General features: G+C 28.6%; 59 protein-coding genes, 1 tRNA gene, 1 other RNA gene and 1 pseudogene (1 of these 62 running past the window's edge). 45 read left to right on the top strand and 17 right to left on the bottom strand.

The annotated features are described in order from the left end of the window. A protein-coding gene (locus ACH2BO_RS12255) for an endonuclease (RefSeq protein ID WP_395045017.1) crosses the window boundary here: on the bottom strand, positions 1-38 show its 5' portion. The gene continues 1,918 nt to the left of window position 1, outside the view; 38 of the gene's 1,956 nt are visible here — the first part of the coding sequence; the start codon lies at positions 36-38; the stop codon falls past the left edge of the window. Between the two features lie 123 nt (positions 39-161). Here ACH2BO_RS12255 and ACH2BO_RS12250 point away from each other — a divergent pair, with 123 nt between their 5' ends. The 4 genes from ACH2BO_RS12250 (at position 162) to ACH2BO_RS12235 (ending at position 4,889) form a co-directional block, all read left to right on the top strand. Beyond that, positions 162-1,292, top strand: coding sequence for a redoxin domain-containing protein (locus ACH2BO_RS12250; RefSeq protein WP_395045016.1), 1,131 nt, complete (start codon positions 162-164; stop codon positions 1,290-1,292). Positions 1,293-1,371: 79 nt separating this feature from the next. Continuing rightward, positions 1,372-2,496, top strand: a complete 1,125-nt coding sequence (locus ACH2BO_RS12245) for a redoxin domain-containing protein (RefSeq protein WP_395045015.1) — start codon at positions 1,372-1,374, stop codon at positions 2,494-2,496. A gap of 130 nt (positions 2,497-2,626) precedes the next feature. Continuing rightward, a tRNA-Tyr gene (locus ACH2BO_RS12240) sits at positions 2,627-2,707 on the top strand. Positions 2,708-2,900: 193 nt separating this feature from the next. Next, positions 2,901-4,889, top strand: a complete 1,989-nt coding sequence (locus ACH2BO_RS12235) for a KUP/HAK/KT family potassium transporter (protein ID WP_395045014.1) — start codon at positions 2,901-2,903, stop codon at positions 4,887-4,889. Between the two features lie 37 nt (positions 4,890-4,926). On the opposite strand, the gene ACH2BO_RS12230 is transcribed toward ACH2BO_RS12235, so the two are convergent. After that, positions 4,927-6,102: a T9SS type A sorting domain-containing protein gene (locus tag ACH2BO_RS12230; protein WP_395045013.1), complete on the bottom strand. Its 1,176-nt coding sequence runs from the start codon at positions 6,100-6,102 to the stop codon at positions 4,927-4,929. Between the two features lie 137 nt (positions 6,103-6,239). Here ACH2BO_RS12230 and ACH2BO_RS12225 point away from each other — a divergent pair, with 137 nt between their 5' ends. Both ACH2BO_RS12225 and ACH2BO_RS12220 read left to right on the top strand, forming a co-directional pair. Next, a complete protein-coding gene (locus ACH2BO_RS12225) occupies positions 6,240-7,454 on the top strand; it encodes an RsmB/NOP family class I SAM-dependent RNA methyltransferase (RefSeq protein ID WP_395045012.1) in 1,215 nt (404 codons plus the stop codon). A 6-nt stretch (positions 7,455-7,460) separates the two neighbouring features. Beyond that, the gene (locus ACH2BO_RS12220) at positions 7,461-8,546 is read left to right on the top strand and encodes an endonuclease (protein WP_395045011.1); all 1,086 of its coding nucleotides are present in this window, start codon (positions 7,461-7,463) and stop codon (positions 8,544-8,546) included. Positions 8,547-8,583: 37 nt separating this feature from the next. Here ACH2BO_RS12220 and ACH2BO_RS12215 read toward each other — a convergent pair whose 3' ends face one another. Further along, entirely contained in the window at positions 8,584-9,315 is a 732-nt protein-coding gene (locus ACH2BO_RS12215) for a biotin--[acetyl-CoA-carboxylase] ligase (RefSeq protein WP_395045010.1), read from the bottom strand. 95 nt (positions 9,316-9,410) lie between these two features. Between ACH2BO_RS12215 and rsfS the strand changes: the two genes are divergently transcribed. From rsfS to ACH2BO_RS12180, 7 genes are all read left to right on the top strand, one after another. Then, entirely contained in the window at positions 9,411-9,782 is a 372-nt protein-coding gene (gene rsfS, locus ACH2BO_RS12210) for a ribosome silencing factor (protein WP_395045009.1), read from the top strand. A gap of 15 nt (positions 9,783-9,797) precedes the next feature. Continuing rightward, the gene (gene ftsH / locus ACH2BO_RS12205) at positions 9,798-11,726 is read left to right on the top strand and encodes an ATP-dependent zinc metalloprotease FtsH (protein ID WP_395045008.1); all 1,929 of its coding nucleotides are present in this window, start codon (positions 9,798-9,800) and stop codon (positions 11,724-11,726) included. Between the two features lie 115 nt (positions 11,727-11,841). Further along, the gene (locus tag ACH2BO_RS12200) at positions 11,842-12,441 is read left to right on the top strand and encodes an LUD domain-containing protein (RefSeq protein ID WP_395045007.1); all 600 of its coding nucleotides are present in this window, start codon (positions 11,842-11,844) and stop codon (positions 12,439-12,441) included. A gap of 1 nt (position 12,442) precedes the next feature. Further along, positions 12,443-13,249: a phosphatidate cytidylyltransferase gene (locus ACH2BO_RS12195; protein ID WP_395045006.1), complete on the top strand. Its 807-nt coding sequence runs from the start codon at positions 12,443-12,445 to the stop codon at positions 13,247-13,249. Further along, entirely contained in the window at positions 13,239-13,889 is a 651-nt protein-coding gene (locus tag ACH2BO_RS12190) for a phosphatidylserine decarboxylase family protein (protein ID WP_395045005.1), read from the top strand. The genes ACH2BO_RS12195 and ACH2BO_RS12190 overlap by 11 nt, the downstream gene beginning before the upstream one ends. Further along, the gene (locus ACH2BO_RS12185; RefSeq protein WP_395045004.1) at positions 13,890-14,153 is read left to right on the top strand and encodes an acyl-CoA-binding protein; all 264 of its coding nucleotides are present in this window, start codon (positions 13,890-13,892) and stop codon (positions 14,151-14,153) included. It begins immediately after the preceding gene. Positions 14,154-14,187: 34 nt separating this feature from the next. Then, positions 14,188-14,967: a superoxide dismutase gene (locus ACH2BO_RS12180; RefSeq protein WP_395045003.1), complete on the top strand. Its 780-nt coding sequence runs from the start codon at positions 14,188-14,190 to the stop codon at positions 14,965-14,967. A gap of 13 nt (positions 14,968-14,980) precedes the next feature. Here ACH2BO_RS12180 and ACH2BO_RS12175 read toward each other — a convergent pair whose 3' ends face one another. Beyond that, positions 14,981-16,024 carry an RluA family pseudouridine synthase gene (locus ACH2BO_RS12175; protein ID WP_395045002.1) on the bottom strand — a complete coding sequence of 348 codons (1,044 nt, stop codon included), beginning with the start codon at positions 16,022-16,024 and terminating at the stop codon, positions 14,981-14,983. After that, on the bottom strand, positions 16,014-16,661 hold the full coding sequence (locus ACH2BO_RS12170; protein WP_395045001.1) for a PASTA domain-containing protein: 648 nt from the start codon (positions 16,659-16,661) through the stop codon (positions 16,014-16,016). Before ACH2BO_RS12170 ends, ACH2BO_RS12175 begins: the two co-directional genes overlap by 11 nt. 83 nt (positions 16,662-16,744) lie before the next feature. Here ACH2BO_RS12170 and ACH2BO_RS12165 point away from each other — a divergent pair, with 83 nt between their 5' ends. The 6 genes from ACH2BO_RS12165 (at position 16,745) to coaD (ending at position 23,182) form a co-directional block, all read left to right on the top strand. Next, a complete protein-coding gene (locus ACH2BO_RS12165; RefSeq protein WP_395045000.1) occupies positions 16,745-17,731 on the top strand; it encodes a D-alanine--D-alanine ligase in 987 nt (328 codons plus the stop codon). A gap of 74 nt (positions 17,732-17,805) precedes the next feature. Further along, positions 17,806-21,036: a gliding motility-associated C-terminal domain-containing protein gene (locus ACH2BO_RS12160; protein ID WP_395044999.1), complete on the top strand. Its 3,231-nt coding sequence runs from the start codon at positions 17,806-17,808 to the stop codon at positions 21,034-21,036. Positions 21,037-21,040: 4 nt separating this feature from the next. Next, positions 21,041-21,649: a zinc-ribbon domain-containing protein gene (locus tag ACH2BO_RS12155; RefSeq protein WP_395044998.1), complete on the top strand. Its 609-nt coding sequence runs from the start codon at positions 21,041-21,043 to the stop codon at positions 21,647-21,649. A 17-nt stretch (positions 21,650-21,666) separates the two neighbouring features. Beyond that, on the top strand, positions 21,667-22,278 hold the full coding sequence (locus ACH2BO_RS12150) for a hypothetical protein (protein WP_395044997.1): 612 nt from the start codon (positions 21,667-21,669) through the stop codon (positions 22,276-22,278). 56 nt (positions 22,279-22,334) lie between these two features. Continuing rightward, complete coding sequence (locus ACH2BO_RS12145) at positions 22,335-22,730, top strand: hypothetical protein (RefSeq protein ID WP_395044996.1); 396 nt, start codon at positions 22,335-22,337, stop codon at positions 22,728-22,730. After that, positions 22,730-23,182: a pantetheine-phosphate adenylyltransferase gene (coaD, locus tag ACH2BO_RS12140; RefSeq protein WP_395044995.1), complete on the top strand. Its 453-nt coding sequence runs from the start codon at positions 22,730-22,732 to the stop codon at positions 23,180-23,182. The genes ACH2BO_RS12145 and coaD overlap by 1 nt, the downstream gene beginning before the upstream one ends. Before the next feature lie 113 nt (positions 23,183-23,295). Here coaD and ACH2BO_RS12135 read toward each other — a convergent pair whose 3' ends face one another. Together ACH2BO_RS12135 and ACH2BO_RS12130 are read right to left on the bottom strand one after the other, a co-directional pair. After that, positions 23,296-23,778: a hypothetical protein gene (locus ACH2BO_RS12135; RefSeq protein WP_395044994.1), complete on the bottom strand. Its 483-nt coding sequence runs from the start codon at positions 23,776-23,778 to the stop codon at positions 23,296-23,298. 419 nt (positions 23,779-24,197) lie between these two features. Next, on the bottom strand, positions 24,198-25,541 hold the full coding sequence (locus ACH2BO_RS12130; RefSeq protein ID WP_395044993.1) for a DEAD/DEAH box helicase: 1,344 nt from the start codon (positions 25,539-25,541) through the stop codon (positions 24,198-24,200). A 418-nt stretch (positions 25,542-25,959) separates the two neighbouring features. Between ACH2BO_RS12130 and ACH2BO_RS12125 the strand changes: the two genes are divergently transcribed. After that, positions 25,960-27,459, top strand: a complete 1,500-nt coding sequence (locus ACH2BO_RS12125; protein WP_395044992.1) for a hypothetical protein — start codon at positions 25,960-25,962, stop codon at positions 27,457-27,459. A gap of 9 nt (positions 27,460-27,468) precedes the next feature. Beyond that, the gene (locus ACH2BO_RS12120) at positions 27,469-28,065 is read left to right on the top strand and encodes a DUF6705 family protein (protein ID WP_395044991.1); all 597 of its coding nucleotides are present in this window, start codon (positions 27,469-27,471) and stop codon (positions 28,063-28,065) included. Between the two features lie 75 nt (positions 28,066-28,140). On the opposite strand, the gene ACH2BO_RS12115 is transcribed toward ACH2BO_RS12120, so the two are convergent. Then, the gene (locus ACH2BO_RS12115; RefSeq protein ID WP_395044990.1) at positions 28,141-28,725 is read right to left on the bottom strand and encodes an NUDIX hydrolase; all 585 of its coding nucleotides are present in this window, start codon (positions 28,723-28,725) and stop codon (positions 28,141-28,143) included. A 7-nt stretch (positions 28,726-28,732) separates the two neighbouring features. On the opposite strand from ACH2BO_RS12115, the gene pyrE reads away from it, so the two are divergent. The 5 genes from pyrE (at position 28,733) to ACH2BO_RS12090 (ending at position 32,368) form a co-directional block, all read left to right on the top strand. Continuing rightward, positions 28,733-29,386, top strand: a complete 654-nt coding sequence (pyrE, locus tag ACH2BO_RS12110; RefSeq protein ID WP_395044989.1) for an orotate phosphoribosyltransferase — start codon at positions 28,733-28,735, stop codon at positions 29,384-29,386. Between the two features lie 50 nt (positions 29,387-29,436). Beyond that, positions 29,437-29,829 carry an SRPBCC family protein gene (locus ACH2BO_RS12105; protein WP_395044988.1) on the top strand — a complete coding sequence of 131 codons (393 nt, stop codon included), beginning with the start codon at positions 29,437-29,439 and terminating at the stop codon, positions 29,827-29,829. A gap of 125 nt (positions 29,830-29,954) precedes the next feature. Beyond that, positions 29,955-31,301 (top strand): DEAD/DEAH box helicase, encoded by a 1,347-nt coding sequence (locus ACH2BO_RS12100; protein ID WP_395044987.1) that lies wholly within the window; start codon positions 29,955-29,957, stop codon positions 31,299-31,301. 92 nt (positions 31,302-31,393) lie between these two features. Continuing rightward, positions 31,394-31,792: a transfer-messenger RNA gene (gene ssrA, locus ACH2BO_RS12095) on the top strand. Between the two features lie 126 nt (positions 31,793-31,918). Then, on the top strand, positions 31,919-32,368 hold the full coding sequence (locus tag ACH2BO_RS12090) for a hypothetical protein (RefSeq protein ID WP_395044986.1): 450 nt from the start codon (positions 31,919-31,921) through the stop codon (positions 32,366-32,368). Here the strand turns inward: ACH2BO_RS12090 and ACH2BO_RS12085 are convergent. Then, entirely contained in the window at positions 32,352-32,669 is a 318-nt protein-coding gene (locus ACH2BO_RS12085; RefSeq protein WP_395044985.1) for a rhodanese-like domain-containing protein, read from the bottom strand. The two genes, ACH2BO_RS12090 and ACH2BO_RS12085, sit on opposite strands and share 17 nt — an antisense overlap. A gap of 151 nt (positions 32,670-32,820) precedes the next feature. Between ACH2BO_RS12085 and ACH2BO_RS12080 the strand changes: the two are divergent. The 4 genes and pseudogenes from ACH2BO_RS12080 (at position 32,821) to ACH2BO_RS12065 (ending at position 35,151) form a co-directional block, all read left to right on the top strand. Then, positions 32,821-33,280, top strand: a pseudogene (locus ACH2BO_RS12080) (MarR family winged helix-turn-helix transcriptional regulator). A gap of 5 nt (positions 33,281-33,285) precedes the next feature. After that, entirely contained in the window at positions 33,286-33,918 is a 633-nt protein-coding gene (locus ACH2BO_RS12075; protein ID WP_395044984.1) for an NAD(P)H-dependent oxidoreductase, read from the top strand. Positions 33,919-33,940: 22 nt separating this feature from the next. Continuing rightward, positions 33,941-34,510: a YceI family protein gene (locus ACH2BO_RS12070; RefSeq protein ID WP_395044983.1), complete on the top strand. Its 570-nt coding sequence runs from the start codon at positions 33,941-33,943 to the stop codon at positions 34,508-34,510. Between the two features lie 71 nt (positions 34,511-34,581). Continuing rightward, positions 34,582-35,151, top strand: a complete 570-nt coding sequence (locus tag ACH2BO_RS12065) for an anthranilate synthase component II (RefSeq protein ID WP_395044982.1) — start codon at positions 34,582-34,584, stop codon at positions 35,149-35,151. Positions 35,152-35,284: 133 nt separating this feature from the next. Here the strand turns inward: ACH2BO_RS12065 and yaaA are convergent, their stop codons facing one another. Continuing rightward, the gene (gene yaaA, locus ACH2BO_RS12060) at positions 35,285-36,046 is read right to left on the bottom strand and encodes a peroxide stress protein YaaA (RefSeq protein WP_395044981.1); all 762 of its coding nucleotides are present in this window, start codon (positions 36,044-36,046) and stop codon (positions 35,285-35,287) included. 235 nt (positions 36,047-36,281) lie between these two features. On the opposite strand from yaaA, the gene ACH2BO_RS12055 reads away from it, so the two are divergent. Next, positions 36,282-36,776 (top strand): hypothetical protein, encoded by a 495-nt coding sequence (locus tag ACH2BO_RS12055; RefSeq protein ID WP_395044980.1) that lies wholly within the window; start codon positions 36,282-36,284, stop codon positions 36,774-36,776. Positions 36,777-36,833: 57 nt separating this feature from the next. Here ACH2BO_RS12055 and glyA read toward each other — a convergent pair whose 3' ends face one another. After that, positions 36,834-38,108, bottom strand: a complete 1,275-nt coding sequence (gene glyA / locus ACH2BO_RS12050; protein ID WP_395044979.1) for a serine hydroxymethyltransferase — start codon at positions 38,106-38,108, stop codon at positions 36,834-36,836. 111 nt (positions 38,109-38,219) lie between these two features. On the opposite strand from glyA, the gene fahA reads away from it, so the two are divergent. The 4 genes from fahA to ACH2BO_RS12030 all read left to right on the top strand — a co-directional run bounded on the left by fahA (position 38,220) and on the right by ACH2BO_RS12030 (position 41,459). Next, positions 38,220-39,503 (top strand): fumarylacetoacetase, encoded by a 1,284-nt coding sequence (gene fahA, locus ACH2BO_RS12045; RefSeq protein ID WP_395044978.1) that lies wholly within the window; start codon positions 38,220-38,222, stop codon positions 39,501-39,503. Between the two features lie 73 nt (positions 39,504-39,576). Continuing rightward, on the top strand, positions 39,577-40,764 hold the full coding sequence (locus tag ACH2BO_RS12040) for a hypothetical protein (RefSeq protein WP_395044977.1): 1,188 nt from the start codon (positions 39,577-39,579) through the stop codon (positions 40,762-40,764). A 152-nt stretch (positions 40,765-40,916) separates the two neighbouring features. Further along, the gene (locus tag ACH2BO_RS12035; protein WP_395045029.1) at positions 40,917-41,126 is read left to right on the top strand and encodes a type II toxin-antitoxin system RelE/ParE family toxin; all 210 of its coding nucleotides are present in this window, start codon (positions 40,917-40,919) and stop codon (positions 41,124-41,126) included. Between the two features lie 30 nt (positions 41,127-41,156). Continuing rightward, positions 41,157-41,459 carry a helix-turn-helix domain-containing protein gene (locus tag ACH2BO_RS12030; RefSeq protein WP_395044976.1) on the top strand — a complete coding sequence of 101 codons (303 nt, stop codon included), beginning with the start codon at positions 41,157-41,159 and terminating at the stop codon, positions 41,457-41,459. Here the strand turns inward: ACH2BO_RS12030 and ACH2BO_RS12025 are convergent. Then, a complete protein-coding gene (locus ACH2BO_RS12025) occupies positions 41,456-42,562 on the bottom strand; it encodes a lactonase family protein (RefSeq protein ID WP_395044975.1) in 1,107 nt (368 codons plus the stop codon). The two genes, ACH2BO_RS12030 and ACH2BO_RS12025, sit on opposite strands and share 4 nt — an antisense overlap. A gap of 7 nt (positions 42,563-42,569) precedes the next feature. After that, entirely contained in the window at positions 42,570-42,956 is a 387-nt protein-coding gene (gene ytxJ / locus ACH2BO_RS12020; RefSeq protein ID WP_395044974.1) for a bacillithiol system redox-active protein YtxJ, read from the bottom strand. Between the two features lie 271 nt (positions 42,957-43,227). Between ytxJ and clpB the strand changes: the two genes are divergently transcribed. The 7 genes from clpB (at position 43,228) to ACH2BO_RS11985 (ending at position 51,381) form a co-directional block, all read left to right on the top strand. Beyond that, complete coding sequence (gene clpB, locus ACH2BO_RS12015; protein ID WP_395044973.1) at positions 43,228-45,837, top strand: ATP-dependent chaperone ClpB; 2,610 nt, start codon at positions 43,228-43,230, stop codon at positions 45,835-45,837. A gap of 102 nt (positions 45,838-45,939) precedes the next feature. Continuing rightward, entirely contained in the window at positions 45,940-46,608 is a 669-nt protein-coding gene (locus ACH2BO_RS12010; RefSeq protein WP_395044972.1) for a hypothetical protein, read from the top strand. A gap of 128 nt (positions 46,609-46,736) precedes the next feature. Then, positions 46,737-47,252, top strand: a complete 516-nt coding sequence (locus ACH2BO_RS12005) for a DUF4199 domain-containing protein (protein ID WP_395044971.1) — start codon at positions 46,737-46,739, stop codon at positions 47,250-47,252. Further along, a complete protein-coding gene (locus ACH2BO_RS12000; protein WP_395044970.1) occupies positions 47,236-48,084 on the top strand; it encodes an aldose 1-epimerase family protein in 849 nt (282 codons plus the stop codon). Before ACH2BO_RS12005 ends, ACH2BO_RS12000 begins: the two co-directional genes overlap by 17 nt. 20 nt (positions 48,085-48,104) lie before the next feature. Next, positions 48,105-48,665 (top strand): GNAT family N-acetyltransferase, encoded by a 561-nt coding sequence (locus tag ACH2BO_RS11995; protein ID WP_395044969.1) that lies wholly within the window; start codon positions 48,105-48,107, stop codon positions 48,663-48,665. Between the two features lie 17 nt (positions 48,666-48,682). Further along, a complete protein-coding gene (locus tag ACH2BO_RS11990) occupies positions 48,683-49,843 on the top strand; it encodes an ATP-binding cassette domain-containing protein (protein ID WP_395044968.1) in 1,161 nt (386 codons plus the stop codon). An 11-nt stretch (positions 49,844-49,854) separates the two neighbouring features. After that, positions 49,855-51,381, top strand: a complete 1,527-nt coding sequence (locus ACH2BO_RS11985) for a hypothetical protein (RefSeq protein ID WP_395044967.1) — start codon at positions 49,855-49,857, stop codon at positions 51,379-51,381. Between the two features lie 30 nt (positions 51,382-51,411). On the opposite strand, the gene ACH2BO_RS11980 is transcribed toward ACH2BO_RS11985, so the two are convergent. After that, complete coding sequence (locus tag ACH2BO_RS11980; RefSeq protein ID WP_395044966.1) at positions 51,412-51,639, bottom strand: VF530 family DNA-binding protein; 228 nt, start codon at positions 51,637-51,639, stop codon at positions 51,412-51,414. Between the two features lie 89 nt (positions 51,640-51,728). Then, positions 51,729-53,234, bottom strand: a complete 1,506-nt coding sequence (locus ACH2BO_RS11975; RefSeq protein WP_395044965.1) for a S8 family peptidase — start codon at positions 53,232-53,234, stop codon at positions 51,729-51,731. A 160-nt stretch (positions 53,235-53,394) separates the two neighbouring features. Here ACH2BO_RS11975 and smpB point away from each other — a divergent pair, with 160 nt between their 5' ends. After that, on the top strand, positions 53,395-53,850 hold the full coding sequence (gene smpB, locus ACH2BO_RS11970) for an SsrA-binding protein SmpB (RefSeq protein ID WP_395044964.1): 456 nt from the start codon (positions 53,395-53,397) through the stop codon (positions 53,848-53,850). A gap of 79 nt (positions 53,851-53,929) precedes the next feature. Continuing rightward, the gene (locus ACH2BO_RS11965; RefSeq protein ID WP_395044963.1) at positions 53,930-54,976 is read left to right on the top strand and encodes a Fic family protein; all 1,047 of its coding nucleotides are present in this window, start codon (positions 53,930-53,932) and stop codon (positions 54,974-54,976) included. Between the two features lie 48 nt (positions 54,977-55,024). Here the strand turns inward: ACH2BO_RS11965 and ACH2BO_RS11960 are convergent, their stop codons facing one another. Beyond that, on the bottom strand, positions 55,025-56,326 hold the full coding sequence (locus ACH2BO_RS11960) for a T9SS type A sorting domain-containing protein (RefSeq protein ID WP_395044962.1): 1,302 nt from the start codon (positions 56,324-56,326) through the stop codon (positions 55,025-55,027). A 1-nt stretch (position 56,327) separates the two neighbouring features. Then, a complete protein-coding gene (locus ACH2BO_RS11955; RefSeq protein WP_395045028.1) occupies positions 56,328-56,969 on the bottom strand; it encodes a protein-L-isoaspartate(D-aspartate) O-methyltransferase in 642 nt (213 codons plus the stop codon). Positions 56,970-57,123: 154 nt separating this feature from the next. On the opposite strand from ACH2BO_RS11955, the gene ACH2BO_RS11950 reads away from it, so the two are divergent. Further along, positions 57,124-57,671: Gfo/Idh/MocA family protein (locus tag ACH2BO_RS11950; RefSeq protein ID WP_395044961.1), on the top strand; the 548-nt coding region annotated here is incomplete at its 3' end.

Here is a 57,671-nt window from a genome sequence, read left to right as displayed (position 1 = left end):
TAAAAAAAAGAAAAAAGAAGAAAAATATTTTTAAACATTACAATTTTATTTAAGGGTCAAAGTTAAACATATTATTGTCATCATTCTAAAACATATCTTAAAATTGATTTGATTTTATTAAATTTTAAATACTTTTGCCAAAAATTTTTAATAAACATAAAATGAAAAAAATAGCATTTATTGCACTATTATCAACTTTATTATTTTCTTGTAGTAAAGTAAAAGATGGTGAATTTATTTTAGAAGGTGAAGCTAAAGGAATTGCAAACGGAAAAAAAGTGGTTTTGCACAAACAAGATGATTCTCTAGGCATGATTCCTATTGATACTACAAGTGTAAAAGATGGAAAATTTACTTTTAAAGGTAAAGTTAAAGAACCTTTTATGCACCTTATTCAAATTGAAGGAATCAATGTTGAAACATTTTATACAATTCTAGAAACTGGTGAAATAAAAATGGTTATTGATAAAGATTCTATTCAAAAAACTAGAATTAGCGGAACTTATAATAATGATGAAATGCAATCTTTTACTGATAAAAGAAATGAATTTCAAGCTACGATTAAAGAATTTGAATACAAAAACCAATCTAAATTGGCCATTGCTCAAAATGAAAATGACCAAAAAACGATAAAACAACTTCAAGCAGATTATGCTGTTTTACAAAAAAAGCTAAAAGATTATGTTGTAAAATATATTGAAGGAAATCCAAAATCATATATTTCTACATTACTAATAGGTAGTTTATTTGCAGAGTTTGAACCAGATTTACAATTAATAGAAAAATATTATAATGGTTTAGATGAAAGTTTGAAAAACAATACCGAAGGAAAAAAAATATTAAAAAAATTAAAAGAATTCAAGAAAGTTGATGTTGGAAAAAGAGCTCCAGATTTTTCTGCAAAATCTCCTGAAGGAAAAGTGATTTCGTTAAAAGAAACATTAGGAAAAGTTACAATCATAGATTTTTGGGCTTCTTGGTGTGCACCATGCAGACAAGAAAACCCAAATGTAGTTGCATTATATAATGAATTTCATGCTAAAGGTTTAAATATTATTGGAGTTTCATTGGATGAAGATGCAACAAAATGGACAGAAGCAATTGCAAAAGATGGATTAACTTGGACACACGTTTCAAATCTTAAAAAATGGAAAGATCCAATTGCAGTTCAATATGGCATAAATTCAATTCCAAAAACATTTGTTTTAAATAGTTTTGGAGTTGTAGTAGCTAAAGACTTATCTGGCAAAGAATTAAGAGCTAAAATTGAAGAATTGTTGGCTGCTAAATAATAATTTGATAACAGTTAAAAAAATCTCCAATCGGAGATTTTTTTGTTTTAATTTATTAATACATTTACAAAAAAAAGCAATGAAAAAAATAATATTAGTTGTAGTAACATCGTTTATACTTTTCTCTTTTTCAAAAATTATAATAAATGATTATTTAATTTCTGGAACAATAAATAATGTTGCGGATGGTAGCTTAATAACATTAGAAAAAATAGACGAAAACAATACTTTAATAATTGTAGATAGCACAAAGGTCATAGCAGGAAAATTCAGTTTTAAAGGAAAGGTTCTTGAACCAACAATTCATTTATTACAATTAAAAAATACCGAAGGCAAAATTGCATTTATTTTAGAAGAAGGCAAAATTGATGTTTTAGCTTACAAAGACAGTATTAGCAAAAGTAAAATTGGTGGCACCAAAAACAACGATTACCTTTCAGAGTTTAGTGGTAACATAAATAAAGTTCAAGTAAGATTGAAAAAATTTCAAGATTTGAATATGCAAAAAGTTACTGAAGCTCAAGCAATAAAAGACACTATTACAGTAAACAAATTGTTCAAAGAATACAATAAAATTCAAGAGGAAGCAGTTTTATATTCTAAGAATTATCCAGAGCAAAACCCAAAATCTTTTATATCATTATTAGTGCTTTTACAAGAAGTAAATAATCCAAAAGCTGATATTGAAAGAATTAAAAAAACCTTTGCCAAATTAGATAGTACTCTTAAAATCACAAAGCCAGGAAAGGAAATTCAAACAAAAATTAATAATTTCAAATCTATTTCTATAAATGATTTAGCACCAGATTTTTCAGCTCCAAATCCTGACGGAAAAGTAATTTCATTAAAAAAATCTTTAGGAAAAGTTACAATAATAGATTTTTGGGCATCTTGGTGTGGTCCATGCCGAAGAGAAAATCCTAGCGTTGTAGCTTTGTATAATGAATTTCACTCCAAAGGATTAAATATTGTTGGTGTTTCTCTAGACAAAACGCTGGTAGATTGGAAAAAAGCCATAGAAAAAGATGGAATTACTTGGACACAAGTTTCAAATTTAAAATTTTGGGAAGATCCAATTGCTAAACTTTATAAAGTTCAATCAATTCCTTCAACATATATATTAAATTCCGAAGGAAGAATTGTTGCAAAAGACTTAAGAGGCGATTTATTAAGAGCTAAAATTATTGAACTTTTAGCAAAATAATAAAAACCTTAACGAAGTATTTTTTTATTTAATTCATTACCAAAACATTAAACTTTATTCTAAAATTAAATTTTAAATAAGTTTGCAAACACCAAAAGTGTTTTTATATTTGCAACCGCATTAGCTTTTTGGAGAGATACTCAAGCGGCCAACGAGGGCAGACTGTAAATCTGCTGTGTGAACTTCGCAGGTTCGAATCCTGCTCTCTCCACAAATGATAATATTATTAAAAGAACGTACAATTAATCTTGTACGTTTTTTTTGTTTATATATTATGAAAGCTTTCTTCGCGAGTTTAACAAAGACAAATTTTGTAAACATATTTCTATATAAAATATTTTTTATACTTTTTTTATTTAAAACAATTAAAACAATACATTTGTACTCTTTTTTAATAATTATATATGAGCTCTCAAAGTCATCAAAATCTTCATAGCAAGCTATCTGCTGCTGGTCTTTTAATAACATTAGGTATAATTTACGGAGATATTGGAACATCGCCACTGTATGTAATGAAATCAATTATTGGTGGATATGCCATTTCTAGAGACATTGTTTTAGGCGGAATTTCATGTGTTTTTTGGACATTAACATTACAAACTACCTTAAAGTATGTAGTAATAACTTTAAGTGCCGATAATCATGGCGAAGGAGGAATTTTTGCTTTATATGCATTAGTAAAAAGAACAAAAGTTCAATGGCTCATTGTACCAGCAGTTATTGGCGGAAGCGCACTACTCGCTGATGGAATAATTACACCACCAATTTCTATTTCGGCTGCCGTTGAAGGTGTAAATAACTTTTATCCAATGACAACAAGAAACATACAAATAATTGTAATTTGTATTTTATTTGTATTGTTTTCAATACAACAATTTGGTTCTAAGCTTGTTGGAAAATTCTTTGCGCCTATAATGCTTGTATGGTTTTCAATGCTTGGGATTTTAGGAATAATTCAAATTTCAAATGATTTTTCAGTTTTTAATGCCATAAACCCATATTACGCCTACGAATTATTGATGATACATCCTGAAGGTTTCTTTGTTCTTGGTGCAGTTTTTTTATGTACCACTGGAGCAGAAGCATTATACTCTGACATGGGACATTGTGGAAGAAAAAACATTAGAATTAGTTGGATTTTTGTTAAAATAATGTTGCTTCTAAACTATTTTGGTCAAGGTGCATATTTAATAAGTCAAGAAGGAAAAACTTTATTAGAATTAGGTGGCGAAAACGGAAATCCTTTTTATTTAATGATGGAAACTTGGTTTCAACCAATTGGTGTTGTAATTGCAACTTTGGCTGCAATTATTGCTTCTCAAGCTTTAATAAGTGGTTCGTTTACATTGATAAATGAAGCAATGAGATTGAATTTTTGGCCTAAAGTAAAAATCAACTTTCCAACCGATTTAAAAGGTCAATTATACATACCTTCAACAAACTGGTTATTATTTTTTGGTTGTGTTGGTATAGTTTTATATTTTAAAGAATCAAGCGAAATGGAACATGCTTATGGTTTGGCAATTGTACTTTGCATGATCATGACAACTATTTTACTTAATTACTATCTAATAATGAAGCGTGTAAAATGGTATTTTATAGGTTCTCTAATATCAATTTATTTAGTAATTGAACTAAGTTTCTTAGCTGCAATTTTACCAAAATTCATTCATGGAGGTTTTGTTACATTAATTATTGCTGTTGTTCTTATTGCTATTATGGCAACTTGGTATATGGCTAAAAAAATAAGTCATAGCTATACTAAAATTGTAAAGATTGAAACATATAAAAAAGTTCTTGCCGAATTGAGTGTTGATTTATCAATTCCAAAATATGCAACTCATTTAATTTATATGACCAATTCTAATAGAGTAGATGAAATTGAGGAAAAAGTAATGTATTCTATTTTACAAAAAAGACCAAAACGTGCCGATATTTATTGGTTTATTCACGTAAATATTCTTAATGAACCTTATAAAAAAGAATATAAAGTATCAGAAATAATAAAAGATGACATTTATAGAATTGATTTTTATCTAGGTTTTAGAGAGCCAACAAAAATTAATTTAATGTTCAAAGAAGTAATTAAAGATATGGTGAAAAATGGTGAAGTTGATATTACAAGCCGTTATGAATCTTTAAATAAAAACAATATTATTGGTGATTTCAAATTTGTCCTTTCAGAGAAATTTTTATCAAATGATGGCGATTTAACTTTCTTTGAAAAAATTGTTTTAAACACCTACTTCATGATGAAAAAACTAAGTTTGTCTGAAGAAAAAGGTTTTGGATTAGACAGTAGTTCGGTTAAAGTAGAGCAATTTCCATTGGTACTTCATCCACCAGAAATTATTAACATGAAACGATTAGAAACTACTAGAAATAGTCATTAATCTTATCATTAGAAATTAAAAAGGTAAATTCTTTAAATTATTGTTTAATGAATTTACCTTTTTTTATTGAATTATTTGTGTCAATAATTTCATAAAAATAAACTCCAGAAGAATATTTTGAAGTATCAATATTTATTACTTCAGTAAAACTTTGTTCTAAAATTACTTTAGAATTTATATCAAAAATTTTAAGAAGATATTCTTTTTCAGAAAATCCCTTTATTGTAATAAAATCTCTTGAAGGATTTGGAAACAAAACAATCAAATCAATATCATTGTTTAATTCGACTGAATTTAAATTATTACATTGAATACAATTTTTCAAAAAAGTAATACTAGAATCTGTTGTAATTTGATTGTCAAAAACATTGCCTTGTGAACAATTAGCTTTTAATTGATAATCCAACCAAGGAATTAAATAACTGAAAATTTTGGCATGCTGTGCAGTTCTAGTAATTGTGGGAGTTGGCGAACAAGTTGATTCTCCAAAACTACACAAAGCATTACTATTTGCCATCTGACAATGACTTGCTCCAATTATACTAACATATGTCTTGCAAGAACTCACAAGAGAATTATACATTGACAATTGATTTGCACTTGGTGGTGAAACACAATCATTTGCTCCAGCAAAAATTAATGACGGAATATTTACAGTTCCTGCTGCTGCAATTGCAGATGGATTAGTTTCTGCTGAAGCAAAATTTACTATTGTTTTTATATTAGAATTCAATTGAACAGACAAAAACGAAGAACCGCCACCCATACTGTGTCCCATTACCGAATTCATAGAACTTACTCTATTATAAAAAATAGATGTTAATTGTGTACCTAAAAAATTCATCTGATTAATTACAAAAGCTAAATCTTTTCCATATTCTAAATGTGATGGAGAGAAAGAACCTTCTGTTTTTGGAAAAGCAATTATGTAACCATTTGGAACAAGTGCATTCCAAAAATTTTGATAAGCATCCCAAGTCATTACAAATCCATGTCCAAAAACTAAACTTGGAAACTGAATTGTATTTTGACTTGTTATTGCAACATTATCACCTGCAACATCTGCTGGATAATAAATCTCAGTTGCAATACTCCTATTACTTCTACTGGTATCAATAAAATTTACTGTTGTATGACCAATTTGATAAGTTTGAGAATTTGCCACTGAACATAAAAAAAGGCAAACAATAATAGAAAAAGTATAATGTTTCATGCTAATTAATATAATATAATTCAAATATAACAAAAAACTATTTAAATATTTTAACATCAATTAATTATAAACAAAATTAAAACTTCGTTAATGCAACATAAAAAAGCAATACCTTTGCACGCTGATTTTTTAAAACAATGAGATTACACCGAAATTTAGTTTACACTACAATCGATTCGCTAAATGCAATATTTAACGAAGGTGAATATGCAGATAAAGTAGTTGCAAGAGCACTAAAAAAAGACAAACGTTGGGGAAGTTCCGACAGAAAATTTGTTGCCGAAACCATATACGAAGTTGTTCGTTGGAAACGATTATATGCAGAAATTGCTGACGTTAAAGAACCATTTAATCGTGAAGATTTATGGAGAATGTTTGCAACTTGGGCAGTTTTACGCGGATATCCTATTCCAGATTGGAGACAACTTGAAGGAACTCCAGAAAGAAAAATAAAAGGAAAATTTGATGAGTTGTCAAAAATTAGAAAAATGCGCGAATCTATTCCAGATTGGATGGACGAACTTGGTGTAAAAGAACTTGGAGAAGCGCTTTGGACAAAAGAAATAGCAGCTCAAAACCAACAAGCCAAAGTTATTCTTAGAGTAAATACCTTAAAAACTACTAAAGAAAAACTTCGTGCAATTTTAATGGATTTAAACATTGAAACCGAATTTTTAAAAGAGCAACCTGATGCTTTGGTTTTGACAGAAAGAGCCAATGTTTTTCTTACAGATGCTTTTAAAGAAGGTTTTTTTGAAGTTCAAGATGCTTCATCTCAATTAGTTGCAAGATTTTTAGATGTTCAACCAGGAATGAGAGTTGTTGACACTTGTGCTGGTGCTGGCGGAAAAACATTGCACATGGCATCTTTAATGGAAAATAAAGGTCAATTAATTGCAATGGATTTGTATGAAAGTAAATTAAAACAATTAAAATTAAGAGCTAAAAGAAATGGAGCTTTTAATATTGAATATAGAATAATTAACACTACAAAAGTCATCAAAAAATTACATGAAAAAGCAGACAGAGTTCTTATTGATGCACCATGCAGCGGATTAGGTGTTTTAAAAAGAAATCCAGATGCTAAATGGAAATTGCAACCTGAATTTATTGATAATATTAAAAAAATACAAGCCGAAGTTTTAGAAAATTATTCTAAAATTGTAAAACCTGGCGGAAAATTAGTTTATGCAACATGCTCAGTTCTACCATCAGAAAATCAAGAGCAAATTAAACACTTCTTAACAACCGATATTGGAAAAAGCTTTACATTTGTAAAAGATTCTAAAGTATTAGCTTCCGAAAGTGGTTTTGATGGATTTTATATGGCTTTACTAGAAAGAAAATTATAAATTATTATGAAAAAAATTACATCTATACTATTATTATTAATTGCTACAATTTCTTTTGGACAAATTCCTGCTGGATATTACAATACTGCTACAGGAACTGGATACACACTAAAAACTCAATTGTTTAATATAATTAATGGTCACACAGACAGAGGTTATTCTGGTTTATACACAACTTATTTAACATCTGATAAAGATTTTTATTATGAAAATGATGGAACTTTATTAGACATGTATACTGAAAACCCAACTGGACCAGAATGTTCTTTCACTTATGGTACAAATCAAGACGATGGAACTGGAGGAACAGCCGAATGTCAAAAATACAATAGAGAACATTTAATTCCACAATCAGCATTTGGTTCTTTAACTCCAATGTATTCTGATGCACACTTTGTTGTACCATCAGATAAATATGTGAATGCTCAAAGAGGAGATTTGCCTTTTGGAAAAGTAAACGTAGCTAGTAATATTTATTCCAACGGAACTAAAAGAGGTCCAAATTTAAATTCAGGATATTCTGCAGGATATACAGGAACAGTTTTTGAACCCATCGATGAGTTTAAAGGTGATATTGCAAGAATGTTATTGTATTTTGCAACACGATATGAAGATTTAGTTACATCATTTACATTTACAATGTTTAATGGTACTTCTGACCAAGTTTTTACATTAACTGCTATAAATGTACTTTTAACTTGGCATAACAATGATCCAGTAAGTAATAGAGAAATTGCTAGAAACAATGCAATTGGAGTAAATGCACGACAAGGAAATAGAAATCCTTTTATTGATCATCCAGAATATGCAATGCAAATTTGGGGAAGTTTACTAAACTCTGAATCATTTGAAGCTATTGATAATGTTGTGGTTTATCCTAACCCAACAAATGAGCATAAAATTAATATTGAAAGTCCAGTTCAAATTGATGAAATTCAATTAATAAGCATCAACGGACAATTAATTATGGAAGTTAACAAACCAATTTTTAACAATAACTCTTATACTTTAGAAAATTTACCTCAAGGATTTTATTTCCTAAAACTAAATTCCCAAAGTCAATCTATTACCAAGAAAGTTATCATAAACTAATACTTAAACTTCCGATTTCGTCGGAAGTTTTTTTTTTTTAATACAACATCTTAACTTCTTTTATTCCAAAAACAACAATAGTATCATCTTCTAAAATAACTTGAAGTAATCCGTCATTGTTAACCTTTTGAATTATTCCCATAAATTGAATTTTATTTACATTTTCAAAAGCAGTTGGTACTCCAATCTTGAATAAATTAAAATGATAATCTTGCCATAAAACAGAAGTTTGTTTGGATAAAATTAAACCACAATTTTTCTTTATCTGAATAATAATTTTATGCATTAAATCATCTAAATCAAAATCTTTCTTCATAATAGTAGAAATTGAAGAAGCATTTGGCAGGTTTTCAAAATTTTTTTGATTTACATTAAAACCAATCCCAACAATAGATTCAATTGTATTATCAGATTTAATACTGTTTTCAATTAAAATTCCTGCAATTTTATTTTGTTCTGACATAATGTCGTTAGGCCATTTTATACTCAATTTAGGAACATCAATTTCATTTAAAACCTTAATTATTGCACATGAAATTGCAACATTCAAATGAAATATCTCAGTAATATCAACTAAAACATTCTTAATCAAAACACTCATTATTAAATTCTTACCTATTTCAGAACTCCAACTAGAACCCATTTGACCTCTACCTTTAGTTTGCTCTTGTGCAACTACAATAGTAAAATTTTCTAACGCTTCATTCTTAGATAAATCTTTCAAAAAATCATTTGTAGAATCTATGGCACTGAGTTTGATTATCTTCATTGGTAATTATTTTTGTAAAACAGTATTTAAACTTATGTTAAGCATCAAAAATAATGACAAAAAATGATACCTTTGCAAATTATATAAAATTTTAAATGGCAAAAAATACAACAAGTACCGATGTTTTATTAACAAGCATCATAAAAGGAATTGAAGAAGTTAAAGGAAATGATATTGAAATTCTAGATTTAAGAGCAATAGAAACAGCTGTTTGTGATTATTTTGTTATCTGTAATGGATCATCAAATACACAAGTTAATGCAATTGTAAACTCGGTACAAAAAATGGTTTCAAAAGAACTAAAAGACAAACCTTGGCATACAGAAGGTTCAGATAACGCAGAATGGGTTTTAATGGATTATGTAAATATTGTAGTGCACGTTTTTCAAAAAGAAATTCGCGAATACTACAATATTGAAGGTCTTTGGGGTGATGCCAAAATAACAACTTTAGAAAATAAATACTAAAAGCACAATAAAATAATGTCAGAAAACAAAAAACCAAGCGGATTAAAATTTAGTCCATGGTGGATTTCGGGTGGAATTATTCTAATGTTTATTGTTTTAAACATTTTAAATGGTTCTAGTTTGCAAGATCCATCAAAAATTACCACAGCTAAATTTAATGAATTATTAAATAATGGTCAAATTGATAAAGTTATAATTTTTAATAATGTTAAAGCAGAAGCATACTTAACTGCAAACGCATTAAAAGACAAAGTCAATAAAAAAATTGCTAAAGATGTTTTTGGAAACCCTAACAAAGGACCACATTATACTTTTGAAACAGGAAACAGTGAACTTTTTCAAAAAAAATTAGATACTGCTCTTGAGCAAAACAAAATTAAAAGTTACGATTTTCAACCAAAAAGTGAATGGATAGAAATTATTAGTTCTCTATTACCATTTATATTAATTATTGGTGTTTGGATTTTTATTATGCGAAAAATGTCTGGTGGTGCTGGTGGTGCTGGTGGCGGACAATTATTCAATATTGGGAAATCGAGAGCAAAACTTTTTGATGAAAAATCCGAAGTAAAAACTACATTTAAAGACGTTGCCGGACTTGAAGGTGCAAAAGAAGAAGTGCAAGAAATTGTAGAATTTCTAAAAAATCCTGAAAAATACACAGTACTTGGTGGTAAAATTCCTAAAGGTGCTTTACTAGTTGGTCCTCCAGGAACAGGAAAAACTTTACTTGCAAAAGCTGTTGCTGGCGAAGCTAAAGTTCCTTTCTTTTCATTGTCTGGTTCAGATTTTGTTGAAATGTTTGTTGGTGTTGGCGCATCTCGTGTTAGAGATTTATTTAAACAAGCCAAAGAAAAATCTCCAGCAATTATTTTTATAGATGAAATTGATGCTGTTGGTCGTGCAAGAGGAAAAAACAGCATGTCTGGCGGAAATGATGAACGCGAAAACACCCTAAACCAATTGCTAACAGAAATGGATGGTTTTGGTACAAATACTCATGTAATTGTAATTGCAGCAACCAACAGAGCTGATGTTTTAGATAAAGCGTTAATGCGTGCTGGTCGTTTTGATAGACAAATTTATGTAGACTTACCAGATATTAGAGAGCGAAAAGAAATTTTTGAAGTTCACTTGACTCCATTAAAAAAAGTTGAAGGTTTGGATACCGATTTTCTAGCCAAACAAACTCCTGGTTTTTCTGGTGCAGATATTGCAAATGTATGTAACGAAGCAGCACTAATTGCAGCAAGAAATAATAAAACTGCTGTAGACAAACAAGATTTTCTTGATGCCGTTGATAGAATCGTTGGCGGATTAGAAAAGAAAAATAAAATTGTAACACCAGCCGAAAAAAGAGCTATTGCAGTTCACGAAGCTGGACATGCGACAGTAAGCTGGATGTTAGAACACGCTGCACCACTTATTAAAGTTACAATCGTACCAAGAGGTCAAAGTCTTGGCGCTGCATGGTATTTACCAGAAGAAAGATTAATAGTTCGTCCAGACCAAATGCTAGATGAAATGTGTGCAACAATGGGCGGAAGAGCTGCCGAAAAAGTAGTTTTTGATACAATTTCTACAGGTGCATTATCCGATTTAGAAAAAGTAAACAAACAAGCTCGTGCTATGGTTACTATTTATGGTTTGAATGAAAAACTAGGTAATATTACTTATTATGATTCATCTGGACAAAATGAATATAATTTTAACAAACCCTATTCTGAAGAAACAGCAATAACAATTGATAAAGAAATTTCAATTTTAATAGAAGGCCAATATCAAAGAGCTATTGAAATATTAAAAGAAAATAAAGATAAATTGTTACAACTTGCTGACATACTTATAGAAAAAGAAGTCATATTTAAAGACGATTTAGAAACAATTTTCGGTAAAAGACCATATCATAAAGAAAATGAAGATTTAGCCGACTTAACGGTTTAAAAAATCAATTATAATATAAAGTATTAAAAATCTTAATTCAAAAAAGCAATTTGAATTAAGATTTTTTTATCTTTGAAGGTTTTCAAGTAATACAATACGAATACTATTATAAAATATGAGTCTTTTTAGAAAAATATTTGGTTCTGGCAATGATGCTTCCAAAGAGGAAAACCAAAGCGAATATAACGCTCCTAATCCTTCTTCACTTCCGGTGGATGAATTGTTTACTTTTAATTTTAAAAAAAATGGAGGTAAATTTATTTATTGTGAAAATATTTCAGAAGTTAAAGAACAATTTGAAAATATACTAGAAGAAAACGATTGGTTTGAAAGTGATGTTATGTGTTATGAACCAAAACTATTTAATTTATTAGAAGAAAATAAATTGAATTATAATAGTCAAAACAAACCTAAATTTTTATTTGCAAGTTGCGAAAATTTAATCGCAGATGAAGGTTCTATTTTATTTTCATCCAATCAAATTAAACAAAATAAACCAAATGAACTTCCAGATAATATTGTAATTCTAGCAACAACAAGTCAAATTTTAGAAACTAAAAGCGATGGCTTGCGTGTAATTAAGAAAAAATATGATAAAGATTATCCCACAAATATTACTACCATAAAATATTTTGAAAAAGTTCAAGATGAAGACTTCTTAACCTATGGTAGTAGTGCAAAAAACCTATATTTACTTCTCCTAGAAGATTTGTAAAATGAACGAAACTCTAACGAGATTACTTTCTGGTGTAGTTTATGTAGCACTTTTATTGTTGGCTACAACCTACTCTACCAATAGTTTTTTTATACTATTTGGAGTTTTCTTACTCATAACAATATATGAGTTTTGTGAATTAATCAACCTAGAAAAAATCCTTCCAATACTTCTTGGCGGATTGGCTTTTTATTTTGGAACGCAATATAAAACCAATAAAACTAACGATATTTTATTGTTAATTGCAAGTTTGTTTGTTAGCATCAAAGCTTTATTGCTTCTCTTTAATACTAAGAAAGAAAAAATAGATGGCATTTCTAAATATATTTATCTAATAGGTTACGTTATTATTCCGTTTCTACTTTTAATAAAAATACCTTTTGGAATAAAAGGATATAATCCGAAAATTATTATAAGTATTTTTATTCTAATTTGGACTAATGATACATTTGCTTATATTGTTGGGAAATCAATAGGAAAACACAAACTTTTAGAAAAAATATCACCTAAAAAAACAATTGAAGGATTCTTTGGTGGATTACTCTTTTGTGTACTTGCAAGTGTATTAATTTCAAAATATTATATTGGTGCTTCGGCAACTTATATTTGGATAATTATTGCGCTAATAGTTAGTGTTTTTGGCACTTTAGGCGATTTAATTGAATCTAAATTTAAAAGAATGGCTGGCGTAAAAGACAGCGGAAAAATAATGCCTGGTCATGGAGGCATTTTAGATCGACTAGATAGTGTTATATTTGTAGCACCATTTGTATTTTTATTTTATCAAATTTTATATTATGTTTCATAAAGAAGGCGCGAAAATTATTTTAATTTCAACATTAACTTTTGTAATTTTATTGTTGTTATCTCCGGTTTTAATTTCAAATTTTTGGATTTTAAAAACTGTTCAAATACTATTATTATTGTTATTGATAACCGTTTTACAATTTTTTAGAAATCCAAACAGACATTTAGAAGTTGATGATTACACAATTGTTGCTCCAGTTGATGGAAAAGTAGTAGTAATTGAAGAAGTGTTTGAACCAGAATATTTCAAAGATAAAAGAATTCAAGTGTCAATTTTTATGTCGCCAATAAATGTTCATGTTACAAGATATGCAACATCGGGAAAAGTGAAATATAGTAAATACCATCCAGGAAAATACCTTGTTGCTTGGCATCCAAAAGCAAGTACCGAAAACGAAAGAACAACGATAGTAATTGAAAATAGAATTTTTGGCGAAATTATGTACCGACAAATAGCTGGTGCATTGGCAAAAAGAATAATAAATTATGCCGAAGAAGGAATGCAAGTTCGTCAAGGTGATGATGCTGGATTTATAAAATTTGGCTCTAGAGTTGATATTTATTTTCCGTTAGGAACAACTATTAATGTTAAATTGAATCAAACTGCAATAGGAAATCGTACCATTATTGCAACTAAATAAATGCAAGAAAACGAAATAGATATTCGATTTGAAGATGCTGTAGAAAAAGCCAATGAAATGACTCAAGCATCGTTGCCCCAAGATGTGCAACTAAGATTGTATGCATTATACAAGCAAGCAACAATGGGAACAATCGATAGAAGAATATCACCAGAATATGATTTAAGAAATGCTTTTAAAATGAATGCATGGATGCAAATAAGTCATTTTTCTATTGAACAAGCTAAAGAAGAATATATAAATTTAATAAATTCTCTTGTTTAAAAAATTGTTTTCATTCAATAAAAAAAATTCTGTTATGTATATTTCATTCAAGAAAACTGCTTTATTAGTTTTAAGTATTTTTTTTATTATATCAATTATTTCTTGTAATAAAAAGAAACTTATAGAAGTTGTAGAAGTTCCACTTCCTTCTAAAGAGGAAAAAATGACTCTTGGAACTCCAGAAGATGTTGTTGCTCAAAAAGGAGCTTTCGAATTGGTAAAATTGCCATACAAATATGATGATTTTTCTCCAAATATTGATGCCGTTACTATGGAAATTCATTATTCTAGACATTATTTAACGCATACTAACAATTTAAATAAAACTTTAGCCGGAACAGAGAAAGAGAGTTTAACAATTGAGGAATTACACAAGAAACTAGATATGAGTGATGCCAATATGAGAAATAATCTTGGCGGATATTACAACCATAGTTTGTATTTTGAAATATTAACGCCAAAAGGTGATGCTAAACCTATAGACTCATTAGCTGCAAGAATTGCTAGAGATTTTGGTTCGTTTGAAAGTTTTAAAACTCAGTTTTCTGATGCTGCGACTAAACAATTTGGCTCTGGTTGGACTTGGTTGGTAGTTGACAAAACCGGAAAATTACAAATAACAAGTACACCAAATCAAGACAATCCGTTGATGCCAAAGCAAATAGTTTCTGGAACACCAATTTTAGCAATTGATGTTTGGGAACATGCATATTATTTGAGTTATCAAAGCAATAGAAAAAAATACATATCAAATTTTTTTAATTGCATAAATTGGAAAAAGGTCAGTCAAAAGTTTGATGAAGCAATAAAATAGAAAAAAAATTCTATTAATTATCTTCTTCCTCTGACATATTTGACTTAGAATAATTTCTCCATTTCTCAATACAATCTTTCATGTCTTGAGGCAATTCTGTTTCAAAACGCATCATTTTTCCAGTTGTTGGATGAATAAAACCTAAAGTTTTAGCGTGAAGTGCTTGTCGAGGCAAGGTTTTAAAACAATTATCAATAAATTGCTTATATTTTGTAAACGTAGTTCCTTTTAATATTAAATTTCCACCATAACGTTCATCATTAAACAAAGTGTGACCAATGTGTTTTAAATGAACTCTAATTTGATGTGTTCTTCCTGTTTCTAATTTACAAGAAATCAGAGTTACATATCCAAAACGCTCTAATACTTTATAATGAGTTATAGCAGGTTTTCCAATTTCTGGATCTGCAAAAACTGCCATTTGCATTCTGTCTTTTACGTGTCGAGCAATATTGCCTTCAATGGTTCCTTCTTCTGCTTTTACGTTTCCCCAAACGAGTGCAATGTATTCTCTTTCAGATGTTTTTGCTTCAAATTGTTTGGCTAAATGCGTCATTGCAATTTCAGTTTTGGCAACAACTAACAAACCAGAAGTATCTTTATCAATTCGATGAACCAATCCTGGACGTTCTGAACTATTTAATGGTAAATTTTCAAAATGATATGCCAAAGCATTTACCAAAGTTCCGGTATAATTACCATGTCCTGGATGAACAACAAAATTTGGTGGTTTATTTATTAGCAGCAATGCATCATCTTCATAAACAATATCTAACGGAATGTTTTCTGGATCTACACGATTTTCAAATGGTGGATGCGCAAGTAAAATTCTAACAACATCAAGTGGCTTTACTTTATAATTAGATTTTACAGGAACATCATTTACATAAATATCACCATTAGTTGCCGCATTTTGAATTTTATTTCGAGTAGCATTAGGAACTAATAACATCAAATACTTATCAATTCTCAAAAAAGCTTGTCCCTTTGGAACCTCATATCTATAATGTTCAAAAAGTTCTTCTTCTGGTTCTTGAAGATCAATATTATTCTGCATTTTTTATTGTATCATTTTGTTTTTCTAATTCTCTTTCAATTTTATTGGCAACATTTACAATACTATCAACTTCAGAATCGTCAAATATTACTTCTCCATCACCAAGAACTAAATCAACTTTAGTTTTCTTTAAAACTTTCATTCCTGGTTTTATTTTTTTTCCATTAATCCACATTTCAAGAACCATATCTTTTCCTAAATAAGGAACATATCTAACTTCGCCTTCCAACAATCCTATTGCTTTTAATGTAGGAACAGCTTGTCGATAAGTTTTCTCAATTAAATCTGGAACACTCACCATTTTATAAGTAGATGCATTAATTGTTAGGTAAATTATTCTACCTGCTTTTACTTTAGAACCAGAACTTGGATCTTGTTGCACAACTCCCATTTTAGGAAATTCGGGTTTATAGTCTACAGTATCAATTATTTGATAATCTAAACCCAATTGGTTAAGCTTGTCATCAACTTGGTCTTCACTCATTTTTCCTAAATTGGGAACAGTAATTTCGTCACCATGATTTGTGATAAAAGTTATCCAATGAAAAAATATAAAAGCCAAAACAGCTAATATTGAAATTGCTGCCAATATTTGAGCAAAAAAGACACGACTTGTAATGTATTTACCAAAACTCATAAAAAAAGTATTTATCGCAAAGATATAATTTTTAGTTTCAACAATTGTGCTATTTTTGTATAGTAATTAAAATTATATCTTCAATGAACGTAGCAGTAGTTATGGGTGGATATTCAGATGAGTCTGTAATATCTTTACGTAGTGGTCAATTAATTCTAAATCATATTGATAAAAGTAAATATGATGCATTTGAAGTACACATTCTTCTCAATGATTGGTATTGTTTAATTGATGAAATAAAATATCCTATTAACAAAGCCGATTTTTCATTTAAAAAAGACAATCAAACAATAAAATTTGATGTTGCTGTAAACACAGTTCACGGAACACCAGGAGAAGATGGACATTTGCAAGCATATTGGGAATTATTAGAATTACCATACACAGGTTGTAGTTTTTATCAGTCGAGTTTGACTTTTAATAAACGAGATACACTTTCAGTTTTATCTAAATTTAATATTCCTAAAGCTAATTCTATTTATTTATCTAAAGGTGATGTTATTGATGGTGACAAAATCGTATTAGAACTTGGCTTACCATTTTTTGTAAAACCTAATCAATCAGGAAGTTCGCTTGGTGTGTCTAAAGTAAATTCGTTAGACCAACTAGATAAAGCAATTGAATTTGCCTTTGCTGAAGATAATGATATTTTAATTGAATCTTTTTTAAAAGGAAGAGAAGTATCTGTTGCGGTAATAAAATATGAAGGTGAAACAAAAGTTCTTGGTATTACTGAAATTTTAAGTGAAAATGATTTTTTTGATTATGAAGCTAAATATTTAGGAAAATCTAAAGAAATTACTCCTGCAGATTTACCATTAGATATTGAAAATCATGTAATTGAAACCGCCAAAAAAGTATATGAATCACTTGGTATGAGCGGCTTTTCGAGAACCGATTTTATTATTATGAATGATATTCCACATTTCATAGAGATAAATACTAACCCAGGATTATCTCCACAAAGCATTTTTCCGCAACAAGCTACTTATGCGAAAATACCTATGATTAATTTGTTAAATAACGAAATTAGTTTAGCTTTACAAAGAAAACCTATTTGGAAGAAGTAAAATATACTCAATTATGGCTTTAGTTTAATTGATTATTTTTTTAATAAATTAATTTTTAAACTAAATAACATATTATGAAAATAAAACTAATCAGCTTAAAAAACCTTCTGCTTTTTGCATTATTATGTATTACTTTACAAGGAAATAGTCAAAATAGATTTGTAGCGAGTGGCGATATATTTGGGAATAGAGTTTTTATTAAAAACAATGGACAATTCAATAATATATTACCCAATAATAAAGAAGTTCTGTATGGCTATGTAAATAGTGATGAGCAAGTTTATTTTAGCAATCAAGGATTGACTTATCTATTACAAAAAAAGAAGCCATTGAGTCATGAAGAGTTTGAAAAAATTGAACATGGAAAAAAAATTAAAAGAAAAGCAACAAAAAAATATTTTGTTTCAGTAAATTGGGAAAACTCAAACCCAAATGCAGAAATTATTGTTGATGAAAAACAAACTTTTTATCATTCATTTGGAGATGAAAAATATAAATCTGATTGTTTTAAAAAGATAACCTACAAAAATATTTATAACAATATAGATATTGAATATGTTTTTACAAATGAAAAAGAAAACGGAATAAAATATAATGTAATTCTATATCCTGGCGCCAATTTAGAGGATGTAAAAATTAAATATTCAGGCGATATTAAAAAACTAATACTTAAAAATGGAAATGTAATAATTAAAACACCAATTATAGACATAACAGAGCTTGCTCCTAATAGTTTTCAAAATGATTTAAAGTTGGAATCTAATTTTAAACTTGATAATAATATAATTTCTTTTAATTTTCCAAATGGATATGATAAAAATCAAAAAATTACAATTGATCCATGGGTTATCAATATTTCATTTGCAAATAATAATTATGCTTATGATGTTGATTATGATTATGCAGGTAACTTTTATGCCTATGGCGGAAGTGGTCCATTTTTAATTTCTAAATTTTCACCAACTGGATCTTTAATTTGGACTTTTGATGGAGTAGTACCATCTGCAAATTGGTTTTCAAATCCTGTAATAAATTACCCAAGCAATTTTATTGTTGATAAAGTTTCTGGAAAATCCTATACTGGTCAAGGATTTAATTATGGAACGCAAATTATTAGAATTGACGCATTTGGAATTTATGATAATTTTATAAGTCTTGCAAATCCAGCTTGGGAAGAAATTTGGGATATGGGTTACAGTTGCGGTGATGGAACTATCTTTGGTCTTGGAGGCGGAACTACAAGTAATGTTTCGGCAGGAATTCTAAATACAACAACAGCATCAATCAACCCTCAAAGTTTTACAGGATTAAGTTCTGCTGGTCAAGATATTGTATCACATACAATTGATTCTAATGGCGTTGTTTATTTTCTTTATGCAAGTTCATTTGAAACTCAAACAAGCAATGCTTTATTAAGAGTAAATTCATCTTTCGATGGTAATTCTTGGTTTACATCTACTGGATATACTACTTTTGAAGAGTTAGGAAATAAAATTTATCCTGGAAGTGGACTTTCCTATCCTTCATCAAATGGTTTTAATGCTCTTGCAGTAAATAATAACTTTTTATTCTATTATGATGGTTATAATTTAAAAGCTTACAATAAAAATACTGGAATAGGAATAAACGAAATTCAAATTTTAGGGCTAACAGCAAGATATCAAGGCGGAATTGCAGTAGACGAATGTAATAACATTTACATTGGCGGAAACGGTTCAATTTTATGTTATAATTTTAATGGAACTAGTTTTACACCAAATGGAACAATTCCAGTTGCTTCAACTACAGCAAATAAATATATTACTGATATAAAATTAAAATCAGGAACTAATGAATTGTATGTAACTGGAAGTGGTTTTTGTGGAATTTATATAGCAATAAACAGTTCATCTTGTTCTACAACTTCTTCAATTAATGTAACTTCAACTTTAGTAAGCCCAAATAACTCAACTGCAGTTGCAACTATTGTAACAACAGTTACAACTCCATTAATTACTTATACTTGGTTAAATGCAAGTAATACAATTGTAAGCCAAACAATTAATTCATCATCATCTACAAATACTGTTAACAATTTAGTTAACGGAACTTATACTGTTTTGGCTCAAATAAACGCACCTTGCGGACCAACAGTTTCGCAAACTATTATTACTAACTCATCAACAACTACCATTACTCCTACTTTTACTGCTGTTTTACCAATATGTTCTGGAACCATTTTATCTCCTTTGCCAACAACATCTAATAATAATATTACTGGAACTTGGTCACCAGCACTAAACAACACTCTTACAACAACTTATACCTTTACACCAGCAATTGGTCAAGATGCAACAACAGTAACCTTAACAATAATTGTAACTCCAATTGTAACTCCAACTTTTTCTGCTGTTAATCCAATTTGTGAAGGTACAGTTTTGGCTGCATTACCAACCACATCCAATAATGGAATTACTGGAACTTGGTCACCAGCTTTAAATAATTTAACTACTACAACTTATTTATTTACACCAACCACAGGACTTTGTGCCTCGACTACAACCTTGCAAATTGTTGTGAATCCAAAAATTACTCCAACATTTGATCCAATTGCTCCAATATGTTTTGGTGGAATTGTTCCTACTCTTCCTTCAATATCGTTAAACGGAATTTCTGGAACTTGGTCACCAACAACTGTAAGCAATACTTTGACTGGAGATTATATATTCACACCAAATGCAGGAGAATGTAGTCTTTTACCTCCATCATTAAGCGTTACTGTATTTGAAGATTTTAATTTTACAATAATTCAAGATTGTGTTGATAAAAAATTCACGCTAGAAGTAGTTCCAATTGGTAATTCATTTGATGCCAGTACAGCTTTTTATACTTGGGAAGAAAATAGTAATGTTATAGTAAATTCAAACAATTCAATTCTAAATGTAACTGATTATATTAATTCAAATTCAATAATTGTAAATTTACCATTATCTTTTAATGTTACTGTTTTATTACCTAATGGTTGTTATAAATCTCAAAATCTTTCTGTTGCAAAAATATATTGTGATATTCAAAAAGGTATTTCTCCAAATGGTGACAACCTAAATGAATTTTTCGATTTAGAATTATTAGATGTAAAAAAATTGACTATTTTTAATAGATATGGTATGAAAGTTTATTCAAAAGATAATTATTCAACTCAATGGATTGGTCAATCAAATTCTGGAAAAGAATTACCAGACGGAACATATTACTATTTAATAGATTTTGATACTGTTGAACCATCTGTAACTGGATGGATATATATTAACAGAGAAATAAAATAAAACTATGATAGTTTTAATTGGAACAAATTCCAAAATTATTAAAAATGGAAATATATCAAATGTTAATTGTCCTAATTGCAAAATCAATTCAACATTACATTATTCTGTTTATTCAAGATATACACATTTAACTTTAATTCCCTTATTTCCTGTTGGAAAAGAAGCTGTTGTAACATGTGAAAGTTGTAACAATATTATCGAAATTAATAGCTTAGATGATAAAACAATTTCAAAATTATATGTTGAAAACAATAATCTAAAAAATCCAATTTGGATGTTTTTTGGTAGCTTTATAATAATTTTAGCAATTATTTACGGTATTTTTAATTATTATAAAAACAATAATGAAACTGAAATTTACATTAAAAAACCAATGGTTAATGATGTTTATGCTATAAAAGATTCAAAAGGTTATTATTATACATTAAGAATTGATGCAATTTCAAACGACAGTATTTTTGCAACTGAAAACGATTTTCAAGTAGATTTACCTTATGATATTGATGAAATTAACAAAACCAAAAATTACACAAAAAACAAAATAATTTATTCTAAATTTGAACTTTTAAAATTTTATAAGGATGATAAAATCATTTCAATAATTAGAAATTAACCAAAACCAACAAAACTATGATTTTTTACGGAACAAAAGCTAGTAATTTATTAAACGGACAACTCATAAATGTAGATTGTCCAGAATGTAAAACTAACACATCAATGACATATAGCGTCTTCGGAAAATATGCTTACATTTATTGGATACCAATATTTCCAATGAGTAAAGTTACCGTTGCAGAATGTAATCATTGCAAAAAAACTTATGAATATAAAGATTTGTCAGAGCAAATAAAAACAAAACTAGATAGAGAAAAAGAAAAAAGCGGATTAAAAACTCCAATCTGGATGTTCTCTGGATTGTTTGTTATTGCAGCATTGGTTGCAATTGCATTTTATGTTTCTGGTCAAACTAAAGATAAAGAGCAAACTTATATTAAAAACCCAAAAGCTGGTGATGTTTATAGTATAAAAGCCGACGACGGAAATTTTACAACCATGAGAGTTGATAAAGTTACCAAAGATTCTATATATTTTACTTACAACGACTATCTAACTGATCAATCAACAGGAATTAGTAAAATTGATGTTGATAAAAACTATACTATTGAAAAAGATGTTACTACACAAAAAAATCTGCAAGAATTGTATAAAAAAGAAACAATCTATTCAATAGATAGAGAATAATCAAGATTTAATGAAATGTAATATTTTTACCTTAAAAAATAAAAAAAACATCAATAATGGATTCTAAATTTCAAATAGAAAAAGAAAAAAAAGGGCTAAGTAAACCTTTAATTGTACTTTATATTATATTATCTATTGCAGGTTTAATGGCATTTGGAGCTCTTTATTATAATTATAGAAAAGATAAAGAAAAAACCTATATCGCCAATCCTCAAAAAGGTGATGTATATTCAGTTGAATTAGATAATGGTCATTTTAGTACTATTAGAGTTGGCCAAGTTAATAAAGACAGTATTTATATAACCAACAATGATTATGAAATTGATATGTCAGATAAAATTGATGAAATAGATATCGATAGAAATTACACCTTAGATAGAGCTGTTACCACTCAAAAAGATTTAGAAAAATTATTTAACAAAGGAATCATTTATTCAATAGACCGAAAATAATGAAAAAAGCAATATTTCCTGGCTCATTTGATCCTATAACCAATGGACATTATGATATTATTAAAAGAGGAATTTCTCTATTTGATGAAGTTATTGTTGCTATTGGAGTGAATTCTGAAAAAAAATATATGTTTTCACAAGAAGACAGAAAACGCTTTATTGAACAAGCTTTTAAAGACGAACCAAAAGTAAAAGTAATTACTTATGTAGGTTTAACGATAGACTTATGCCGAAAAGAAAAAGCCGAATTTATTCTTCGTGGTCTAAGAAATCCAGCCGATTTTGAATTTGAAAAAGCAATAGCACACACCAACAGAAGATTGTCTAAAATTGAAACTGTTTTTTTATTAACAGCTTCCAAAACATCCTATATTTCATCAAGCATTGTAAGAGATGTTATTAGAAACGGAGGCGATTATACAGTTTTAGTTCCAGATTCTGTAAAGATATAATCAACATAAATTTCACAGATTTACAAATAATAATTTATAAAATCTGTGAAATTTACCTGTCAACAGACTTGTTTGTTTTCTTAATTTTCAGAATTTAAAACCAAATTTCAGAATTAATATGTAATCATTCCAAACGCATTATGTCTAGATGCGCCAATTCCAGTATCTCCATTAATAATATACACACCATTTGTAAAAGATAAATATCCTGTTGCTCCAACGAATCTTCCTGTACCTCCTGTTATAGTAAAACCTCCAACATAGGTGGCTTCTAATGCAGAGCTAAAAGTTAAAAGAACTGTTGATTGAGAATATAACATATCTCCGTTAGCTGCAGTAATGATGTCATTAGAGGCATAGTTAAAAGTACCATCTCCATTATTTTGCAACAAGGTTGCCGTCTGAACTGCTTGAAATCTTCCAAGATGAGTCATAATACCTCCGCCTATTGAACCTGTAGGAGTGTCTGTACCCTCAAATGAATTGGAAATATTCCTTTCAACTGCTGTTTTTGCTTGTACACTTAAGAGTTCAGTTTCATCAATTGATGAAGAATCACAAGAAACGAAAAACATAAAAATAATAATTGCGAGCATTGAAAATTTTGCTTTCATAATGTTTAAGTATTTAATAATTAATAAAATACCACGTCATTAAGGATAAACATGTAAATTTTAGGGAGAAATATAACAAACAATAATCTATTAATAATTTGTAGTCTTTTGAATGACTATTAGATTAAGTTGTTTTTTTAAGATTGAGTATTTAAAATTACACATTAACTTTTATTTATTTTTTTAATGTCGATAAAGTGTTAATTAAATCGATAAAATACATTTTTAATGCAAAAAAAGTAAAAAAAGAACAGAAATATGTTAATTATATCAATGAAAATAAACGTACCGATTCTAAATGTGGACTTTTATGTGGTAATGAATCTCGATTTAGTTTTTCAGTCTCAGTCACAGTTTTCATAAATATAAGCTCAAAACTGTGACGGCCAACTGTGATTCTATTACTCCTCTTTCTTAACAACTTTTCGCGCTACTTCAATTTTAAATTTCTTCCCTTTCATTTTTTCGTCGCGAATATTATTTAATAAATCTTTTGTTTTATTGAATTTTACAGCTGCAAACGAGATGAAATCTTTTACTTCTATCAAACCCAAATCACCTTTTTCTAGTTTTCCTTTTTGAGAAAAGAAACCTACTATATCTATTTTGTTTAGCTTATTTTTCTTTCCACCACTGATATAAATAGTTTGAAATTCAGGTGGTTTTGGTAAAGTGGTTGCATTTTCAACATTTAAAACTGGCATTTTATAATCCAAATAGTCCATTTTTTTCTCACTTTCATGAGCAATGATATAAGCAGTTCCAGATGCTAACATTCTAGCAGTTCTTCCATTTCTATGTGTAAATTCGTCTTCCTTAGATGGTAAATGATAATGAATTACGTGTTTCATTTCTGGAATATCCAAACCTCTAGCAGCCAAATCTGTTGTGACTAAATAACTTACACTTCCGTTTCTAAATTGAATTAAAGCACGTTCACGTTCATCTTGATCCATTCCACCGTGATAATAAGTTGAATAAATTCCTTTTTCGTTTAAGGTATCACTAATGCGTTCTGCAGCATCACGATGATTGCAAAAAACAATTGCCGATTGCGATTTTAAAGAGCATAACAAATTAAAAAGTGAATTTATTTTATCTTTTTCTTTAGAAACTACCATTTTTAAAGAAAGATTAGAATTTTCTTCTTCTGTTGGAATAAAATCTAAAATGGTTGGATTAACAACTCGTGTATATTTAGGAATTTCAATATCTGAAGTTGCTGATACCAAAACACGTTTATTCAATTTGGTTAATCTTCCAATGATATAAGTCATTTGCTCATGAAAACCAAGTTGCAATGATTTATCAAATTCATCAAGAATTAAGGTTTCAATTTTATCAGTTTTAAAAGTTGCTCTATCAATATGATCGGCAATTCGTCCTGGAGTTCCAATTAAAACTGCTGGTGGATTAGACAAATTTTTAATTTCGGTATCAATAGAATGTCCACCATAGCAAACATTTACCTTGTAATCTGTTCCCATTTTTTTCCAAACTTGTTCAATTTGCAAACCCAATTCTCTTGACGGAACTAATATTAAACATTGAACTCCAGCAATTTCTGGCTGCAACATTTCAAATATTGGAAGTAAAAAAGCTAGTGTTTTGCCCGAACCAGTTGGCGAAAGCAATAAAACATTGGCATCATTTAAAATAGCATCTTGTGCCATTTCTTGCATTTCGTTTAAACTTTCAATACCAAGATTTAAAAGTAAATTGTTGGAATGTGTATTTCTATTCATTTGGCAAAGGTAAAGCCAATTGTGAATTTTAAAATAGCAATTAGTATTATTTATATTAATAAATTAATAATATTTTCTTACATTCGTTTTATGAAATAAATAAAAATATAAAATATTAGCTTTTACTTAAAGAAACTCTGGTAAGAAAATCTCGAAAATTTTAAAACAGACAGAGTCAGATGGGTAAAGCTCACACTATTAGGTGTGGGCTGACCTATTTTGTCTGTTGGGTGTTTCGAGATACCTCTTACCTAAATAGTGTTCAGTTTTCCACACCTTCTTTATTAATACATAGTTATAAAGTCATACTTTGTTCTATTTATAAGAAATAATAAAGAGTTCTTGTTGAAAAAATCATTGTTGAAAGGTTTTAATTAAGGAAAGAAAACAAATGTCTAACCAATTAAAACCAACGCGAATGAAAAAACCATTAAAAAAATTTAAAATTTTTCTTTATCTAATCTTGGCAACATTTTTGTACTATAGTTGCACACAAGAGAAAGAATACATAAATGGACAAAATCGAATTAATTTTGATTTAAAAGAAAAATCATTGAAAGAAGCACTCGACATGCCAGTTTTTAGTACTGCTTACAGTAAATTGACTAAGAAAAAATTTAGTTCAACGACTTCTGAAACAGCAAGAACTGCACTCGAAGACCAATTTGGGTTTACTATTGTAACGGATGAACCTGTTAGAATAATTACACATGCTGACGGAACAACTTTTTTTACATTGTTAATAGAAAGAGAAGTTAAAGAAGAGTTGAAATTTGAGAACTTAATAATAAGAGTGAAAGATGGTGAAACAGTTGCTGCAATTATTAAATACTTCATGAATGAAAAAGCAGTAAGGGTAGAAGAACACGATTCTTATAAAATGACATTTAATGAAAAGGAGTTCACAGATTTGAATATTGAAGGTAGAACTTTTTGGTCAACAACTCCTGGTGGAGCAGAATGTATAACTACTCAAGAGGTTCTATGCAGTGATTTAACTGGACAAGAGCATGAGATACATGTTGCAAATTCAAATTGTTTTTATCATGCTTTTTTAAATGGATTTGCTTTTATTACTTTTAGTGATTCAACTTTTTGTTTTCCTAATGTTATTGGTGGAGAAAATGTTTCAACATCTTCATCCTCTAGTACTTCAACTTTTAATAGTAGCGGTGGTTTTAATAGTAATATTCTTGAAACTGTCCTGCCTTGTCATACCGCTAATTGTATTGAAGCGGATAGTACAGAAACTCCTTGTGATCGCTTGAAAAGATTAACTGCACATGATTTAGCTGCTGACGGTTTAAAAGGGAAGTTGGTAGCATTAAGACCAAAAACAAACACTGGTAGAGAATATGGTTTTGGTTTAGAATATAAAAATTCTATTGATAAATATACAAATATTGATGTTCCTATAAATCCAAATGATTACAATATGATTATGTCTGAATATGGTGGATATATTTTTGGCGCCGCTCATAATCATGGTGTGAATGACAAACCAGTTCCTGGTTTTGGTGATATAAGATTTTTGAACGTAATGTATGAAGAACCTAATACGAGAGATTATAACAGACCAAATTTGGTGACGTATGTTGTAGTTAGAAACCATGTAAGTTCAACTCCAGCAACTTTTACTTATGCATTAATGATAGATAATCAAATTTTATTAAAAAATAAAATAGATTTAGACATGAATTCATTACCTGCATCATGGGATGTTATGAGAAAATTAAAATCCATTCTTGAAGCAGACTCAAAATATTATGGTGATGACTCATCTACATATGAACAAAAATTTCTTGCCAAATATGGAAATTATGGTTTTACACTATATAAAGCTGCTGATGATAATTTTACTAACTGGAATAAAATAAAACTTGAAGGTGGAATTGTAATTACAATTCCATGTCCATAAAATTAAAATATGAAAATTATGAAAAAAATAAATCTAATTATACTTTTACTTAGTGTATTAAATTCTAAAGCACAAACTCCTATTATAAATAATTTAGATTGGAATGGAGTCTCTATACCAAACTCTTATGTAAAAGACATCAATAATGATATGAATCAATTCGTTGGGACATATGTATATCAAAATAATGGTGTCTACTTTAAAATTATACTTAAAAAGGTTACTATGGTTCCTTACATTACTTTTTTTGCAGACTTAATAGTAGGTGAGTTTGAATATCTAGATATTAATAATACAGTTAGTACACTAAGTGAAATTGATATTATATATGACGACGAATATCTTCATAATATTGCAGGTTTATCATTGATAGAAAATAATCAAGATTTTCCTTGTAATGATTGTTTACTCAACGAAAAAAGAATGAACTTGTTTTTTAGTGATACACAAGTTGGTAGTGATTTAATTATTAGAAGAACAATTATTGGTGGAAATGAAGTGCTAAAAGCTTTTCGCCGTACAATAAATGTTGGTCATCGGGTTGGAGATAATTACATTTCAAACATAGTTCCCGATGGTGAATACATTTTAATAAAACAACCATAAAATTTAATCTTAATTGTATAAAAACTGCCTCAAAAGGCAGTTTTTTTTATTAAAAAAAGATATTAATTAAAAAAGCTACTCAAATAACAATTTAATATTCTCATAAGAATTTTTTAAAGCTTGCTTAATTTCTTCAGGATTGAGCCAAGCCACTTTTTCTATTCCTTCATTGGCTTGTGGAATTGGTGTACCTTCAAAATCGGTTTTCATTTCAAACCAATGTGTTATTTTTAATCTATAAACACCATTTCGCTTAAAAATATGGTAAGTTTTTTGAAGTTTTTTGGTAATTTTTAAATTATTTACTCCAGTTTCTTCTTCAACTTCACGAAGCGAACAATCTTCAATTTCTTCACCTTTATCACATCCACCTTTTGGCAAATCCCATTTTCCGTTTCTAAAAATAAATAAAACCTCACCATTTTTATTAAAAACCAATCCGCCACCAGCTTTTTTTACAGGAATTTGCTCCTTAACTTTTTTTAAAAGTTCTTTTTCATCAGGATAGTATAAATAAGCTTTCTTAATCTTATTGTTGAACATCTTTATAATAAGTTGCTCAACATCAATACTTTCAAGCAAAAATATTTGAAAATCGGTTTCTTTTTCGATTTCATTTGTTAAAAAAAGTGGCTTATCGTTGACAAAAACTTTATACATTTGCAGTATGATTTTTAATAAAGACACAGCCGAAAAAACAGCCGAATTGCTTTTGCAAATAAATGCAATTAAATTGAATCCATCAACACCTTTTTTATGGGCATCGGGATGGAATTCACCAATTTATTGTGATAATCGCATAACGCTTTCATTTCCAGCTATTAGAAATTACATTCGCGATGAGTTTGTGCACCAAATAGAAGAAATTTATGGAAAACCAGATGTAATTGCTGGTGTTGCAACTGGCGCAATTGGTATTGGGATACTTGTTGCAGAAGTGCTTGGACTACCATTTGTATATGTTAGACCAGAACCAAAAAAGCATGGTAGACAAAATCAAGTTGAAGGTTTTTTACAAAAAGGTCAAAATGTTGTGGTTATCGAAGATTTAATTAGTACCGGAAATAGTAGTTTATTGGCAGTTGATGCCTTAAGAGAAGCTGGTGCAAATGTAAAAGGTATGATTGCAATTTTCTCTTATGGATTTGATATAGCTAATGATAATTTTAAAAATGCTAATGTAGAATTGAATACTTTGAGCAATTATGAAAGTTTATTGACTTTGGCAGTTGCAAAAAAATATATTACAGAAGAAGAACAAAAAACGCTTGAAGAATGGAAAAAAAATCCATCTGAATGGAATGTTTTAGAAAATAAATAAAAACCATAATTAAAGAACGAGATTATTTCGTTCATTATAATGAATAAAAAATGAATTTAGAAAGCCCAAAAGTAACCGTTGAAAAATCGGCAGAATATATATTTAATGCGTTGTCGGAAGTTAAAAATTTCGAAAAATTAATGCCCGAAAATATTGCAAAATTTGAAGTTCTTGGCGATGATATTTTTAACTTTGGACTAAAAGGTATGCCCGAAATAAAATTGAGAATGAAAGATAAAATTCCTAATTCTAAAGTGGTATTAAATGCTGCAAGCGACAAACTTCCGTTTTCATTAATCGCCAATATCATTAGTACTTCTGATAATTCATGCGAAGTAAAATTAGATTTCGAAGGCGAATTCAACTCAATGATTGCAATGATGATTAAAGCGCCAATAACAAAATTTCTTGAGACCTTGGCTACAAATATGAATAAGCTATAAAATAGAAATAATATCAAACTTTTAAAACCTTTTAATACATTTTAAAAGGTTTTTTTTATGGATAATAAGTTGAAAAACAACTACAAAAAAGAAATGCTTACCTTTGCACCCAAATTACAAGTAAAATGAGCACTTTTGAGCAGTTTAATCTTCCTAAATCTTTGCAAAAAGCAATAGACGAACTAGGTTTAACAACACCAACACCAATTCAAGAAAAATCTTTTTCGTCAATTATGTCTGGAAGAGATGTAATGGGAATTGCCCAAACTGGTACCGGAAAAACATTTGCCTATTTACTTCCGTTACTAAAACAATGGAAATTTGTTCATACAGATTCACCAAGAATAGTAATTATTGTTCCAACTCGTGAACTTGTTGTGCAAATTGTTGATGTTGTTGAAAGTTTAACCAAATATATGTCGGTAAGAACACTTGGAGTTTATGGTGGTGTAAATATCAATACTCAAAAAAAGCATGTTCGTGAAGGAATTGATATTCTGGTTGGAACTCCTGGTAGAACAATGGATTTGGCACTTGACAATGTTATTAGATTTGATTCTACACAAAAACTTGTAATAGATGAATTTGATGAAATATTAAATTTAGGTTTTCGATTTCAAGTTACATCTATATTAACGATGATAAAAGGTAAACGTCAAAACATATTGTTTTCGGCAACAATGACAGATGATGTTGATGAAATGCTTGATGATTATTTTGATTTACCCGAAGAAATAACGCTTGCCGCATCTGGAACTCCATTAGAAAAAATTGAACAAATTGGCTATTACACACCCAATTTTTTAACTAAAATTAATCTTCTCAAAGGATTACTTCTTAGCGATGAAAGCATGAGTCGCGTATTGATATTTGTAAACAATAAAAAAATTGCCGATTTAGTTGCCAATAGTATTGAAGAAGATTTTCCTGAACAATTTGGAATAATTCACTCTAATAAATCGCAAAATTATCGTTTAAACACGATGGCATCTTTTCAGCAAGGAGAAATTAAAGGAATTATTACAACTGATGTTATGGCTCGTGGATTAGATATTTCTGATGTAACTCATGTAATAAATATAGAGTTTCCAGAAGTTCCCGAACAATATATTCACAGAATTGGTAGAACTGGTCGTGCAGATAAATCAGGTATTGCAATTAGTTTTATTTCGCCTGGCGAAGAAGAAATTCAAATTCAAGCCGAGGTTTTAATGGAAAAAGAAATAAAGTTTTTAGCTTTTCCAGACAATGTTGAAGTTGCGGTGCGTCTTTTAGAATTTGAAAAAGACAAGAAAAAGATGAAACATTTGCTAAAACGACCAAAAAAAGAAGGTGGAGAAGCATTTCATGAAAAATCTATAAAAAATAAACAAGTAAACCTTGGTGGTCCAGGAAAAGTAAAACCAAGAAAAACAAAACCTACAAATCGTGGTGTTGAGAAAAAAAGAGCAGCAAAAAGGAAGAAAAAATAAAATATTTTTTATTGACAATTGTTTGCCATAAATTTCAGAAGTATATTTGTGGACTGATTTTTGCAATTAAATAAAAATACTAATAAAAAATTGGGGTCGACTGGTTTTGACAGCGAGTGGAATTAAATTGTAAGCACGTCGAGCATTGTACTTTTTGCTCGTAAATCCAAATGTACAAAAACATAAACGGCGAAGGAAACTACGCTCTTGCTGCATAATCTGAACTATAGTAAGATTGGCCTTGTTCCTATTAGATAGGAAAGCAGGATTTACCTCGATAGCTTTGGTTTGTGGCGGTCGATAAAGGTAAATCGTAAATATAAACCTAAGAACAGCAACGCTTCGTGGCTGTTACGAAAAAATTAGAAGATAAGTATTTTGTGGCTGTTTTTGGCCCAGCAGAATAACGAAAATTAAATCAAAAAATAAGCGTGTAGAAAGCTCTTTGATTGCTTGTTTGGACCCGAGTTCGATTCTCGGCGACTCCACTAAAAGGATAATTCATTTTGGATTATCCTTTTTTTGTAGAAATCAATCTACACAATGTTGTAGAAAACATTCTACCATGATAAAACCAAAAATAGTATCAACTTTGTATATAGAAAAAACAACTATATATGACAACTTTTCAACTTGACAATAACGTAGTTCATTTTAATAAAAAATTTGGTATAATAACTGATAAACAAGTAATTATAACCAAAGGAACCGATCAAAATAAAATTAATTTTGAATCTATCAATAATGTTAATCTTATAAAAAGAAGAGTTTTTTATCTAAACTCTATACTTCTATTAATGAGTATTTCAATTTTTATTTATACTTTTTTCTTTTTAAAATCAGAAATTGTAGAAATGTATTATTCTTTAATATTTGCATCATTGGTTCTTTTAGTATTTTCATTAATTCATAAATTCTATTTGTATATTCTTGTAATTAAAGAAAAAGATCATGAACCTATTGAATTGAAAACTACACAAATACATCGTAAATGTATAAAAGAATTTTATTATAAAATTGTAAAGCAAGTTCCAAACAAAAAAAAAATAATTAGTTTTCTGGTATAGAGACTTCGCCTTTCCAATTCATAAAACCACCATCAAGATTATAAGTATTTTCAAAACCCATTTGTTTCATTATATTACAAGCTTGCGAACTCCTTGCTCCTGCTTTGCAATAAACATAATAATTTTTAGATTTATCCAACTCTTCGAGTTTATAAATAAATCCTTGTCCTTTGTAGATATCGTTTAAAATTGCATTAGGAATTATTCCTTCTTCCCATTCTTGTTGAGTTCTTACATCAAGAATAACCGCATTATTATCTTCATTTAACTGCTTTTTCCAATCTGATTGTGATAAATTCATTTCTATTATTTTTTTCAAAAATAGTAAATTCAATTTCAATTTCAACTCTTGGTATTTTAATAATAAATGATTAACAAAAAAATAACATAACATTTGTATATACAAATAAAATATAATTTACATTTGTAATATCAAATTAGATTATAAAATCATGAATATTGAAGAAGTAATAAAATCGACGGTTTCATTAGATGATTCAAAAAAAGTTATTTTAAACTTTAGCTATACTCAAAATGTAATTAGTGATAAATTTCATGAAATACTAAAACCATTTGATATATCGAGAGAGCAATATAATGTTTTAAGAATTTTACGTGGTCAAAAAGGTTGTCCGGCTAACATGAACGTTATTCAAGAAAGAATGATCGCCAAAAACAGCAATACAACTCGACTTATTGACAAACTTCTTATTAAAGATTTAGTTACAAGAAAAAAATTGCCCAGAAAATAAAAGAAAAATTGAAATTTTAATTACTGAAAAAGGTTTAGAATTATTAAACATTTTAGATCCAAAAGTTATTGAACACGAAAAATATTTTGCAAGAAATTTAACCCACGAAGAGTTAAAAACATTAAACAATTTATTAGAAAAATATAGAATACTAAAATAAAAAATATGTCACAGTTTATAAAAGATGCCAATTGGCGTTATGCTACAAAACAGTTTGATAGCACAAAAAAAGTTTCAAAAACGGATTTAGACACTTTAAAAGAAGCGATTAGACTTTCTTCTTCTTCTTATGGATTACAACCATATAAAGTTTTAATAATAGAAAATTCAGATTTAAGAGAGCAATTACAACCTGCTTCTTGGGGACAATCTCAAATTGTTGATGCTTCTCATATTATAGTTTTTGCAAATACTATTAATATCGGAAATGCCGAAATAGATACTTATTTTAAAAATTTAATAGAAACTAGAAACATTCCATCAGAAGCAATTCAAGGTTATTCAGATTTTATGAAATCTAAAATTAATAATTTATCAGAAGATGCTAAAAATACTTGGACATCAAAACAAGCTTATCTTGCTTTAGGGAATTTATTAAATGCTGCATCAGAATTAAAAATTGATGTAACTCCAATGGAAGGATTTGAACCAAGCAAATACAATGAAATACTTGGATTAACAAAATTGGGATTAAATGCCACAGTAATTGCAGCAATTGGATATCGTCATGAAGATGATGCTACTCAAAATTATGCAAAAGTGCGTAAATCAAACGAGGACTTATTTAACAATTTATAATCAATAACTTAAAACCATTAAAATGAAAAAATTAAAAACAATTGCAATTGCACTATTAATTGTCTTAGGAACAACTGTTTCTGTAGCACAAAACAAAAAAATCAATATTGAAAACAGCAAAATTACTTGGCTTGCCAAAAAAACTGGAGGTCAGCACGAAGGAACAATCAACTTTACTAGCGGTACTTTAGTATTTAAAAAGAAAGCTCTTAAAGGAGGAAGCTTTGTTGTAGATATGAATTCAATAAACACTACCGATTTAGAATCAGGAAAAGGTAGAGAAGATTTGAATGGACATTTAAAATCTCCTGACTTTTTTGGCGTAGAAAAATTCCCTACATCTAAAATTGAGTTTAAAACAATTTCAGGCAAAGGAAAAGGGTTGTATACAGTTACAGCAGATTTAACAATAAAAGATATTACAGAACCAGTAACTTTTGACATTACTGTTACTGGAAAAACTGCAACTACATCGTTTAAAGTTGACAGAACTAAGTACGGAATAAAATATAAATCAAAATCAGTTTTTAGTGATTTAGGTGATAAATTTATTTATGATGATTTTGATTTAACTATAAAATTAGAATTCTAATTTAAAATAATTATTAGTGATTACAAAACCTTAGAGCGAAATCTTTAAGGTTTTTTTTGTTTATTTGCTTTATGAAAAAAGTACTAGTTATTGACAATTACGACAGTTTTACCTACAATTTGGTTCATTATTTAGAAGAACTAAATTGTGAAGTTGTAGTTTTTAGAAACGATGAATTTGAAATAGAAGAAATAGAAAATTTTCAAACAATAATACTTTCTCCTGGAGCTGGAATTCCATCAGAAGCTGGATTATTAAATGAAGTAATTAAACGTTATGCTTCAACAAAAAAAATATTAGGAATTTGTCTTGGTCAACAAGCAATAGGAGAAGTTTTTGGAGGAACACTTTTAAATTTAGAAAAAGTACATCATGGTATTGCAACAACAATTTCTGTACTAGTAAATGACGAAATAATGTTTAAAAATTTGCCTCAACAATTTGAAGTTGGTAGGTATCATTCTTGGGTAATAAATTCAATAAATTTTCCTGAAGATTTAGAAATTACATCACAATTAATTACTGGCGAAATAATGTCAATTAGACACAAATTATATAATGTAAAAGGACTTCAATTTCATCCAGAAAGTATTTTAACACCATTTGGAAAAGAAATTTTATCTAATTGGATTAATGAATAAGAAAGTCTATTTTATATTAAGTAATTATTTATGTAATATTATATAATTTATTGAATAATAATTGTTTAAATAGCAACTATAGATTTTTACTATATTGAATATTTTAAATAAAAAAAATAAATTTTTAAGAAAATCATCTTGTAAAAACCAATTTATTTTCTTTACTTAAATTAGCATCAAAAGCATAACCTTCATAGTTAAAACCTTTCAACTCATCAATAGTTTCAGCATTAGTATCAATAATATATCTAACCATCATTCCTCTAGCTTTTTTGGCAAAAAAACTTATCATTTTTAGTTTTCCATCTTTATAATCTTTGAATTCTGGAGTGATTATTTTTGCCTTTAATTTTTTAATATCAACTGCTTCAAAATATTCATTACTTGCTAAATTTATAAATAATTCATCTTTTTTTAATTGGGAATTTAATTCTTTAGTAACAGTAGATTTCCAAAATTCATAAAGGTTTTTATTCTTTCCTATTGATAATTTTGTACCCATTTCTAATCGATATGGTTGAATTAAATCTAATGGTTTTAATAATCCATACAATCCAGATAAAATTCTTAATTTTTCTTGTACTACTTTTATTTTTTCCTCAGATAAGGAATAAGCATCTAAACCAAGATATACATCGCCATTAAAAGCAAAAATTGCAGGACGCGAATTTTCTATCGATAAGTTTGCAACATCACGTTCTTGATTACGTTGCCAGTTTAAATCAGCCAATTTATCTGAAATACTCATTAATTGCATTAACTGCTTAGGTTTTTTTCTCTTTAATACCTTATCAATTGATACAGATTGCTTTGTAAAGTTGTATTCTGAATATAATTCGACAGGCAATTGGCTTTCAAAATCAAGGGATTTGGCTGGTGAGATTACAATTTTCATTTTCGCTTTTTTATTTTCAAAATTAATAATTAGTTTGGATTTAATTATACTTTTTCTATTTCATTTTATCAATTAATATATTGTTTTTAACCTCAGATTCACAGATTTTTTAAATAATTATATAAATCTACAAATCTGTGGAAAATTTTAAACTTATTTGAACAAATAATTAAATAATGTTCTCGTTATATACTATAATACCTTTTTTTAAGTTATTATAATACTACAAATTGCTATGAAAAAATATATTTACATCTTCATAATTTTGTTAGCTTCTTGCAAAAGCAAGCAACCTGTTGTTCCAAAAATAGAAGAAGTAAAAAAACCAGAAGTTGTCGTTGTAAAACTTCGCTATGTAAAAATGAAATTTGCAGAAGTAAATACTTTAGACAGAAATAGAGCATACAATTTAGGCAAACGATTATTAGAAACCTGCAATACATCAAAGTTTAAAGCATTTTCTAAAGAAGAAGCTACAGAAAAAGTAATTTTAAATGCAACTGTTGAAAAAATTTCAAAAACATGTCAAAAAATCAATGCTAGAAACGGAAAATTTATTGATTTAAATCTAATTGAAGTAATTCATGATACAGAAACCGATTCATACAATTTTATATATAAAATCGCTTACGAAAAAAAATATTTTGAGCGTGAATTATATGTAACTATTAATTCTGACGGAAAAGTTTCGGCAATTTCTACTAAGGAAATTCCAGTAAGTCATAAATAAAAAAAACTCTAAAACTATTTGTTTTAGAGTTTTTCATTATTATTCTTCTTGATAGTATTAAAATACAAACATTGCTCTTTCGCTCATCATTTCGTTTACTTCATCAGCAACTTGTTCAATTACAGCTTCATTAGTATGATTCATTAAAACTCTGTCTATAAATTCTACAATAGTTTCCATATCATCTTCTAGCAAACCACGAGTTGTAATTGCTGGTGTTCCAATACGAATTCCAGAAGTTACAAATGGTGACTTATCGTCAAATGGAACCATATTTTTATTTACAGTAATTTCTGCTTTTACTAAAGCATTTTCTGCTTCTTTACCAGTAATATTTTTATTTCTTAAGTCAATCAACATCATATGATTGTCTGTTCCTCCAGAAATTAAATCGTAACCACGTTTCATAAAAGCTGCAGCCATTGCTTTAGCATTTTTTTGAACTTGCATTGAATATCTAAAAAACTCATCGGTTAAACATTCGCCAAATGCTACAGCTTTTGCAGCAATAATGTGCATTAATGGTCCACCTTGATTTCCTGGAAAAACTGCCAAATCTAAAAGAGAAGACATCATTCTGATTTCTCCTTTTGGAGTTGTTAATCCAAACGGATTTTCAAAATCTTTTCCCATCATTATTAATCCACCACGAGGACCACGCAAGGTTTTGTGTGTTGTTGTTGTAACAATATGACAATGCGGAATTGGATCATTCATCAATCCCTTAGCAATTAAACCCGCAGGATGAGAAATATCAGCAAGTAAAATAGCGTTTACCGAATCGGCAATTTTTCTAAAACGTTCAAAATCCATATCACGACAGTACGCAGATGCACCAGCAATAATCATTTTTGGTTGTTCTCGAGTTGCAATTTCTTGAATTTTATCATAATCAAATCTTCCAGTTTCTTTTTCAACTCCATAAAAAACAGGATTGTATAATCTTCCAGAAAAATTTACTGGAGAACCATGAGTTAAATGTCCGCCATGAGATAAATCAAAACCTAAAATTTTATCGCCAACTTTTAAACAAGCGTGATAAACCGCAGTATTTGCCTGCGAACCAGAATGTGGTTGAACATTGGCATATTGAGCACCAAACAGTGCTTTGGCTCTATCAATTGCAATTTGTTCTACAATATCTACAACTTCACAGCCACCATAATAACGTTTTCCTGGATATCCTTCGGCATATTTATTGGTTAAACAAGAACCTGCAGCTTCCATAACTTGGTCGCTTACAAAATTTTCTGAGGCAATAAGCTCAATTCCTTCTATTTGTCTTTCTTGTTCGTCTAGAATTAGGTCAAAAATTTGTTCGTCGCGTTGCATTTTATTAGATTTTCGTTAAAAACTTTCCAAATTTACAAAATATGTTTGTGAAATAAATTCAAAATGATATATTTGATTACATTTTTTTCAACAATAAACTAACACACTACTATGCCAAATATTGCCAACAATCCAGATAGAAAAACTTGGTTAAATGTAACCGAGTCATGCGATTTTCCTATTCAAAATATTCCTTTTGGAGTTTTTATTACCAAAGAAGATGTAATCACAATTGGAACAAGAATTGGAGATTTTGCAATAGATATGGGTGCTTTGCAACAATTAAACTACTTTGAAGGTATCGAACTTACTGATGATATGTTTATGCAAGACACGTTAAATGATTTTATATCTGATGGAAAAAAAACTTGGCGATTGGTAAGAAATAGATTAGGAGATATTTTTGATGCCGAAAATCCTGAATTAAGAGATAATGCAGAGCATAGAGAAATAATTATTTTTAAAATGGAAGATGTAGAAATGCAACTTCCTGTTTTAATTGGCGATTACACCGATTTTTATTCAAGTAAAGAGCACGCAACCAATGTTGGAAAAATGTTTCGTGATCCAGAAAACGCTCTTTTACCAAACTGGCTTCATATTCCTGTAGGTTATCATGGAAGAAGTTCTACAATAGTTCCATCTGGAATTCCGGTTCATAGACCAATGGGACAAACGTTACCAAATGGCGAAAGCACTCCAGTTTTTGGTCCTTCACGATTAGTAGATTTCGAATTAGAAACTGCTTTTATTACGACAGATGTAAATGTAATGGGTGAAAATGTGCCAATTAGCGAAGTTGAAGATTATATTTTTGGAATGGTTTTATTAAACGATTGGAGCGCAAGAGACATTCAAAAATGGGAATATGTACCACTTGGACCATTTTTAGCCAAAAATTTTGCTTCATCAATTTCACCTTGGATTGTTACAATGGATGCTCTTGAACCATTTAGAATTAAAGGTCCAATACAAGAACCAACTCCACTTCCCTATTTGCAACACAACGGAAAACATGCTTATGATATAAATTTAGAAGTTTACATTCAGCCAGAAAATGTAGAAGCAAGTTTGGTTTCTAAATCAAATTTTAAATATATGTATTGGTCAATGTCACAACAATTAGCACATCATACTTCTAACGGTTGCAGAGTAAATTCTGGCGATATGATGGGTTCTGGAACCATTTCTGGACCAACAGAAGATAGTTATGGATCAATGTTAGAATTAACTTGGAGCGGAAAAAACCCATTAATAATGAAAGATGGTACAGAACGTAAATTTATTAATGATAACGACACGGTTACTATGAAAGGATATTGTCAAAACAGTTCGGTAAGAATAGGTTTTGGAGAAGTTTCTAGTAAGTTATTACCAACTTTTGTTAGAAAATAAATTCCTTGAAAATTTAATTATTTTAACCAATTTTAAAAAATATTTTCAAATTATTAATCCAAAAATATTAACTATGAATTTTAAAATTACTTTATTCTTATCATTTTTTATTATTTTAACTTCATGTGGAGTTCGACAAACTAGAGAATCTTTATCTAATGGTGATTATGATGATGCAATTAACAACGCTGTAGAAAGTTTAAAAAACAGAAAAGATGCCAAAGGAAAACAAGATTACGTATATCTTCTAGAAGAAGCATTTGCAAAAGCCAAAGAAAGAGATCAAAGTAATATTGCTTCTTGGTTTAAAGACGCTAACCCAAGTAATTTAGAAAAAATTTTCAATACCTATCAACAATTGAACAGTCGCCAAGACAAAATTAAACCGTTATTACCTTTGAAATTATTAAAAGAAGGTCGCAATGCAACTTTTCCGTTTGATGATTATTCTGATCAAATTATAAGTAGTAAAAATGCACTTGTTAAATATTTATATGATAATTCTAAAGCGTTATTGGGTTCTAAAGATAAAATGAGTATTCGTCGTGCCTATGATGATTTTATTTATTTATCACAATTAAATTCAGATTACAAAGACACTAAAAAATTAATAGACGAAGCTAAGTTTAAAGGAACAGATTTTGTAAATGTTTATACAAAAAACGAAACCAACATGGTAATTCCTATTCGTTTGCAAAATGATTTATTAGATTTTAGCACTTTTGGTTTGAACGATAAATGGACTGTTTATCATAGTAATCGTCAAAAAGAAATTACTTATGATTATGGATTAATTGTTAATTTTAGACAAATTGATATTTCGCCAGAGCAAATAAAAGAAAAAGAATTTGTAAAAGAAAAACAAATAAAAGACGGAACTAAACCTTTACTTAATGCTCAAGGACAACAAGTTAAAGACAGTTTAGGTCATGTAATTATGGTTGATAATTTTAAAACCATAAGAGCATCAATATATGAATTTAGACAATTGAAATCGACACAAGTTGTTGCCAAAATTGATTATATAAATTTCAATAACAATCAATTAATAGAAACTTTTCCGTTAGCTAGTGAATTTGTTTTTGAACATATTTATTCAAAATATACAGGCGATAAACGTGCTTGTGAAGAAACGTATTATCCAAATTTTGATAGAAGAGCAGTTCCTTTTCCAAGCAATGAGCAGATGGTTTATGACTCTGGCGAAGATTTAAAAACTAAATTGAAGGATATTATTGTTCGTAATAAGTTTAGAAGGTAAGAATTTTAAAAAAAACGCAATATTAGTTGTCTATTTGGACAACTTTTGTAAATTTGCACTATGGAAAAAAGAATTACTTTTCGAACAGTAATTTCATATAAAAATTATTTTAATGATTTTTTAGCTTCTCAAAATCAAAAGTTAAATTAAAAATAGCTTGGACTCTAAAGTTAATTGAAGAAATTAAACAAGTTCCAGAAACTTATTTAAAACATATTGAAGAAACTGATGGATTATACGAAGTAAGAATACAACAAGGAAGTGATATTTTTAGAATTTTTTGTTTTTTTGATGAAGGTAAATTAATTGTTTTAGCGAATGGGTTTCAAAAAAAACTCAAAAAACGCCTAAAAAAGAAATAGTAAAAGCATTAAAAATTAAAAAGGATTATTATGAAAACAAATAAAAATACAAAAACGCTAAGTGAAATAATAAATGATGAATTTGGAGAAATCGGTACAGAAAAAAGAACTGAATTTGAAGAAGGATATGAAAATTTTAAATTAGGTGCACTTGTTCACGATGCAAGAATTGAAAAAGGTTTAACACAAGAACAACTTGCTATAAAATGCGGAACAAACAAATCATATATTTCAAAAGTTGAAAATAATGTTAAAGACGTAAGACTTTCAACATTACAAAGAATTATAGAAGTTGGTCTTGGTGGTAGATTAAATTTATCCGTAACACTTTAAAAATCACAAAAATAAACTGGTTTATTAACCAAAATTTCATTAGACGTTGGCGTTAATAAACCAGTTTTTATATCTCTATCATAAACACAAACTGTATTGGAAAGTTGACTTGCAACCAAAACCGTTTTATCATTATTGGTTAAAATAAAATTTCTTGGCGATTTTCCTGTAGGTATTTTTTGAATGACTTTTGTTTCATTTTCCAACTGTAAAACAGCAATAAAATTATCGTTTCCTCTTACAGATGCATACAAGAATTTTTTATCTTTACTCAATTTAACTTCCGCAGCTGAACCACTTTTTGTTTTATCATCAGTTAAATTAATGGTTTGAATCAATGAAAGTTTATAGTTTTTATATTCAAAAACGCCTATTTGATTAGTCAATTCAAAAGTTACAAATGCTTTTGTTCCTGCTTTGTTAAAAACTAAATGTCTTGGTCCATTTGCTTTTGGTACTTCTATAGTTTTAGTATTTTTATCTTGTAAAAAAGTTTTAGAATTTTCATCAAATGGTATAATTTCTATAACATCTCTACCCAAATCGGTTACAAAAATTTTATTTTCTGTAGGATGAAAAACTACCGAATGAACATGTGGTTTTTCTTGTCTATCAACATTTACACTTTTTCCTTCGTATTGAATTAGTTGATTATTTTCAGATAAATTGCCGAATTTATCAATTGGAAAAACACTTAAATTTCCGCCAGAATAATTTCCAACCAAAACAAAATTTTCATTTTTGCTAAATGCAACTGTACAAGGATGATTTCCTTTAGTGAAAAAAGAATTTATTTTAGTGAATGCTTTACTAGATTTATCATACGAAAATGAAGTTACTTTTCCGCCATCATTACTTGCTGTTTCTTCAACTGTAACAACAATTGTTTTAGATTTATTTGCAATTACAAACGATGGGTTTTCAACTCCTGTAATTACTTTTTCTAAAACAACTGAATTAGTTTTTGAATCAAAATTAATTAAATTTATTCCTTGCGAAGCATTATCAGTGTAAGTTCCAACGAGAAAAGAATAGTTTTTATTTGAAGAGCAACTACCAAAAAATAAAGCCAAAATTGAAACTAAAAGTAACGGTTTTTTCATAAAAAAATTAAAGTTTAGTTCGCAAATCATCTACTTGAATATCGCTGTGAGAAACATTGTAAATTGCTTTACCATCTTTAATTAGAATGAGTTGTGGCGATTGATGTTCAACATCAAATCGAGTTGCAATTTCATTGGAAATACTTCTGTTTTCTAATAAATCTAGAAAATATGGAGTTACTTTTTCTTCCAAATCAAATTCGTTTTCAAATTGTTTTAAAGCCATTCTGCTTATGCTACAACGTGTACTGTGTTTGAAAATTAGTACAGGTTTTGTTGTAGATAAGTCTATAATTTCATTCAATTGTCCTAAATCTGTTAGTTGTGTCCAAGACATTTTTGAAGAATTTTCACTTTCGTCTGATGATCCAAATATATTTTTAAATAAACTCATTTTATTTTTTACTAATTACATTCAATTGATTTTGTAAAATTACAGCATCTTTTTTTAAATTATGGCTATTTAAAATTCTAATTATAAAATATTTTAACTATTTAGTTTTTAATTTATTGTGAAACAAATTGAGAATTTGGCATACAAACCGACTTTTTGTCGTAAATTTAATACTATTTTAAGCAATAATTCAGTCATTTTGTCTTGAAACTAGTATTGGAATATAAATTGACTAATCTATAAAACAATAACTACACAAAAATAAAAATATATGAACTTTAATAACTTAACAATTAAGTCGCAAGAAGCATTGCAACAAGCACAGCAAATTGCGCAAAGTTATGGTCAACAACAACTAGAAAACGAACATATTTTTAAAGGAATTCTAGAAGTTGATGAAAACGTAACGCCTTTTATATTAAACAAACTTAACGTAAATATCGATTTGTTTAAAAAGATTTTAGACAGCACAATTCAAAGTTTTCCAAAAGTTTCTGGTGGCGAAATTATGCTCTCTAGAGATGCAAATACTGCATTAACCGAAGCCAACATCATTGCCAAGAAAATGAACGATGAGTATGTTTCAATAGAACATTTGCTACTAGCAATTTTTAAATCTAAAAGTAAAGTAGCCCAAATTTTAAAAGATCAAGGTGTAACCGAAAAAGCATTGCAAGCAGCTATTAAAGAAATTAGAAAAGGTGAAAGAGTAACCTCTGCATCTGCCGAAGAAACTTATAATGCTTTGAATAAATATGCCAAAAACTTAAATGAATTAGCTAGAACAGGAAAACTTGATCCAGTTATTGGAAGAGATGAAGAAATTCGTAGAGTTTTACAAATATTAACCAGAAGAACTAAGAATAATCCTTTACTTGTTGGTGAACCTGGAGTTGGAAAAACTGCCATTGCCGAAGGTTTAGCACACAGAATTGTAGATGGCGATGTACCTGAAAATTTAAAAGATAAAATTATTTTTTCACTAGATATGGGTTCTTTAATTGCTGGTGCAAAATACAAAGGAGAATTTGAAGAACGATTAAAAGCAGTTGTAAAAGAAGTCACATCATCTGATGGAGACATTGTTCTTTTTATTGATGAAATTCACACATTAGTTGGTGCTGGTGGCGGTGAAGGCGCAATGGATGCAGCCAATATTTTAAAACCTGCTTTGGCTCGTGGCGAACTTCGTGCTATTGGTGCAACGACATTAGACGAATATCAAAAATATTTTGAAAAAGACAAAGCACTAGAACGACGTTTTCAAAAAATTGTTGTTGATGAACCAGATACCGAAAGTGCTATTTCTATTCTTCGTGGAATAAAAGAAAAATATGAAACCCATCATAAAGTTAGAATTAAAGATGATGCCATTATTGCTGCCGTAGAATTATCGCAACGTTATATTACCAATCGTTTTTTACCAGATAAAGCTATTGATTTAATTGATGAAGCTGCATCAAAATTGCGAATGGAAATAAATTCTAAACCAGAAGAATTAGATGTTCTAGATAGAAAAATAATGCAGTTGGAAATTGAAATGGAAGCCATAAAAAGAGAAAATGATGCAAGTAAATTAAAAAGTCTTTCAATGGATTTAGCCAATTTAAAAGAAGATAGAAACGAAATTTTTACCAAATGGAAATCAGAAAAAGACGTTGTAGATAACATTCAAAATATAAAACAAGAAATTGAAGATTTTAAAGCCGAAGCAGAACGTGCAGAACGCGATGGCGATTATGGAAAAGTAGCCGAACTGCGTTACGGTAAAATAAAAGATGTACAAGAAAATTTAAATGTTTTACAAAAACAATTGCAAGAAAATCAAGATGGAACAACGCTAATAAAAGAAGAAGTTACTAGAGATGATATTGCCGAAGTTGTAGCAAAATGGACCGGAATTCCGATAACAAAAATGCTTCAAAGTGAACGTGAAAAACTATTAAAACTAGAAGATGAATTGCACCAACGAGTTGTAGGTCAAGAAGAAGCAATTGAAGCTGTAAGCGATGCTGTTAGAAGAAGTCGCGCAGGATTACAAGACATGAAAAAACCAATTGGTACGTTTTTATTTCTAGGAACAACTGGAGTTGGAAAAACAGAATTGGCCAAAGCACTTGCCGAATATTTATTTGACGATGAAAATTCATTAACAAGAATTGATATGAGCGAATATCAAGAACGACATAGCGTAAGCCGTTTAGTTGGTGCGCCACCAGGATACGTTGGTTATGACGAAGGCGGACAATTAACCGAAGCTGTTCGTAGAAAACCTTATTCTGTAATTTTACTAGACGAAATTGAAAAAGCACATCCAGATACTTTTAATATTTTGTTACAAGTGCTAGACGAAGGAAGATTGACCGACAATAAAGGACGATTAGCCGATTTTAAAAACACCATAATTATTATGACTTCCAATATGGGAAGTGCTATTATTCAAGAAAAATTTGAAAATTTAAAAGGAAGTGTCGAAGCCGCAACTGAAGCAGCCAAAATTGAAGTTCTTGGATTATTAAAACAAACTGTTCGACCAGAATTTATAAACAGAATAGACGAAATTGTAATGTTTACGCCATTAACCACAGCCAATATTAATAAAATTGTTGGTTTACAATTGAAAAATGTAATCAAAATGTTGGCACAACAAAACATTACAATGGATGCAACTCCAGAAGCAATTCAATATCTTGCTGAGAAAGGTTTTGATCCTCAATTTGGTGCGCGACCTGTAAAACGTGTTATTCAGCGTGAAGTTTTAAACCAACTTTCTAAAGAAATTTTGGCCGGAAAAGTAGGAACAGATAGTATTATTTTGCTAGATAGTTTCAATGGTGAATTGGTTTTTAGAAATCAAACCGAAGTTGAAATTCTTAATTGAAAATAAAGAAAATTTTATTTGAAAACATCAATTCAGTAATGAGTTGGTGTTTTTTTATTTGTATAAAATTATTACTTTAGCAAGAATAAATTACTAAACTAAATGATTAAAACCTACTTATTGTTATTACTATTGTTTTCAATTTCATCAAGTTATGCTCAACAAGAAATAATAAATGAATCTGATTTAGATCCTAAAGTAGTACTATATATTGCTCCGCTTTCATTAATTGATTTTTTTGATGGTCCATCAATTAGATATGGTACAGACATAAAATTACAGAATAAATTATCTTTTTCTCTTGAAGCAGGAAATTATTTACCTAGTAATCAAAGTGTTAAAATAAATTCTAGTGGTTATCTTATAAAACCCGAAATTAAATTTAGAATTCTAGAAAATAAATACAATACTCAATATCTTGGCATTGAATACCAATACAAGCAACAATCTTATGATTTTAAAGATAGCATTTCTATAAATGATGGACCAAATTTTGAAAAACAATATTCTATGAAAAGAAAAATGAACTGCATTTCTTTAAAATATAGTTTTGTAGAAGAATTGGGAGAAAAATTTACATTTACTTATTATTTTGGATTAGGAATTCGTTTTTTAAAATCTTCAAATAATTTATCACAAGAAGAAAACGATGGTATTTTAGATGATGAATTTCATGGCGGAACACAAGTTGAAAGTTTGATAAGACCAATTGGGACAATAAATACTGTAAATATTTCTATTGGGATAAAGTTTGGTTACATATTATTTTAAGTTTTATATTAAAATACAAATATCATTTCGATAAAGAATTGATGTTTTTTTATACATTTACTCATCCAATATATAATACCATTTATTGAATTATAATATAGAGATTTTATTAACTAACATACTAATTTATGAAAAACATTATTTTAAAAAACGGAATTATTGGCGGAACTATTGTAAGTGTGATTATGATTTTTGTAACTTTATATATGAAAGCCAATCCAGATAATGAACCAAGCATGATTGTAGGTTTTGGCAGTATGTTTTTAGCATTTGTATTTGTAATTCTTGGAATTAAGCAACATCGTGATGCCAATAATAATAGTATAACTTTTGGAAAAGCATTTATTACAGGTATACTAATTTCATTAGTAATTTCAATAATTTATGTAATTGTATGGTTGATTATACATTATAATTTCTTTCCAGATTTTATGGAAAAATATGGTGAAATGGTTTTGAAAAATACAAAACCAGAAGATATTGCCGAAAAAACTAAAGAAATTAACCAAATGAAAGAATGGTATAAAAGTCCAATAATGGTGATTTTATTGACATTTATGGAAATTTTGCCTTTAGGAATTGTAGTTTCATTAGTTGGTGCTTTAGTTTTAAAAAGAAAAGCTAATAATGACATCAACTCTTAAAAATGATTTTTTATCAGCAACAATAAAACATTTTGGAGCAGAATTAATTTCATTAAAAAGTAATTTTAAAGAATATATTTGGGAAGGAAACTCTGTTTTTTGGGGTAAACATTCTCCGGTTTTATTTCCAATTGTTGGAACCTTAAAAGACAATTCATATTTATATAATAATAAAAAATATGAAATGTCTAGGCATGGTTTTGCAAGAGATAAAGAATTTACAGTAATAAGTCAATCAGATATTGAAATCGTATTTTCTTTAAAATATGATGATGAAACTTTAAAAATTTATCCATTTAAATTTGAATTGCAACTCCATTATACTTTGTCCAAAAAAAAAGTATCAATAAATTATAAAATAATAAATCTTGAAGAAATAGAAATTCCTTTCAGTATTGGCGCACATCCAGCATTTGCATTAGAAGAGAATTTTGAAAATTATTCCTTAGAATTTCAAGAACAAGAAGTCTTAAAGTGTTTTACACTAGAAAACGATTTATTATCTAATAACAATTATGAAATAGAATTAAAAAATAAAAAATTACCACTTTCCTACTCGACTTTTAAAAATGATGCTTTAATTTTTAAATCGTTACAATCTAAAGAAATAACAATTCTTGAAAATGAAAACCCAATTCTAAAAGTAAAATTTAATGATTTTAACAACCTTGGAATTTGGACGAAAATAAATGCTTCATTTATTTGCATCGAACCTTGGCTTGGTTATTCTGACACGCTCAATACAACTGGAAAATTATTAGAAAAAGAAGAAATTAAAATTTTATCTTCAAAAAGTAGTATTGATTATCAGTTTTCGATAGAAATTTTATAAATTCACAGAAAAATATTTTTATGTTAACCATAAATTTTCATCCGTTTAAAAACTTAGAAACTAATCGATTATTATTGCGAAGAGTTTCTGTAAATGATGTTGCCGAGGTTTTAAAACTTCGTAGTGATAAAGAAACAATGAAATACATTCCAAGACCTTTGGTAACTTCTCAAGAGGAAGCTTTGGAACATATTAATATGATTGAAGATAAAATTGAAAGTAACGTTGGAATTAATTGGGCAATTACTATAAAAGGAAATCCTAAATTAATTGGAATTATTGGTCATTATAGAATTCAGCCAGAAAATCATCGTTGCGAAATTGGTTATATGATTTTGAAAGAATATTGGGGAAAAGGCATTGTTACCGAAGCAATTGAAGTAGTTTTAAAATATGGTTTTGAAGATTTAAATATGCATTCTATAGAAGCAGTTATTGATCCAGACAATATTGCATCTGAAAAAGTTTTAATAAAAAACGGATTTGTCAAAGAAGCTCACTTTATAGAAAATGAATTGTATGATGAAAAATTTTTGGATACCGCAATTTATTCTATTTTGAAAAGAAATTTTAAAAAATAAAAAATATATACGTGTTTATGAACGAATTTGAAAAACAATATGAAGAGTTACAAAATTTTTTAAAATTTGAAGACTATTCTATTTTAACAAAGAGAATTATTGATTTAACACTTGACACAGAAGAGTTAAACCATTACAAAAAAACAAACGACTTCCTTGTTTGGTTAGACCAAAATGAAAACAATATTGATGGTAAAAAAGAAAAATACCAAACCGTTTTATCTGATTTACACGAAACTTTATCAAAAAAACCAATACTTGATAAAAAAATATTGGTTTCAACTACTGGTTTAGAAAAAAACTATGGAAGTTCAAGTTTTGGTCTTGGTCCAATTGATTTAGAATTACATCAAGGAGAAATTCTAGGTTTAGTAGGCGAAAACGGAAACGGAAAAACTACACTTTTAAGAAGTCTTTGTGGAGAATTACATCCAACTTCTGGAAAAATTGATTACCATTTTGAACACAAAGATTTATATGATTTAAGAACCAAATTGGTTTATATTCCTCAACGAACTGATACTTGGTATGGTTCAATGTTTGAAAACTTACAATTTACAGCTACAAATTATGGTTATAAACCCGAAGAAAATGAATTAGTTGTTGAATTAATTATTGCTCGATTGGGTTTACGAAAATTTAGAAATCATAGTTGGAAGAGTTTATCATCTGGATATAAAATGCGTTTTGAATTGGCAAGAATGTTGCTTAGAAAACCAAAAATATTATTAATTGATGAACCTTTGGCTAATCTTGATATTCTTGCTCAACAAACTGTTTTAGAAGATTTTAGAGCAATTGCAAAATCAGCTTTTAGACCAATTGGTATTGTATTGAGTTCGCAACAATTGTATGAAGTAGAAAAAACATCAGATCAAGTCATTTTCTTAAAAAACGGAAAACAAAAAAACTTACACGAGAAAATAAATCCAGAAAATGAAATTCAACAAAATAATCTAATTATTGAATTTGAAAGCAATTGGACTCAAAGCCAACTTGGTGATGTTTTTGCAAAACTCAATATGATTTCTTTACAATTTAATGGCGGAACTTACATAGTGAATTTTTCAGAAAATGTTACAGTTTATGATTTTATGACTTTAGCAACCGAAAACAAAATTCAATTACTTTACTTTAGAAATATATCCAACTCAACAAGACGATTTTTCGTTTCCTAATACTTGCAATTATGTTTAAAAAAATTCAAAATTATTTATTGATAAATTATCCGTTGTTGTGGAATATTAAAATTGTTCCAATGGCAAGTTTTTTAATCGTTTTTAATATTATCTTCTTTTTCTTAGGTTATGTTTCTGGTGAGATTGATTTTACAACAACTGGTGGCAATTATTATAAAAACAATCAAGAAATCATACTTTTCTTTGGTGTTTTAATCTCAATTTTATTGTTTATCGTTTGGTTAGTTTTTTATCTAAAAAACAATGGTTTTAAATCTTTTTATCCAAAGAGAAACAACTCTTTGTTTAAAGAATGGTTTATTATTTTTTCTTTACTTATATTAATATCTTCTTTTAGTTTTAGTTTTTTGTTTGGAAGCGATTTACGAGTAAAAAGTTATTATTCTGAGAAAGAAGCAACTAAAAGATGTGCAACTCTAGCCAAAGCAAGTTTGTTTTTGGGTTATACTTATGACGGTCCACAATATGTTGATAAAATGATTAATGACACACTACAAAGTGTTCCTTTAGATCATGTTTTATTTAATAATAAAAAATATTCATTAGAATCATTAATAAATAAAGATATTGAAAACTTTAGTTTTTTTGAAGTTACATCTGATTCATTAACAAAAATTAAAATAAAAAATTGGCTTGTAAATCAGCAAAAAGATTCAATCAAAGCTGTTATGAATGATTTTTTTAAAATTGCAAATGAGCACAATCTAAGATCAAATGTAGATGCCGAAAAATGGTTTTCTATTGTTTATAATTACCCAACATTTACACAAACTTTAAAAGTTGCAAAAGAAGAAAAAGGATATTATAATAATTATGGTAATGAATATGCAAACTCTGAAACAACTACTATAGATGGAGCTTATGAATATAATTATGACTCTATAAACCAGTATACAAAAACTATAGGAAAAGAAAAATATATTTTCAATCGAAATTATGTTCCAGCTGAAGTTTTGTTTTCAAATTATGAAGAAATTGCATCAACTTATACAAGTTCGTCTATAAAAGAAGAAATGATTTTATTTGCGCTCTATTTTTCTTTCGGATTAGCAATAGTTATTTTTTCATTTAGAATAAGTTCTGGCAGAAATTGGCTAATTGCTTTGGTAAGTTTAGGTGTTTTAAATATTTTATTGGGAATATTATCAGGAATATTTGGTTCAGAAAAATTTTACTTATCCGGATTGTTAGTTGTTTCAATGTCCTTATTTATTTATTTTATATTTATTACTTCTAGAAAAACTACTAAAGGTATTTCTCCAATTACATTAAACGGATTGTTGTGGCTATTTCCAACAGTAATTCCAATTGTTTATTACTTGCTTTTTAATTTTTTAAAATACACTTATGGATATTATGAAAGATATGATGATTTTAACTATGATAATTATCCAGTTTTAAAATTTCTAAAAGATAATGATGAATCAATGCTTTGGCTAAACGTAGTTTTTGTAATAGTTATGATGTACTTCTTTTCTATAAAAATAAAAAAATGGAAAGGTATTGCTGAGAATTAAAAAATAAAATAAAACCCTTTAAAAAAATCTTTAAAGGGTTTTTAATTTTGGTAAGGTTCTAATATATAATTCTTCTACTTTTTTTCTTGCCCAATCAGTTTTTCTCAAAAAAGTTAAACTCGATTTCACACTGGGATTTTCTTTGAAACATTTAATATTTATAAATTCTTCCAAAGTATCAAAACCATAATAATCAACTAATTGCTCAACTATTTTTTGAAGTGTAATTCCGTGAAGTGGATCTTTTTGTTTTTCCATGACGCAAAAATAGTTTATTGAAATTGGTTGACATAAAAAAACCATCTCATTTTTTAGACAAGATGATTATTAAAATAATTTGCTAAATATTATTGAACTGCTAATAATGCATTTATGTTTCCGTGTCCATAATCAGCATTTTTAGTTGGATAATAAGTTGCCGATTGTTTCATTTTTGTTAAAACCTGATCTCTTGTCCAAGTTGGATGTGCAGACCAAACTAATGCTGCAATTCCAGCTGTTGTTGCAGTAGCTACTGATGAGCCACCAACATAATCTGATTGATTGTCATAATAACTATCAACTGGAACTGAATTTCCTGAGCTAGTTCTTTGCATTTGAATAGTAAAATCTATTTTACTACCAACATGGCAAACATCACATTTTTGATTTGATGTTCCTTCTTTTACACCAGTTACTGCAACAGCTTCTGGCATCCAAGCAGGAAAAATAACTCCTACAAAAGTTGTAAAACTTGTTGATGTTCCGCCTGCACAAAAAATTAGTTTTCCTTTATTATAGGCATATTTTACACCATCTGATATTTTTCCAACAGAAATAATATTTCCCATTGACATAGATATAATTTTTACAGATGCATTATTTCCTAATGCTGTGAAAGCATTTTTCACTCCATTTTGCTCATGATAACCATCAAGAACCACATTGGAAGCTGCACGATAAGTTATTAAATTTGAATTATAAGCAACTCCAACAGGTAAACCATTGTCGTTTCTTGGTGCTGCAGCTACAGATGCCATACTTGTTCCATGACCGCATTGGTCATCTGGTCCATCAGTTGCTGTACTCCAAGGCCAAATAGAATCTACATAAGTTCCAAATTTTTGAATTGATCTACCTGATGAAAGTCCATCATTAAAATTACTTCCTAAAAGTGTTTGATTTGGCGAAGTTCCAGAATCTATAATTCCAATAGTTATTCCACTTCCTGTTGATAAACTCCAAGCAGCAGGAATATTATGTTGGTAAAATGTCCAAGGTGCTTTTGCGTTTGGAGTTACTGTTGTATAATCTGTTGTACTTAAAGTTTCTGATTCATATCCACAACCAGAAGATGATGAAGATGATTTTTCTAAACCACTATTTACTCCAGAATAACTAAAATCTGCTGGTTCTAAATAGCGAATGTATTTACTACGTTTTAATGCAATTATAGTTTCTTGTTTTTCAATTATTACATCTATTTGATTTAAATATCGATCTGAAACAATTAAAATATTATTTATTGATTTTCCTTCGTATCTAATAATAATATTCAATATCTCGTTTTCAATAACTTTATTATTTGATGTTTTACTTCTATCAAAATCGGCAACAGTATTTCCAAAACCAATTGACGCAACTTTTTGTCCTTGATAAATTGCACTCCATAAAACATGATTTGACGCTTCATTCCAATTAAAAGAACCTTTTGTAGCAAATGATTGATCTATTTTAGAATTTATTTCATCTATTGTTAAAGAATTTGTTTGAGCTTGATTAATTACAATTTGGTCAGTGTTACTTTCATCTTTTGAACAAGCTGAAAACACAAATAGTGATAATACACATAATTTTAATAATTTTTTTATCATTTTAGGTTTTTTTTATGGTTAGTTTTACGAAAATACCAATTTATTTATTCTGTTTTATTACTATTTTATTTTGTTATTAACATTTTATTACAATGAAGTCGTTTAAACTTATTTCAATAACTAAAAAATAATTTTAGTATTTTTTACTACATTTGCCATAATGATAAAAACTGCTAACATACTTAATAAAAAAGCCAAATTCGATTATGAAATTCTCGAAACTTATTCGGCAGGAATTGTGTTAACAGGTACAGAAATAAAATCAATTCGTTTAGGCAAAGCTAATATTACTGAAAGTTTTTGTGAATTTAATAATCTTGAATTGTTTGCTATTAATACTTCAATTGAAGAATATGCTTTTGGAAATCAATTTAACCACAAAGCGAGAAGTGAACGTAAACTTTTACTCAATAAAAAAGAATTAAAATCACTTGCTCGTAGTGTTGAAACTAAAGGTTTAACAATTGTTCCGCTTAGATTATTTACTAATGAAAAAGGATTGGCTAAACTAGAAATTGGACTTTGCCGTGGTAAAAAAACCTATGACAAGCGCGAATCTCTAAAAGAACAAGATACCAAACGCGATTTAGCGAGAATCAAAAAAGAATTTAATTAAAAATAAAAAAAATATTGATTGTTTTTTTTGTTCAAAAATTATGACTAAATTTGTCATGAATAATTAAGTCATAAATAAAATGCAAACTTTATTAAAAAACGCTAGAGAAAAAAAAAACATAAAAACTCGAGAGTTAGCACAACTTTTAGGTATTGATCAAGCATTGATTAGTAAATTTGAAAATGGCACACGCAAACCTACTAAGGATCAAGTATTAAAACTTGCCCAGGTTTTAGAAATAGACTATGAAACATTGATGGTCGCTTGGCTAAAACAAAGAATTCTTTATGAAATTGGAGATGATAATTTGGCTATAAAAGCAATGATGCAAGTTCAAGAAGAAAGAGAAGTTTACCAAAAATCAACTCATTTACTTTCTACAAATTTAAATAATTTATTATCCGAAATTGATGTTTTAAAATCAAAGCTTGATAAATTTCGTGCATTTGATAGTTTTAGAATTGCTCAAGCACTAGAACTTGAATACACATTTGAAAGTAATAGAATTGAAGGAAATACATTAACACTTCGTGAGACAGATTTGGTCATAAATGAAGGTTTAACCATTTCAGGAAAAAGTATGCGTGAACACCTAGAAGCAATAAATCATGTTGAGGCAATTGGTTATATAAAACTATTAATGGAACGAAATTTTTCATTTAATGAAAGAGAAGTTTTAGCAATTCATAATTTAATTCTTAGAGGAATTATACCCGAAGATGCTGGTAAATATCGAAGAGTTCAAGTTATGATAAAAGGAAGTTCACATATGCCACCACAACCTTTTATTGTTCCTAAACAAATGGAAGATTATTTTATTTGGTATGAAAACAATAAAAATAAATTGCATCCAATTATTCTTGCTGCAGAAATGCACGAAAGATTAGTAACAATTCATCCATTTATTGATGGGAATGGTAGAACTTCGCGGTTGGTAATGAATTTAATTTTATTACAAAACGGTTTTGTAATTGCCAATATAAAAGGTGATTATGATTCTAGAATGACTTATTATCAATCTTTAGAAACTTCTCAAACAACAAACAATAAAGAAAATTTTTTATTGTTTATTGCTCAAATAGAAAAAGAATGTTTAGAGCGTTATTTGTCAATTATTGAACAATAACTTATATTTAAAACTCATCTTGTTTTTATTAAATTTAGATGGGTTTTATTATTCTTTTATAAATTTCCTTATAATAGTTTTTCCATCAAATGAAATTTTTATTAAATAAATTCCATTTAAAAGCGATGCAACATTTATTTCATTAGAATTAATTGTTTCAGCATCTTCGATCACTCTTCCTTGAGCATCATAAATTTTATAGTTAGAAATGGTTAATCCATCAATAAACAAAACATTTTTTACAGGATTTGGATAAAAAATGATTTCTTTTTCATCAAAATTTTGATTATCCAAAACACAATTTTGTCCAGTTCCTGCAACAGCCGAAAAAACTCCATTATTTACAGACCAATGTTCCCAGTTTCCGCCGACTCCACCATTTTGCCATCCGTTAGATAAATCAAAATAATTTGTTCCGTTCATAGTACCTGGAACTTTATACACTTTTAGTGCTTCACCACCAAAATTCCATGTTAATGGTTGTCCAGATTGACAATTTTCAACATGATTTGGCCAAAAACAATTAGGTTCAATAAAATAAGCAAATTCATCATAATTTGGATAATCACCATAAACCTTAGCTTTTCCATCATTTCCTATACAAACCGCAACATATTCATTACAGGCAATACCATTAACTACAGTTATAGGAAAAAATAGAGCCATAAAAGTAGCATGTCTTCCTCTTCTATCTGGACTATCATAATGTGTATCTGTAATTACATTTCCTAAAAAAGGAACATTTAAAAAGTCAGTAGTTGGCAAAGTTGTACCAGAATATCCACCTAAAGTAACATTTGATGCATATGGATTTGCCATTGCTTGTGCTGAAGTGACAGTACCATTTTGTGCAGAAAAATATCTTCCTCCTAAAATTGCCATTCCAGCACTTGTACCACCAATTGGCGCATGTTTTGTTGATACGTGAACATTTAATAAATCTTCTAATGCATTGTCCTTAAAATAGGAAACATAATTCCATTGATCGCCACCAGCAAACCAAATCATTTCGGCATTAGCAACTTTATTCAATACATAAGGATTTGTAGCTCCAGCAACAGAAGTTATAACTATAGTTTCGACTGAATTTACAGTTACTCCTAACTGAGAATATAAATAATCATTATAACCATTGCTTCCAGATGAACGCAATACTACAACATCACCACCATTAGCTTTTTGTAACAACCAAATCATAGCATTATCATGTTCTGTTGCTCCACCCATTAAACAAACACCAAACTCTGGATTGGTAGTAATATTAGTTGCATTTCCAGTAAAATAACTTGTATAACCTTGTGCAAAAAAGCTAATAGGTAAAAAAAGAATAAATAGTAAAAAATTCTTCATGTTAATTTTTATTTTCTAATAAAGGTACAAAAATAAAATTTCCAAATTCGTGTCTTTCAAATTGAGTTTCGTTTTTTCTAATTAACAAAGTCATTACCTGTATTTTTTCTCCAAGCGGAATTACAAGTCTTCCTCCTATTTTTAATTGAGCCATAAGTGGTTGCGGAATAATTGGCGCACCAGCAGTTACAATAATACTGTCAAAAGGTGCTTCACTTTCTAGTCCAATATATCCATCTCCAAAAACAAATGATTTTGGTCTGTAACCTAAAGTTGGCAAAAATCTAGATGTTTTTTTAAACAATTCATTTTGTCGTTCTACCGAATATACTTTGGCACCAAGAAAACATAAAACTGCAGTTTGATAACCACTTCCAGTTCCAATCTCTAAAATTTTATCACCTTTTTTAACTTCTAATAGTTGACTCTGAAATGCAACAGTATAAGGTTGCGAAATTGTTTGATCTTTACCAATTGGAAATGCTTTGTCTTGGTAGGCAAAATTTTCAAAACTAGAATCTAAAAATAAATGTCTCGGAATTTTTTTAATTGCTTCCAATACATTTCTATCTATAATTCCTTTGTCTTCAAGAATTTTAGCCAGTTGATTTCTAAGTCCTTGATGCTTGTTTGTATTATTCAATTTAGTAGTAAATAAGTTTTCGTAAAATAACATTAAAAATATGAATTTTCAAATTACAAAATTCATATTTAATCTATTTATTTTTCAATTGGAATTTAAAATTTCAACATTGGAATTTATTATATAATTAGTACTTTTGATAAAATTTAATTTTATGCTAAAAGTTGGCGTTTTAGGTGCTGGTCATCTTGGAAAAATACATTTACGATTATTACAACAATCTGAAAAATATGAATTGGTTGGTTTTTATGATGAAAATCACGAAAACGGTGCCAAAATTGAAGCCGAATTTGGTTATAAACAATTTGATACCATTGCAAGATTACTTCACGCAGTTGATGTTATTGATATTGTTACTCCTACTCTTTCTCATTACAAATGTGCAAAAGTTGCCATAAAAAGTGGCAAACATGTTTTTATAGAAAAACCAATTGCAACAACTGTTCTTGAAGCCGAAGAAATCATTGCTTTGTCTAAAGAATATAACGTTAAAGGACAAGTTGGTCACGTTGAACGATTTAATCCTGCATTTACTGCTGTAAAAAATATGATTGAAAATCCAATGTTTATAGAAACGCATCGCTTGGCAGAATTTAATCCTCGTGGTACAGATGTTCCTGTAGTTTTAGATTTAATGATTCACGATATTGATGCCATTTTAAGTGTTGTAAAAAGCAAAGTAAAAGCAGTTCACGCAAGCGG

The organism is Flavobacterium sp. (assembly GCF_043773265.1).
GTDB lineage: Bacteria > Bacteroidota > Bacteroidia > Flavobacteriales > Flavobacteriaceae > Flavobacterium.
The sequence above is the reverse complement of the archived record's forward strand: the minus strand, read 5'-3'. Positions and strand labels throughout refer to the sequence as shown.

Coding starts and splice junctions, on each gene's coding strand:
- ACH2BO_RS11980 (WP_395044966.1), bottom strand. CDS start 51,639: ATGGAAAAACAAAAAGATCCACTTCACGGAATTACACTTCAAAAAATA.
- rsfS (WP_395045009.1), top strand. CDS start 9,411: ATGGCAAAAAATACAACAAGTACCGATGTTTTATTAACAAGCATCATA.
- ACH2BO_RS12040 (WP_395044977.1), top strand. CDS start 39,577: ATGAATTTTAAAATTACTTTATTCTTATCATTTTTTATTATTTTAACT.
- ACH2BO_RS12010 (WP_395044972.1), top strand. CDS start 45,940: ATGATTAAAACCTACTTATTGTTATTACTATTGTTTTCAATTTCATCA.
- ACH2BO_RS12200 (WP_395045007.1), top strand. CDS start 11,842: ATGAGTCTTTTTAGAAAAATATTTGGTTCTGGCAATGATGCTTCCAAA.
- ACH2BO_RS12190 (WP_395045005.1), top strand. CDS start 13,239: ATGTTTCATAAAGAAGGCGCGAAAATTATTTTAATTTCAACATTAACT.
- ACH2BO_RS12195 (WP_395045006.1), top strand. CDS start 12,443: ATGAACGAAACTCTAACGAGATTACTTTCTGGTGTAGTTTATGTAGCA.
- ACH2BO_RS12055 (WP_395044980.1), top strand. CDS start 36,282: ATGAAAAAATATATTTACATCTTCATAATTTTGTTAGCTTCTTGCAAA.
- ACH2BO_RS12215 (WP_395045010.1), bottom strand. CDS start 9,315: ATGAAGATAATCAAACTCAGTGCCATAGATTCTACAAATGATTTTTTG.
- ACH2BO_RS12160 (WP_395044999.1), top strand. CDS start 17,806: ATGAAAATAAAACTAATCAGCTTAAAAAACCTTCTGCTTTTTGCATTA.
- glyA (WP_395044979.1), bottom strand. CDS start 38,108: ATGCAACGCGACGAACAAATTTTTGACCTAATTCTAGACGAACAAGAA.
- ACH2BO_RS12155 (WP_395044998.1), top strand. CDS start 21,041: ATGATAGTTTTAATTGGAACAAATTCCAAAATTATTAAAAATGGAAAT.
- ACH2BO_RS12085 (WP_395044985.1), bottom strand. CDS start 32,669: ATGAATTTATCACAATCAGATTGGAAAAAGCAGTTAAATGAAGATAAT.
- ACH2BO_RS12135 (WP_395044994.1), bottom strand. CDS start 23,778: ATGCTCGCAATTATTATTTTTATGTTTTTCGTTTCTTGTGATTCTTCA.
- ACH2BO_RS12000 (WP_395044970.1), top strand. CDS start 47,236: ATGACATCAACTCTTAAAAATGATTTTTTATCAGCAACAATAAAACAT.
- ACH2BO_RS12230 (WP_395045013.1), bottom strand. CDS start 6,102: ATGAAACATTATACTTTTTCTATTATTGTTTGCCTTTTTTTATGTTCA.
- ACH2BO_RS12180 (WP_395045003.1), top strand. CDS start 14,188: ATGTATATTTCATTCAAGAAAACTGCTTTATTAGTTTTAAGTATTTTT.
- ACH2BO_RS12105 (WP_395044988.1), top strand. CDS start 29,437: ATGAATTTAGAAAGCCCAAAAGTAACCGTTGAAAAATCGGCAGAATAT.
- ACH2BO_RS12170 (WP_395045001.1), bottom strand. CDS start 16,661: ATGAGTTTTGGTAAATACATTACAAGTCGTGTCTTTTTTGCTCAAATA.
- ACH2BO_RS12070 (WP_395044983.1), top strand. CDS start 33,941: ATGAAAAAATTAAAAACAATTGCAATTGCACTATTAATTGTCTTAGGA.
- fahA (WP_395044978.1), top strand. CDS start 38,220: ATGCCAAATATTGCCAACAATCCAGATAGAAAAACTTGGTTAAATGTA.
- ACH2BO_RS12225 (WP_395045012.1), top strand. CDS start 6,240: ATGAGATTACACCGAAATTTAGTTTACACTACAATCGATTCGCTAAAT.
- ACH2BO_RS11965 (WP_395044963.1), top strand. CDS start 53,930: ATGCAAACTTTATTAAAAAACGCTAGAGAAAAAAAAAACATAAAAACT.
- ACH2BO_RS12075 (WP_395044984.1), top strand. CDS start 33,286: ATGTCACAGTTTATAAAAGATGCCAATTGGCGTTATGCTACAAAACAG.
- clpB (WP_395044973.1), top strand. CDS start 43,228: ATGAACTTTAATAACTTAACAATTAAGTCGCAAGAAGCATTGCAACAA.
- ACH2BO_RS12090 (WP_395044986.1), top strand. CDS start 31,919: ATGACAACTTTTCAACTTGACAATAACGTAGTTCATTTTAATAAAAAA.
- ACH2BO_RS12250 (WP_395045016.1), top strand. CDS start 162: ATGAAAAAAATAGCATTTATTGCACTATTATCAACTTTATTATTTTCT.
- ACH2BO_RS12235 (WP_395045014.1), top strand. CDS start 2,901: ATGAGCTCTCAAAGTCATCAAAATCTTCATAGCAAGCTATCTGCTGCT.
- ytxJ (WP_395044974.1), bottom strand. CDS start 42,956: ATGAGTTTATTTAAAAATATATTTGGATCATCAGACGAAAGTGAAAAT.
- ACH2BO_RS12130 (WP_395044993.1), bottom strand. CDS start 25,541: ATGAATAGAAATACACATTCCAACAATTTACTTTTAAATCTTGGTATT.
- ACH2BO_RS12175 (WP_395045002.1), bottom strand. CDS start 16,024: ATGCAGAATAATATTGATCTTCAAGAACCAGAAGAAGAACTTTTTGAA.
- ACH2BO_RS11985 (WP_395044967.1), top strand. CDS start 49,855: ATGTTTAAAAAAATTCAAAATTATTTATTGATAAATTATCCGTTGTTG.
- smpB (WP_395044964.1), top strand. CDS start 53,395: ATGATAAAAACTGCTAACATACTTAATAAAAAAGCCAAATTCGATTAT.
- ACH2BO_RS11960 (WP_395044962.1), bottom strand. CDS start 56,326: ATGAAGAATTTTTTACTATTTATTCTTTTTTTACCTATTAGCTTTTTT.
- ACH2BO_RS12100 (WP_395044987.1), top strand. CDS start 29,955: ATGAGCACTTTTGAGCAGTTTAATCTTCCTAAATCTTTGCAAAAAGCA.
- ACH2BO_RS12120 (WP_395044991.1), top strand. CDS start 27,469: ATGAAAATTATGAAAAAAATAAATCTAATTATACTTTTACTTAGTGTA.
- ACH2BO_RS12185 (WP_395045004.1), top strand. CDS start 13,890: ATGCAAGAAAACGAAATAGATATTCGATTTGAAGATGCTGTAGAAAAA.
- ACH2BO_RS12065 (WP_395044982.1), top strand. CDS start 34,582: ATGAAAAAAGTACTAGTTATTGACAATTACGACAGTTTTACCTACAAT.
- ACH2BO_RS11990 (WP_395044968.1), top strand. CDS start 48,683: ATGAACGAATTTGAAAAACAATATGAAGAGTTACAAAATTTTTTAAAA.
- ACH2BO_RS12025 (WP_395044975.1), bottom strand. CDS start 42,562: ATGAAAAAACCGTTACTTTTAGTTTCAATTTTGGCTTTATTTTTTGGT.
- ACH2BO_RS11975 (WP_395044965.1), bottom strand. CDS start 53,234: ATGATAAAAAAATTATTAAAATTATGTGTATTATCACTATTTGTGTTT.
- ACH2BO_RS12220 (WP_395045011.1), top strand. CDS start 7,461: ATGAAAAAAATTACATCTATACTATTATTATTAATTGCTACAATTTCT.
- ACH2BO_RS12005 (WP_395044971.1), top strand. CDS start 46,737: ATGAAAAACATTATTTTAAAAAACGGAATTATTGGCGGAACTATTGTA.
- ftsH (WP_395045008.1), top strand. CDS start 9,798: ATGTCAGAAAACAAAAAACCAAGCGGATTAAAATTTAGTCCATGGTGG.
- yaaA (WP_395044981.1), bottom strand. CDS start 36,046: ATGAAAATTGTAATCTCACCAGCCAAATCCCTTGATTTTGAAAGCCAA.
- ACH2BO_RS12030 (WP_395044976.1), top strand. CDS start 41,157: ATGAAAACAAATAAAAATACAAAAACGCTAAGTGAAATAATAAATGAT.
- ACH2BO_RS12145 (WP_395044996.1), top strand. CDS start 22,335: ATGGATTCTAAATTTCAAATAGAAAAAGAAAAAAAAGGGCTAAGTAAA.
- ACH2BO_RS11995 (WP_395044969.1), top strand. CDS start 48,105: ATGTTAACCATAAATTTTCATCCGTTTAAAAACTTAGAAACTAATCGA.
- ACH2BO_RS12150 (WP_395044997.1), top strand. CDS start 21,667: ATGATTTTTTACGGAACAAAAGCTAGTAATTTATTAAACGGACAACTC.
- ACH2BO_RS12125 (WP_395044992.1), top strand. CDS start 25,960: ATGAAAAAACCATTAAAAAAATTTAAAATTTTTCTTTATCTAATCTTG.
- pyrE (WP_395044989.1), top strand. CDS start 28,733: ATGATTTTTAATAAAGACACAGCCGAAAAAACAGCCGAATTGCTTTTG.
- ACH2BO_RS12245 (WP_395045015.1), top strand. CDS start 1,372: ATGAAAAAAATAATATTAGTTGTAGTAACATCGTTTATACTTTTCTCT.
- coaD (WP_395044995.1), top strand. CDS start 22,730: ATGAAAAAAGCAATATTTCCTGGCTCATTTGATCCTATAACCAATGGA.
- ACH2BO_RS12115 (WP_395044990.1), bottom strand. CDS start 28,725: ATGTATAAAGTTTTTGTCAACGATAAGCCACTTTTTTTAACAAATGAA.
- ACH2BO_RS12165 (WP_395045000.1), top strand. CDS start 16,745: ATGAACGTAGCAGTAGTTATGGGTGGATATTCAGATGAGTCTGTAATA.